We start from the raw sequence: 56,299 nt of genomic DNA, 5'->3' as shown, positions 1-56,299 counted from the left end.
TGGTCCAGCTTGAGCAAAATCTTCAGCCGGATAGCCTTCTGGGAAATACCTTATTTGCGATGCAATCCCCCCGAAATTACTTCAGCAGTATTCACACTATTCGTATGAATATCACCTTATCCCAACTAAAAAAAATGATTTCGCTCCCCGAGGTAAAGCGGATTTACCTCGACCGCAAGATTTATGCCCTATTGGATACGGTGGTTCCCGCTGTGGGCGCCCCTTTGGCATGGTCGATGGGAAACCAGGGAGAAGGGGCCACCATCGCTATCATTGACACTGGCATCCATCCCCACCCCGATCTGGTCCATCCGCAGTCCCGTATCCTCGCTTTCAAAGATTATGTCAAAGGGAAGACCAAACCCTATGATGACAACGGACATGGGACCCATTGCGCCGGAGATGCCGCCGGCAACGGCCACTCCTCCGGCGGAAAATATAAAGGCCCCGCTCCAGGGGCAAACCTGGTCGGGGTAAAAGTTCTCAATAAAATGGGGTCTGGAAATCTCTCGGATGTGATCGGCGGCATTGAATGGTGCATCACCCATCGGGCTCAATACAATATCCGAGTTCTCTCCCTCTCCCTGGGCAGCCGGACACAAACCTCCTACCGAGACGACCCTGTCGCCCAAGCCGCCGAGCAAGCTTGGAAACAAGGAATCACCGTGGTCGCAGCTGCGGGAAACGACGGCCCCGACCCTGGGACTATTTCAAGCCCAGGCATCCACCCCCATGTGATCACAGTAGGGGCCTCCAATGATAATGGAACCCCCACCCTCTCTGATGATGATGTCACCCCTTTTTCCAGCCGTGGTCCCACGATCGACCATATCGCCAAACCGGATGTGCTAGCCCCTGGTGCTGGGATCACTTCTCTGCGTGCTCCCCGTTCCTTTATCGACAAGACCGCTCCCGACAGCCGGGATGGCCGGTATTATATCTCCCTTTCCGGCACCTCGATGGCTACCCCGATCGTTGCTGGCTTGGTGGCTGTACTGTTGACCCGTAATCCAAAATGGACACCGGATCAAGTGAAAAAAGAATTGCTTCAATCAGCCAAAAGCTTGGGGTTACCATCTGACGTACAGGGGAAAGGGGTCGTTCAAATCCATCCTCGCTGGTTTAAGGGATAAAGCGCCCCATATGACGGGCAAGCAGCTGCACCGACTGAAAAGAACTCACTTTTCCATAGCTCCGATTTTCCTGAATAGGTATCGTGGACTCCACCATGAGCCGCCGGATCAGATCCGGCTTGAGATCCGACCGCAAATAAAGGAGAAGGGCCACCGTCCCGCTAACATGGGGCACGGCCATCGATGTTCCGCTCATCTCCCGGGTGGTTCCATTCAACCAGGCGGATCTGATTTGGTCTCCGGGAGCGGCCAGATCTACCCCGTCTCCCACATTGCTGAAGGGGGCCAACCGTCCATCGTTTGAAACGGCTGTAACTCCAATCGTTTCATCAAATCGGGCTGGATAGTCCACATTGCCGGAATTTCCCTGATTTCCCGCCGCCGCCACCATTGTAATACCTTGTCGATGAGCGGTTCGGATGGCTTCAAGAAGTGTGTCGCTCACTTTGGGCATTCCGAAACTCATATTGACTACGTCCATCCGGTTCTCGATGCACCAGTTAATAGCACTCAGCAAATCGGATAGGTTGGCACTCCCTTTACGATTAAAAGCCTTGACCCCGTAGATGTGAACCCGCGGAGCCACTCCCATCACATTTAAATCAGTAGCCCGACCGGCGATGGTAGCCGCCACATGAGTCCCATGGCCATTATAATCATAGGGAGTGAACATCGGAGAGAGGATGTTGACACCTCCGCTGTAGTTCTTCTGAACAGCCGGATGATCATTGGCGACTCCCGTATCGATCACCGCCACCTTAACTCCTCTTCCCTTAGTATAGGGCCAAACTCGGGTAGCCTCAACATCCTGAATCCCCCAGGGAAGACCCTCTGCTGCCCCCTCGGTGATTTCCCCTGCGATCGGATCGGTGATCGTCACCTGAGAATCATACTCCCAATGGACCACATCCGGATGTCCTTCCAAACTGTATAGACCTTCTTTTCTTACAAATTCACCCACAATAACTCCCAGATGGGGCAAAACCCGCACAGGCCGTCCTCCGCATCGATTGATCTCACGGATGCAATTCTTGGGATTGCTGTAATCCTTTAAATACAAAATTTTGCGAACGTAATTCATACTCCGATTCACCCATGGCAGAGGTCCTTGAAACCATTCCGGCCTAGTAGACATGATTGTCCCAACTCCTTCTCTCACTGACCGACCCCGGCCTGAATATATTGAGCAAGACTTCAACCCCAAGGAGCGAGTTCATGATGAAATCACCCAGGGATAATCACCAAGGAAACAAGAGAAAATCCGCCCGTCCCTCTCCGTTGTCCCCTTCTGTCCAATCCCGACAGATCCAAGAGATCCGCCACCTTTCCCAAGAGATCACCGCCGCCACTTCCAAGATTGAAAGATGGATGGAGACGATGATGCGACTGAGCCATGCCATGGAAGACAAGAAAGGCTTGCAGGAGTTGATTGAGACCCTCTCCAAAATAAAGTCAAAAGTCGATTCCAAATCTAACGACTCCACCGAGGAAAGAAAAGGTAACGATCCTGATAGAAGTGCAACGCCCCATTCCAACAGCGAAGGAAAAACGAGTTCAAAATCATCCAAAACCTCTGGCGGAGAGAAAGAAGGGGAGGCTGCTGACGGACATAAGCCCTTTTCTCAGGACGGCGACAGCCTTTACGATCTGATCAATGCACCGGGGATGACCAAAATCGTGGATAATGTGATGAAGGTCAGGCAGACACGACAACAGAACCGAAAAAGAAACCAGAACTGAGTGCTTTAAACCGGGCTGCTCTTCGGCGGCCCGGTTCTATCGTGGAGGCCTTTTCTTTTTTCCTTTTTCCCGCTCTTTTTTCACCGGCGCTGTCTTTAATCCTTGGCTAATCCTGCGTGCCTGTTCTTCTGAGATCCATTCCCGGCCGACCAGTCCATTTAATGCTTGGTCCGGGCGCCCTGCAGACCTAACCATATCCATCAGTTCTTTCATCTCCTGGTTTCCCAAAGGAACACCGGTCAATCGGCGGATATATTCAAAAAATCCATCCAACCCTTGCCGGTGATAATTTTTTTTCGCATCTTCCAAAATCCCATCCAGCATCTTGTCATTTACCACACGATATCCAACCAAACCGTTGATCAAGTCAGCGAAATCCTTCTTTGACGGACCCGTGTTTGTCAAAGATCCGCACCTCCTCGGATGGATGCAATCTGTGTGCCGGCGTCCCATATATCATAGTTGTATGTGGAGATACAGGCTTTGCACATGACAAACACCCAATATCCCAAAAAAGGGGCAGACGCCTAGACGCGGGGTTGTCCCAGCTAGGCTGTTGATGAACCAAAACGAGCGGTGGGGAGGGGCAAGGGAGTCCTGTGCTACCCAAGCGATCTTTATGCGCCACAGGCACTACAACCTGGAATGAAGGAAGCGCCACAGGCACTACAACCTGGAATGAAGGAAGCGCCACAGGCACTACAACCTGGAATGAAGGAAGCGCCGCAGGCACTACAATCTGGAATGAAGGAAGCGCCACAGGCACTACAATCTGGAATCAAGGAAGCGCCGCAGACACTACAATCTAATATGTGCCCCTTCAGGCAACCTGATCTTGTTTTTCGGCGGGGTGGGACAGGATGGTGAGGTGGCTCCGATCTCTTGCAAAGAGCGCAAAGGCTCTCCGCCTCCTCACCTTCCTTTCCCTTCTGTGATTTTCCACACAATGATCGCTGAGGGGGGGACTAGGTTGCGCCAAGGGCACTACAATCTGATATCAAGGAAGCGCCGCAGACACTACAATTTCGATGGACTGAAGCTCTAGAAGCGTTGTGAAAAAATCTTTCACAGGGAGGGTGGGGTTTCACATGGAGTGACTTGGGCTTGCAAGAACAACGTAACGACATATGAATCCCCATCCCAACCTCGCAAACGCAAGTAATCACAATGTTTTCTAGACACGGGATGATTGTCTCAATAAAAAAAGCTGTTGGCTTTTGGATGCCAACAGCTTTTTATTAACGGGATCGATCCGATTTGAGCAATTCCTTGAAATCGGGAGGGACACTGCAACCTGAGCCGATAAAATCCACGTCCCGTCCGACCTCCCCCGCCTGTTGCCAAAATTCCACCACACACTCCAAGGGGTGGGGCATCTTTTGGGCCGGAGCCAAAAACAGGGTGACTTCTCGGGATGGCTCTCCTTCTTCCGCAAAGGTGGCATAATAAACAGGGTAGCTGACCACCTGACCCTCCTTCACCTCGATGTCAAAACGCATCTCATGGCTGATGACCAACTGGGAGAAAGGCCGGGAGAAGGATTGTGGTTCTCCCTCCTCGGAACAGGCCGTCACCTCCACCTGATCCTCTTCCTCGTCCACATTGACAGATTCTGCTTTTCCGTAAATGTATACCGCTTCTTCGGACATATCGATGATCCCCGTCATAATCGGGGCTTCATTCGTCATCATCTTTTGTAGCAGACGCTCCAGTTCAGGTGCAGTCATCTCACGTATAGAAGCCTGAAAATTGATTACGTTTGCATGGGGAAAAATACGCATGGGTCTGCTCCTCTCTGCGATTCCCCCAGATTATAACGCAATCGGACACCCCATTCAAGGTTGCGGGCGTTTCTGCTCATATTCCCGATGGCGAAGCTCCACCCGCCGAATCTTGCCACTGGTCGTTTTGGGAAGTTCGGTGACAAACTCGATCTCCCGGGGGTATTTATAAGGAGCAGTCACCTTTTTCACATGTTCCTGCAACTGATTCGCCATTTCATCAGAAGCGCCCCGTCCTTCTTTCAACACGACGAAGGCTTTCACAATGGTACCTCGGACGGGGTCCGGGCTGGCCACTACGGCACATTCCTGGACTGCGGGGTGTTTGACCAGCGCATCCTCCACTTCAAAGGGACCAATGGTATAACCTGAACTGATAATAATGTCATCGGAACGGCCTTCAAACCAAAAGTATCCCTCTTCATCTTGTCGAGCCCGATCACCCGTCAGATACCATTCCCCGTGGAAAGCTCTCTCGGTTCGTTCAGGGTCTCGGTAATATCCCTTGAACAGGGTGGGGGCATCCTTGTGAACAGCAATATCCCCCACTTCTCCCACCGGCACCGGATCGCCTTTCTCATCCAGCAAGGTCACCCGGTTTCCCGGGGTGGGTTTCCCCATCGAACCCGGTTTGATCTCCATTCCCTCCAAAGTTGCCGTGAGGAGAGTATTTTCTGTCTGTCCATATCCATCCCGAACATCAATGTCAAAATAGCGTCGAAAGGTGTCAATCACCTCTCGGTTCAGAGGTTCTCCCGCACTGACGGCACTCCGGAGGCTACTTAAACGATACCGCTCTAAGTCATCCACCTTGGCCATCATCCGATACTCTGTCGGCGTGCAGCAAAAAACATTCACTTGATACTCCTCGATCAGAGAAAGATACTTAGAAGCATCGAAGCGCCCTTGATATACCAATCCGGTCGCTCCACTTCCCAGTGTGGACATAAAAGGACTCCATATCCACTTGGCCCACCCCGGACCCGCAGTCGCCCACACCATATCTCCCGGCTGGATCCCCATCCACTTTCGGGCAGCGACCTCCTGATGGGCAATCGCCCAGCTGTGATGGTGGATCACTCCCTTTGGCCCGCCTGTGGTGCCTGAAGTGTAGGAAATAAAAGCGATATCATCGCTTCGTGTATGCGGCAACTCCACATCCTTCACTCCTACACCCAGTTGACCGAAGGATTCCCATCCTTCCACGTCTCCCCCATGTACCCATCCATACCGAAGGCTCCTGCAATTCTCCCTTGCGGTCTCCACCCGTCCTCCCAGGGAAGAATCAAAAATGATCGCCTGGGCCTGCGCATGATGGATGCGATAGGATATATCCGAAGACTGGAGCATTTCCGATCCCGGCATCACAGCCAAACCCGCTTTCAAAGCCCCTAGATAAGCCACATAGGCTTCGGGAATCCGCGGGAGCAGAATCATGATCCGATCTCCTTTTTGCAGACCGGATGACAATAATCCTCGCGCGACCCGATCGGACTCTTCCTTCAATTTCGAATAAGATACTTCCCGCTTTTCTCCCCGATCGTTTTCCCAACGGATCGCTACCCGTCCCGTCTCTGCATGACGATCCACATCCCATGCCGTGTTGTAATATTCAGGAATTACCCATTGCAAGCTGACTCCCCCCCAGAAGTGGTTTGTCCCGGGGTCTGTCGATTTTTTGAGCGGGAAGACCCTGTAAGAGCCATGTGAACGTTGTACCCGCAGGAGCCGAGTCACCGTCACAGGTCACAACATTCCTGTTCAACGTCGATTTTCCGGCTCATCAACAACCCTGGGGTCATCTACTTTTTCGACATTCTTCCCTGTATTCCTTTGACTCGGCAATGGAAAAGGCAGCGGTAAACCCGCTGCCCGTATTTCATACCAGGTTATTCAGTTCAAAAATACTTTACTTCATTCCGCCACCCAGTTGCTGTTCGGCCAGAGACACCAAGCGTTTGGTAATTTCACCACCAACAGAACCGTTGGCACGGGAGGTGGTATCGGCACCCAGTTGAACGCCGAACTCAGAAGCGATTTCGTACTTCATTTGGTCAAGAGCCTGTGCAGCACCAGCAACCAGCAGTTGGTTGGAGTTACGCTCGCGGTTGTTTTGTTGTTGCATCCTCGGTTTCACCTCCTTGTGGATGGTACTCTTATATTGCTTAGAATCCGAAATTGCAATGCGTGTGAAATTCTGGAATGGGGGAACGTCGGGGTTTTCGGGGGTTCCAAGGATCAATCTGGGGAGTTTCCGCATAGAATATCGTAAAAACGGAAGCCATATAGAGGAAGCAGCGAGGTGTTGTCCGGTGACTCAAGATGTTTATCGGTTGCTCGGCGAACTTCAAACCATCGATTTTTTTCTGACAGAAATCAATATGTATCTGGACAGCCATCCTCAGGATGCCACTGCCCTTGAACGTCAACAACGATACCAGCAGATCCGACAGGAACTCGACAGGGAATACCAGGGAAGTATCCGCCTTTTACATGCCGCACAGCAGCAATTAGCCGCTAAAAAATAAAAATAGCGCCATTTCGGCGCTTTGCAATGGTTGGAAACAGGCCGTCCACCCCCGGACCGCCTGTTTTTTTATTCTCGATTCGCCCTGTCTTGTCTTTCATTTTTCTTTCTCATGAGTTTGTCTCATTTTGCGAACTAAGACGGAAGAGCGGAAAGTCCGGTACATTTGCGATGCATCCACCGCAGTCCATAGCCGGGTCCCTGCACGAACGAAATTTTGATTCTCAGCAAAACGTATGTAATCGTATGTCTCCAAACGCTTTAGAACTTGTTTCCACTGGTGTGTGGTCCCCAAATGTTCATTGAAGAGATGGTATACCTGATCCAAACTCACCCCCGACGTCTCCTGATTCTCCAAGTCGGGGTCCAGACGGGGATAAATAAGCAACCCCCACAGAATGACGAGAGAAGCCCTGGAAATTTCATCCCAGTCTTGATGAGCGGTGGGTCGGGAAAGCGAATTCGGTTCCGGACTGACAGACCGAGAGGTCAACAAAGAACTGAATTCCTTGGCAGATGATTGGGACATTTCCTTGTACACCTTCTTTCTTCAATCCCGACAATTATTTATCATCATCTCTGCTCTTATTCCCTTTATGCCCATAATAATGTATGTATATACTAAAAATGGTTAAAATAAGCTCCCTATGTTTACTACCCAAGTCCAATAAACCCCCTAACATAACACGAGCCCCGATGAGAGTAGCGAGCACTATCCAAACCAATCTACCGCCAAATTCAGGAAAGTATTTCTTCCTATTCCCTTCGTTTTTTATGAGATTTTGGTGGATATTGATATTTCATTTTTGTTATATTATTTAGTATAGAATATCATGGAGAGGAGAATCTCTTTGTTCGATACAAAAAAAGGAAAGTACACAGATGAGGAGAATGAACAGATTATTCGAAAGGTTAACGAAGGGATTGAAAAAGGAATTCGCGAGCGGGTCATTTTAAAAGAATTATCTGATGAACTGAATCGCGGTTTCGCTGGGGTGATGTCGCATGCACGAAAACTGCGCAAGCAATATCCGGAAAAATTCGCTTCAAAGCAGGAACTGTCTACAGAGCAACGCTTAAACAGTTGGACGGAAAAAGAGGAGGAAATTGTGATTGAAAGGGTGAATCACTTTCTGGATCAAGGGCAGCCACTTACAGCCGCGATCACCCAGCTGGAAAAAGAATTGAATCGTACCCAAGGGGCTGTCTATCAGCGTATCTACACTCTTCGTCATAAATCTCCCGAACGTTTCAACCGGATGCCCACACCACGTGTTAAACATAAAAAAGAATGGCAATACCAACGATCCCTTGTACAAAACTTAGGCGGCAATGAATCCATCGATCCAGAGAAGACCGCAGTCTCTTTAGAAAAGATTCCATCCTCCTCTCCATCCTCAGCCTCTCTTTCCGAGGAAAAGTTGGTAATCCAGGCTTTTGAGAATCGGTTTGGCAAATTGAACAATTTTACCCGCAACAAACTGCTCACCTTGATGAAACAATACGGGCATACCCGAGTTTCTATCGCCCTGTTCAGTATCCAGGAGGACAAAGAGTTTCCGACCGTTATCGCTGAATTTTTGGAACAGTATCTAAAACGAGACTCCATTTAAAAAAAGTACGGATTCCCCGATTAGGAATCCGTGCTTTTTTCTTCTTTATTTTCCCTCAAACGAACTGGAATACTGGCATTCAAAACCGTCGTGTTGTCCCGTTGTCTGGATTGCGGTCGGATCTCCACCTCGCCGACCACATCATAACCAAATTCGTCACACAGCTCGATCAGACGAGTCTGAAACATTTTCAGTTTACGCTCATCAATATCGGATCGTTGATAACTGAGGACCAAGGACAGACGGTCATCCGCCGTCGCCGCAGTCGGCCGTTCTTTCTCTTTATTGAAGATATTAAAGACCACTTCACTTCACCTCATCTCAGGGCTATGCTGATTAACTGGAAATCCGACACCGGAAACAAAACCCGAGCTTCGCTTCCCTGCATCTCGTAAACAGCCAATCAACACGCCTGACCTCGTCTTCCCTCAAGCAATGTGAAAAATGCGCTTGATCCGATTGATGAGACTGGACTCCTCCAACTCCAAGAAAGGCACATCCTCCCCGTTGAGCCTGCGGGCGATGTTGTTGAAAGACCGGCCCGCCATCGATTTATCATCCAGTACAACCGGCTCCCCCGTATTGGAAGAGCGGATGATTCGGCGATCCTCAGGTACGATTCCCAACAGGTTGATCGCCAGGTGGTTCTGTACACGCTCCACGCTCAACATATCTCCATCTCTCACCATTCCCGGTTGAACCCGGTTAACCACCAAATCGATTTGATCCAGATTAGCGGACTCCAGAAGACCGATCACCCGATCGGAATCCCGAACAGAGGGGATTTCTGGATTTACCACCAGAATCGCCCGATCTGCCGGAGCGATCGCATTACGGAATCCGCCTTCAATCCCTGCTGGGGAGTCAATCAAGATAAATTCAAAATCATTTCTAAGCTCGTCCACCAAATATTTGACCTGAGCCGGGGCGACCTCCTCTTTGTACCGTGTCTGGGCAGCGGGCAGGAGAGCCAGATTGTCATATTCCTTATGATTGACCAAAGATTGGCGGAGCTTGCTGGTCCCCTCAATCACATCCACAAGATCGTATACGATCCGGTTTTCCAAACCCAACATCAGATCCAGCTTCCGCAGACCGATATCGGTATCCATCACACAAACCCGTCTTCCCAACTGGGCCAATGCCAAGCCAACCGAAGCGACAGTCGTCGATTTGCCTACACCGCCTTTGCCGCTAGTCACGGTGATCGCCACGGATTTCTGCTCCATCACTCGTTGCCCCTTTCCCAGCCTGTCTATCTCTCCAACATATATAGATCTTTACACCTATCGGGCACAAGTCTCGCCTGTGGTAGCTCGCTCTGGGTGGCGGAAGTTCCCAGCATCCCGACCCTACTCCCTACTCAAAATATAGCTACTTCACAGGCTTAATCAGCATTTCTGAGACGTCACAATCCGTGCCAAAGTTCTGACGGCACAGACTCCACGCCTCCTGCAAACCAATTTTTGCAGATCCACATCCCTAATTTTCGCAAAAAGGTCAGGCATTTCCGTATTTTGAAATCGAAAGGTTGAATTCCAGTTTAAATCGCTTACTCTCAATTTGTAATAATTGACACTCTGCAACAATTTTCTATGTTATTGTATCAGATATCGGTCACCAAAAGAAGGGAGTCGGTGGAATTTCTGTTTTTACCCCTTTTTTTGATGAATTTTCTTCTTTTCCTCAAACTTGCTTAACTCCTCGCTGAGTAGCTTCCAGACAAAAGCCACCGCCGCTGCATCATCGATATAACCAATCACCGGGATCACATCGGGGATGACATCCGCAGGAAGGATAAAATAAAGGAGCGCGGCCCCCGCCAGTGTTTTTTTCGTGCGGCTGTTTTCCGGATCGCGAAAATAGTCGTACAGAGTTTTCAACTTGTCGATCACCTGTTGAATTCCGCCAACACGACGGACCTTGCTATTGAACTCATCGAGGATTCTTCGTTGTCCTTCCGGACTAGCCGCCTTTTTTTGCAGAGGACCGAGAGCTTTTTTCACTCGATGATTCAGTCGATCGGAGGACATAGCAGAACCCCCTTTATTCATAGATATTTCTTCTGCAGTGCGGGCAAATGACAGTCTGTTCATCCACTTGGTTCCCGCAGTGGGGACAGAAGAAAATCGCCTGTCCCTCTGCCCAATTCTCATCGGGGACCTGGGAGGGCTCGGGAGCTGATTCCGACAGATCCCGGGAGGGGGCAGAAGTCGATATAGATGTACCTTCCTGATTTTCTTGACTTTCTTTACTTTCCCTTTCGGAAGGTGTCCCCTGATCTGTCGTCAGTTCCTTCTCCGCCTCCTCGGCGGGTTCTCCCGATTCGGCCGCCTCCCGTTTTTTCAACTCCTCCACTGCCTGTTCCAACTCTTCAATCTTATCCCTGATTTCTTTGATCTGTCCCATCGTCGACCGGGTCAAATCTGTCAGCTCTAGTCGGCCTTTCAAGTCCCAATACCGGTATACTTCCCTTCCCAGCCGTGTGTACAACTCTTCTTCGGTCTCTTTTGCATTGCGGATGAGCAAAGTGATCCGACTGATATCCAAAACTTTTTTGGAACGTTGGCTTGTGGATTCAATCCCTTTTTCCAGCTTCTGTTTCAGATCTGTCAACAAACCCATTTCAAACGCTCCCTTATCCGGGTCAAAAATTCCCGGCTTTTGTTGTTATTGTACCGTGATCCGAATCAATCTTCCAGAACAGAACTCTATTTTGGACAAGAAAAAAAATACAGCCCTCGCAAGGGCTGCAAAGTTAGAATGGGCCAGGGCCTCCTGGCGGGCCAAATCCCGGACCGGGTCCCGGCCCGAATCCTGCTGGACCTGGACCAGGTCCAAATCCCGGACCGGGTCCCCACCCGGGGCCACCCAGTCCACCCGGCGGCGGTCCCGGAGGAGGTCCCAGGGGCGGTCCGGGAGGTGGCCCCGGCGGCCCTCCAAAGCCTCGGGCCCAAGGGCCTGGGCCTCCAGGACCTTTGGGACCTCCAAATCGCTTAGGTCCTTTAAAACCCCTTTTGCCAGGCCCCCTGGGTCCTCCGAAACCTCCTTTTCCCCGACGACCCAGGATTCTTTTCAAAAAAAATCCGACCATGTTTTCGCCTCCTGAGGTGCATATTCGAAATGCCTGCCAATGAGTCTGTTACATCCTATGCTGGCTGTCCCTCGTAAGGAAGGACACCCTGCCCCGGACAAAAGCGGATTTCGAGAAAAGAAAAAGACGTCCGGGTGGACGTCTTAAATTAACGGGCTGAAGGCATTTTTCCCGAGGTGTACTGATGAGTGCGTGAACTGTTGGCGGCCACTCGCCGCAAACCGCTTTTAAGCCATAAGGCACCGATCAACAGCATTGCTGCGGTCAGCAGGAACAGACCTCGGATGCCGATGAATCCGGTGAGATAGCCGCCGATGATCGGACCAAACATATTTCCCAAGAAGGTAGCACTGGTACTGTATCCGTAAGCCGTACTCTCTTTCCCCGCAGGCGCGTTTTTCTGGATTAAGTTATTGAGGGAAGGTAACAATCCGCCCATGCACAATCCAAGTAAGAAACGGAAAATCAATAGCTGCCAGATGGAAGTGACGAAGGCGTGGGGGATAAAGACGAGGGCGGCACCCAGCATAGCAAAAAACAGCACCCGCTCTGAACCATGTCGGTCCCCCAATTTACCCAATCGCGGTGCGGAAAGCAGATTGGCCATTCCGGTAACTGCAGTCACCAATCCAGCAAAGAATGCGATATATCCTCCCGGTGCCCCTAGTTGATCCACAAACAGGGACATCTGCGGCATCGATGCCAACATGGCAAATTGAAGCATAAAACCAACGGAGAACAAAATAAGAAGTGGCTTTTCGTGCAGAATTTGAGAACCGTCGGCGAAAAAACTCGCCTTTTTTTCAGAGGGCTCCGGCTTCACCTCTTCTTTAACCGCAAAGAAAACCACCAAAGTGGCCAAGGTGGTCGTAATCCCCGTAAGCAAGAAGATCATCCTGAAACCGACCACTTCCGCCAAAGCACCCCCGATGAAGGGGCCCATGATGTTTCCGGCCACCGCCCCGGACTGCAACATTCCCAGGGCATACCCCCTCCGCTCTTTGGGGGTGTTGGTCGCTGTCAGGGAGATGGCTGCGGGAATAAAACCGGATACTGTCCCGTTTAAAAGACGGAGCAACAAAAGTTGAAACGGGCTCATAGCCAATCCCATCAGCGCCGTCACGATCGACATGCCAAATCCTGAACGGAGCACCATGATCTTCCGGCCCATTTTGTCCGCCAGGCTTCCCCAGATCGGAGCCATCACAAAAGCAGACAAAAAGTTGATACCGAAGATCAGCCCCGCCCACCACTGCATCTCTTTGGGATCCGTCATCCCCATGTCCTTCAGGTACAGCGGCAGAAACGGCATGATCATGCTCATGCCACTCATCACCAAAAATTGGGCCACCATCAAGATGTACAAATTTCTTTTCCAGGTTTCCATTGTTAGTAGGCGCTCCCTCCCATTAGATCCAAATTTCATTTTCTATTTCGGAAAACGAAGTAATAAACCAAAAAAAGCTGCCTCGTTTTCACCAGGCAGCACACCTTGTTTTTTTATCCAATCGAAGTCGGTTAGTGAAATTCGGTGGTCCATTCCCGGCGTAGAGAGCGATCCACACGTGTAACAAAGTGCATGCGCTCAATTCGCCGAATCAACTGGTCAGCCTTTTTCCCATCGATGTATAGAAAAACGTATTTCAGCCGCTTGGATACGTAATGAATGTTTCCCACTCGTCCAAGTGTCCGAGCTGCCTTGAGATCCTTCACCCAAACAGCCAAACCGAGTCGTTCCGCGATCTCAAAAGACATCAGGGAACTCTCCTTTATTCCCGGGTTGGGTGGGCGATGTGCACCAAACCGTGAACATCGTCCAAAAGATCTACATTTATGTTATCACGATTCTCACCCTGAAGCAAATGCTTCAAATACCTGTTGTGTGGCGACCTTCGTCAGTTTAGATGCGATAGGCGGGCTCCTTCTTAGTGTACCTAAAAAAAGTGGATCGGATGGTTTCGTGGCTTGCCGGAACGTCTGCGGACAGTGTCGGTGACGACCTAACCGCAGTGGTCGCGCCGGTTGCGGTTGGCCTTTCGCAATTCCCGGGGATCATGAATCGGCACTTTGACCGTATCTGAGACTGCCTCGGCAATCCGCCGGCTCACTTCAGCCAACAGATGATCCAACCATTCCTCCAGGTCCAGATACTCTCCGATCAGAGGATGCTCTCTCATTGCCCGTCGAAATCGTTGTGCCTCTTTCTTGGCTGCATGATAATCCGGATGAAAATGTCCAAACCGCTGACAATCCTCAAAAATATCCTTCTTTTTTTGGAACTCCTGGATCAGACTTTGAGCTGTGGGATCCTCCGCGATCAACCTCTGCAATTCCAAATATCGTTTAACTTCTTTTGAATCATTGATCTGATCTGCCAATCTATAAGTTTCGAGTAACATCTCGGTCATATCAAGTGATTGCACTGTAAATCCCTCCAGTTATTATCATAACATACAGAAGGGAAAAACAAGAAAAAAGCTTCCCGTGCCAAATGGAAGCTTATGAGAGAGCCATATGCCCTCCTTCGCCTTATGAATCTGCCTGCCAGGGAGTGAGGATCTGCACTTCCTGTAAATCTTCCAAGGTGTAGTTGCGTGAACGCCCTTCCTCATCAGATCCTGTCACATGCCAGTATCCTTCTTTTTGAAACATCTGGAGAGGAGTCAGACGCAGAGGTGGATTTTCACCGGAGCGAATCAACAAATCCAGATTCATCTCCGTCGCTTGCCGCAATAAGTTGCGAAGGGTTCCCAGGTGATAGGAACGCAGCCCGGCCGTCCATACTTTCGGCAGTCGATTAAATCCCGGAACCGCCTCTTCCAGTGAAGGAAACCTGCTTTCCACCGTAACCCCTGCTCTCACTTCTTCCGCCGGCTCCAGCAAGGGCGAGGTCGAAGTCCACCAGTGGGTTGCTGCCGGTTCCAAGGGGGGATGTCCTTCCTCCACCAACTGTTTTCGAATGGAATCCACCTCGTCCTCTGGAAGCAAAAAGACTCCCTCGGCTATCCTCTCCAGATGTGGATTCAACTCTTTGATCCCTTGGGAAGACAAATCTTCTGCAGGAAATTGCAAAACCCAGCCCTTTTTCAGCACAGGTCGGTTTTCCTTCGCCCAGAGACGAATTGTTTCCACCACAGCCTCCGGAACGAGTCCACCGGAGATCTCCCGAAGCGTATCCAACATTCGCTCCGCCGACAACCCCCACTTTGCTCCCCTACGGACAGAATCCGGAGTTAGCATATAGGAGAACAGAGTCTCCCCTCCCATGTAATCGGCAAACTGGGCCAGCAGGAAACGGTGAGTCAAAGGGGAGAAAGGTGGGAGAAGCACCTCCAGATCCGGTTTCACATAGCCCTTCATCATGGGTAGCGCTTCACCCCCTCGGAACCATGGAGCCCACCTCCAACGTTCTCCCCCGCCTTCTGATTGCGCTTCGATCCATCCCATCGCTGCCAATGGATACAACCAGCGTTCCTCCACCTCTTTTACCCATCCGGGACGGGGGGGCTCGCCGATTTCTCCTAACCAACCCCGACAGATTTCCTGCGCGGAAATCCAATCGGTAAGCTGTCGTTCCATCCACCACCAAAGTCCATCCCATTTCGGACGATCCTTCAGGAGAAATTCCTCGGTGAGATGAAACAATTCGTCGATCCGTTCAGGCCACGACTTCTGCAACCACCGCCGAAAGGGAACCCGTTGAATCCGCCATTGCCTGCCTTTCTCTTGCAAAATATCCAAGGCCCGAAGAAAATCTGCGACCAATTTCAGGGCAGGCGAGCCCACCCCCTCCCCCCACCGGGAAGGAGCAAGCCATTTCTCTTCCAGTTCCAGTTCGGCATCCAACTTTCGCTCTTCTCGCCGGGGCACCCTACCTTCCCGGGTCAGAGTCAGCCCCTTACCCTCGAGGAGAACTGAAAAATGAAACAGGGGATCCCACAACCCCCGAAACCCTTGACTTGCCTCTGCATCCCTCTCCACAGATGGCGAGGGGAGTGAAACCCTTGCCTGGAGAAAGGAGCGCCGTACATCTCGGGGGCACCAAAGCACCCACCCCAACCCAGGTTGGCGCAGTCGGAACAGGAGACCTTTTCTTCGCAAAAGTACGGTGGCGATTCGGGAGCGAGACGGAGAAAGAGGCGCCTGTTCAGACAGTCTCTCCTCCGTAACCACCTGATCCCCCCAGTGAAAACTGAGAAACTCCATCAGGGTCCGCTCCCAAGGATGGGCCCTTTTCATAAACGATCCCGTCTTCAAGTTTTGCAGGATCGTATCGGTCAATCGCTCCGGCTCAGCAGCACACTTGTAAACATCAGCCACCTGTTGGCAAACTTCCTGGGACAATCCCTTCACACAAGCTGCCAATGACAGTTTCACTTGGTTTCTCCCCATGTTTTCTCATCAGCAATCCCATAGCGATAGCCCCGCTCCATCAGGAAAAGCTGACGATTGCGGGCATACTCCTGATCCAAGGTATCCTTGGAAACAATCGTGTAAAAATAGGCTTCATTCTCCTCTTTCTTAGGTCTGAGAATTCGTCCCAGTCTCTGGGCTTCCTCTTGGCGGGACCCGAAGGTTCCTGAAAGTTGTATGGCTACTGAGGCGTCTGGAAGATCTACTGCAAAATTGGCCACCTTGGAAACCACCAATATCCGCTCCTTTCCTTGTCGAAATCGTTCATACAGCTCTTCCCTTTCCGCTTCTGCTGTCTCTCCCGTGATCAGAGGGGCCTTCAATCGGTCAGCCACTTCCCTCAATTGAGAAAGGTACTGTCCGATCACCAAGACACTCTCTTCCCGATGTCGCTCCAACACTTCCTGTAAGATCGCTAATTTTTCCGGATTTTCCGCTGCGATCCGATACTTGTTTTTGGGAGGAGCCTGCTCATACTTCCGCCTGCGTCTGTCATCCATTCCGGTCTGAATTTCAGTGCATACCGCCTTGGCAATCCACCCTTCCTCCTCCATTTCCCGCCAGGACACTTCCAACTTTTTGGGTCCGATCAGGGAAAAAACATCTGCCGCCCGTCCATCTTCTCGAATCAAGGTCGCGGTCAATCCCAGACGACGCCGAGCCTGAATATCGGCAGTGGCACGAAAAACCGGTGCCGGGAGCAGATGGACTTCATCATAGATCACTAGACCCCAGTCCCGTTTCTCAAACAACTCCATGTGATGCAAAGCGGCTTTTTCCGGATCCCGTGTGGTGATAATCTGATATGTGGCAACAGTAACCGGACGGACTTCTTTGGCTTGTCCTGTATACTCCCCCACCTCATTTTCTGTCAGACAGGTCTTATCCAGTAATTCCCGGATCCATTGACGGACAGATGTGGCATTGGGAGTAAGGATCAAAGAGGCGCGCCCCACTTTTTCCATCACGGCCATCCCGATCACCGTCTTCCCTGCCCCACAAGGAAGAACCAGCACACCGCTACCCCCTGTTGTATCTGCCTTTTGATAAAAAGAGTCCACTGCTCGCTTTTGGTAGTCTCGAAGCTGAAAAGGTTTCCCTTCACTCACGGTCCGCTTTCGCAGGCGGATATCCAAGACCTCCCCTTCAGTGAAACCGGCCACATCTTCCACCGGATAGCCCCATTGGATCAATTCCTGTTTCAACAGCCCCCGCAGGTGGGAGGGAACCTGAAAACGTTGTCCAGATAAAGGCACTAGTTGATTGGTGGGATATCTCTCCTTTATTCTTTGATAAAGAGATACATCTTCCACAGACAGCACCAAGCCCTGATCTGATGTCTCCAATTTGAGCAAACCGTATCGGGCCAGGATCTCCTCCACTTCTTTTTTTAAAGAGGCAGGCAGACCGAATTTGCTTTCGTTCTCCAAGAAAGAGAGGATCCACTGGGTATCTATACCGGATGCTGCCGCATTCCACAGGGAGAGCGGGGTAATCCGGTAGGTGTGAAGGAAATCCGGCGATTTGATCAACTCGGCGAAGCTTGACAAGTCATCCCGTACTCGCTGAAAGGAAGGATGATCCGCTTCCAGCAATACAGTTTGGTCTCCTTGTATAATCAGAGGGCATTCCCTGCGAAAGATCATGGAGACACCTCCCGTGTTCATAGGTTCCACCCTTACTTTTTACAGATGACTGGGATTCCATGACACGATTGGACATTCTATGGTAAAATAAACTGAAAAGTCCCCTTCAAATTTGACCCCTTTTGTCTCTGTATCCCGTCCCATAAGTAAGTGAGTCCATCTGACGGGAGGCACCAGAATGCGAAACTGGAAGGTGACCCTTCTCATGTTTACGATGTTTGCCTTGATTGCAAGTGCTTGTGGCATCCCTTTTCTGTCCGACAATGCCCAAGGAGGAAAAGGAGAATCCTGGGAACCCCTTTCCTTTCGGAAGGAATCCCCAAGTAACCTGCCCGACGAGGTGAAACAGCGACAGGAGAAAGTGAGGCACGCCACTAGAGATTCTTTTTCCCACACTGAAGTCATCTCCGGCGACAGAACCTACTTGATCCTGGCTCTCGGCCAGCGCCCCACCGGCGGCTATTCCATTCAGATCGAACAAGTGGTGCAAAGAGGGAATGTGATTCAGGTTCACGGCCAGGAGGTCCCCCCGGCTGAAGATGCCTTCACCACCCAAGCCTTCTCTACTCCCAGCACCGTGATCTCCCTTTCCACACCCAAAGAAGAGGTAAAATTCGATTATCAGATCGAAGAGACGGAAAAGCCGCAGTCCCCCTCCTCGAAAAAAAACACCTCCGCTGTTCCCGTTGATGATCCAGAGACCCGAAAACTGGATGTCCGCTCAGAGCCCCAGCTATCTTTCCTGCCAGATCCGGTAAAACAAAAGGTGGAGGAATTCCGTTCCCGGATCCATGGCGGGGAAACCGTAATCCATCACGAGCATCAAACCTACTTGATCATCGCTCTCGGCCAGCGCCCTTCCGGCGGATACGGAGTCGCATTGGACAGTGTGTTGCAAAAGGAGCGAAAGATCCATGTCTATGCGCGGGAAACCACCCCCGCTCCAGATTCCTTCTCCCTGTCCGCTTTAACACACCCGGTACATGTCTTTTCACTGGATAAACTGGAGCATCCCATGGAATTTACTTTTCACGTACAAACTAAGCCTTCCCCTTCAGATGGGGGAGAAACCCGCCATTGAAAAGCCCTGCACCTATGGTGCAGGGCTTTTCATAATAAAAGTCGGATCAGGCCTTGAACCGTCGTTCACGTTCCCGGTCAGGCTCACGGTCCCGCTTCGGGGGTTCCCCGCGGTCAGGTTGTTCCGGAGATGTGGTGATCGGTTCCCGAGGAACGGTGATTTCCGGCTCCCGGCGTGGTGTTCCAATCTCAGGAATACGCATGAAGGCCCCTCCTTTATCCCATTCTGCCGTTTCCGGCAAAGATAGTATCCCACTTCTGTCAACGGCATACTCATCTCAGGTTTTGGGGCTTTCAACACATTACACGCCTCTTACATCCGAATCCATGGAGACTCTGGGGATTCAGGTGAATCCCAGAGCGGTTGACAGGACGGAGGCACTTCTTTTCCCTTTTTCCTTCCCGGTGAGGGGTATGGCTTTTGAAAATGGGGATGAGGAACCGGTGGCGAAAATCCTCTGAAGGGAGCATAGGATGTGGCAGAAACTCCCGGGGGTCCCCAAACTGGTGACCAGGGATATGGGAACGGGTGCGACGGAATCAGCATCCCATACCGGGGATCTACCCTGCCATGGAAAGGGATCGGCATCCCCGACCCAGGAAATGGGGGGACATTCACGCCCAACCCTCCTTATCTTTTGCATCGTGCTCCATCCGGAAACCTGGATCTCACAGGCGGAGCCAGAAGAGAAAGCGGCTCCGATCTCTTGCAAGAACCTCCTCGCCTAATTCCGCACTAAGTCCAGAGGAGCCAATACTATTCTATATGAGAGAAGCACTTGTCCTATACAATGGGACTGCGTAACGCCCGTTTCCAAACCGGTCTTGATCTGATATGATGATGGAGGTTTTCATTCTGTGGAGAAAGGAGGAGACAGACGATGCCCAATCAGGAAGAACGGCGGTTAAAGGTGGACCTGGATGCGATTAAAGTGGCGATCCAAAAACGGGAGAAGCGCTTCCTCCGTCCCTTGTTAGAGGAGTTGCAACCCTATGACTTGGGCCAGATTTTTTTCCGGTTGTCCCGTGTTTACCGTCCTCATTTCATCCGGATGCTGGATCCGGAAGAGATCGCTCTGCTGCTGGAAGAATTGGAGGCCGAGGAACAACAGGAAGTCCTGACCCACCTGGATCCAGAAAGAACCTCTCGTGTATTAAACCTGATGTCCTCCGATGAAGTAGCCGACTTGATGGGGGAATTGGAAGAGGCCAATGTCCATACTCTACTGAAAGCGATGGAACGGGATGAGGCCGATAAGGTCCGCGCTCTGCTCCATTATCCGGAAGACACTGCAGGCGGCCGGATGACGATGGAGTACGTCAGTGTCTACAATTACTACACGGTGGAAGAGGTTATACAATACTTACGAAGAGAGGCACCCACAGCAGAGACGGTTTACTATGTGTATGTCATCGATGCCGACGACCGGTTGGTGGGGGTCGTCTCTCTCCGGGAACTCCTGATCGCCCCTCCGGACACACCGGTGGTCGATGTGATGTTTGAGCGGATCATCTCCGTGACTGCCGATATGGATCAGGAAGTGGTGGCCCGACTGATCCAGCGCTACGACTTTCTGGCGATCCCGGTGGTGGATGCTGAGAAGCGGTTGCTCGGGATCATCACCATCGATGATATGGTGGACGTTCTGGTTGAGGAAGCCCATGAGGATATCTCGAAAATCTCCGCCGTCGGGCAGACGGAAATGGATGTTCTCACCCATCCCTTTGCATCTGCGCGACGCCGAATTCCATGGCTGACCTTGCTTTTGTTCATCGGGATGCTGACCTCCACTTTGCTCAGCGCTTTTGAAAACACCATCAACAAAGTGGCCGCCCTCGCCTTCTTCATGCCGATGATCGCCGGAATGACCGGTAACACCGGTACCCAATCCCTCGCCCTGGTCATCCGGGGCTTAAGCTCCGGTCAGCTGACCCGTGACAAATACAAGCAGATTCTAAAACAGGAAGGAACGGTTGGAATCATTATCGCCACCGTCTGCTCCCTTCTGATTGTGGCTACAGTGAGCCTGCTCTATAATCTGAATCTGGGTCTGGTGGTGGGAGCCTCCATGTGGTTCACCCTGATTCTGGGGACTCTTGGAGGAACTTTGATCCCCCTTCTCCTCAATTTGCTGAAAGTGGACCCGACTGTCGCTTCAGGTCCCCTGATCACCACCATTAACGATATCATTTCTTTATTGATCTATTTCGGATTTGCCACCGTATTTATCCATTATCTGTTGCCCTGACCCCATATTCTCCGGGGTCATTCTTTTATTTCACGGATGGTATGTAAAGTTCATCTACACAAACCACCAACTTTTTGATAACCTTGTCATAGTTAAACTAAAATCGTGAATCAACGCACAGACTGGTCATTAACAGATAAAAATCAGCTTCAAATCAGGAGGTCGCTCTCGCTTGGAATCATTTCTTGAGATCATCTGGAATCTGATTCTGGTGATCGTTCTTGTCTTCTTGAATGGATTCTTCGTCGCATCCGAGTTTGCGATCGTGAAAGTACGGGCCACACGCATCGCCCAACTTCAAGCAGAAGGCAACGTGCGGGCCAAGGTGGCCCAACAAGTGGTTTCCAATATGGATGCCTATCTGTCAGCCACACAGCTGGGGATCACCTTAGCCTCCCTGGGATTGGGGTGGGTTGGGGAGCCGGCGATTGCACACTTGATTGTAGCTCCCTCCTTGGAAGCGCTTCCTTTCCAAGTACCTCCCTGGCTGGTCTCCTCCTTGTCTTTTGCCTTGGCTTTTGCCATCATCACATTTCTTCACATCGTACTCGGTGAGATGGCTCCCAAATCCTTGGCAATCCGGCGGGCGGAAGGAACCACTCTCTGGACCGCAACCCCTCTCAATTGGTTCTATAGAGCCTTCTTTCCTTTTATCTGGGTCCTCAACAGTGCCGCCAACAAGATCCTTACCTGGATCGGTATCGAATTGGATCCAGACCAGCAACAGGCACATACCGAAGAGGAGATTCGCATGATGGTCGCCCAGAGCCATAAAGGCGGATACATCGATCAGACAGAGCTCTCCCTCTTTGACAACGTCTTTGAATTCACTGACCGGGTCGCCCGGGAAGTGATGGTTCCCCGCGTGGATATGGAATGCCTGTACAGCGAGGATTCTTTCAATGAGAATCTGGACAATATCCTCGCCGCCCGTCATACTCGCTTTCCTCTGTGTCGGGAAGACAAGGATGACATCATCGGTATCGTTCACAGTCGCCATGTGTATGAACGATTGGTCAGCGGCCAAACCCCGGACCTGAAAGAATTGAGCCGTCCCGCCATCCGGGTACCGGAAACGATGGAAATCAAGGATGTCCTGCGCATATTGCAGAAGAAAAAGTCGGAGATGGCGATCGTTGTCGACGAATACGGTGGAACCTCCGGACTGGTGACCACTGAGGATATCATCGAGGAAATCTTTGGCGAGATTCAGGATGAATTTGACGATGAACGCCCTTTTTTCCAGAAGATCGGCGATGAGACCTCCATCGATGCCCGCCTCCTGATCGAAGAAGTGAACGAATACTTTCAGACCGACATCGAAGATCCGAATAACGACACCATCGGCGGCTGGATCTTCTCTCAGCTCAACGAAGTGCCCGTCGTGGGGGACGAGGTTTCTCACCAAGGCTTTCGATTTCGGGTACAAGATATCGATCAGAACAGTGTGAGCCGGCTCTTGGTATCTAAAATAGAACCGGCACCGGATGAACAATCCACACCCACTGAGGTAACAGAAAAGGAATAAACCCGGAAGGAGTCGTCCTCTGTGACGGCTCTTTTTTTATAAGCTCAAAAACCGCCTGTCCCAGGCGGTTTTCACAGATTTCACATTTCCCAACGGGAAATTAGATTCATGACTCCTTCTTCACCTGAACCAGCCCCGCTCCATACCAACGGCGGGAGCCGAGGTGGATCGCCTTTCCCAACAGCTGACGACGAACCGTGGCGGCGGACAATCCCCTTTGCTTGAACAGGGCCGCCACCCCTGAGACATGAGGGGCCGCCATGGATGTCCCGCTTAACACCGCATATTGACCCTCGTTGTAGGTGCTGAGAATGTTCACTCCTGGTGCAGCCAGATCCAGGGACGACCCCGTGGCAGAAAAGGAAGCACGACGGTTCTTGCGATCAAGAGCGGCCACAGAGATGGTGGAAGAAAGACGGGCAGGCATCTCAACTTGGTCTCCTGTCCCTTGAGCATTCCCCCTATTTCCCGCCGCCGTGATCACCAGAATCCCCTTTCGCGTCGCAGCTTGGACTGCATGGGTCAGGGCGGCGGGAACTTGGGATCCGGAGAGACTGAGGCTCAGGTTGAGGATATGCATCCCATGGTCGATCCCCCAATCAATCCCCCGAATCAAATCTGTGACCGAACCGGAACCTTGATCATCCAACACTTTGATGGCATAGAGGTTACTGGACGGAGCCACCCCCACCACTCCGATGCCATTGCTACGGGCGGCAATCACCCCCGCTACATGGGTGCCGTGACCGTTGCCGTCGATAGGGGAACGGCCTGGATGAATAAAATTGACGCCGCCTTTGATGTTGGATACCAGATCCGGATGATTCAAATTAATTCCTGAATCGATCACGCCCACCCGAACCTTTTTGCCCGCACCGGGAAGGGGGCTGCCGCCTCCCCAAACCCGTTGGATATTCCAGGTCAGGGTCTGCCCAGCGGCGCGGGTTTGCTGCATATATTGTTTCCGGGTAAGAATCTGGCTCACTTTCGGTTGGGGAAGAGCAATCCGACATTCTTCCTCAGACAGAAGCACATCGGGTCCCCTCAGGAGGCGACTCGCTTGGGCCATGGGAATGCGGGCTGTGATCAATCCACTGTATCGGCTAAAATACCGAATGCTACCGCCAGATTGGCGAATTCGATCCACAACAGAAGGTTTTTTTGCGAGAAAAGTATAATGCACAAACTCGGATGGCATAAAATATCACCTCATATGCAAGATATGAGATGATATCCATCGCGGTTTGTGCGAGGATGGAAGTTCTATGCCCAAATATGCTTCGTTTGGAAGATTACTTGAATCGAAGTAAAAGAAACGGCATTCACATTCTAGAAACGTGGTGAAAAAATCGTCACCGGGAGGGTGAGGTTTCACATGGAGTGATTTTGGATCGGTAGAACAACGAAAAGGTTATGTGAAACCCCATCCCGGCCCTCTGAAAACGCCGCTTCCAGGTCATGTCTGGTAAATTCGGATCTGGTGCCCGGCCAGGATAATTCCTAAACGCTTGAATAGCGACAATCCAAAACATCCGCATGCCCCCTTCAGTAATGGAGGGGGCATGCGGATGTTTTTAAAACGAAAAACTACTCCTCTTCCAGCGAGGTTACGTAAACAACGGCATCCCAACGAATATAATACCTTCGGTCCTCTTTGGTAAGCAGGAAGTGATCCGAATAGACACCGGCCACCTCTCCCTCCAGCTTTCCAGAGAAGGTGGCAACCTGGACTCTTTGCCCCATCCATTGTTGCACTTGTTGGGACAAAAAATTCCCTCTCCTGTTTTTTCCGAACCAACCTCGCCTTGGCCTTCTCCACCCGCGACCCATTCCAGGACGGGGGTCCGGAGGAAGGGGCATAAATTCCGTTGAATCCGGCGGCAAGGGTTGGGATGGAACTGGCTGGTTAAACATGGGCCCCTGCATGGGTGTGTAATCGGGCATCATTGGGGATCCGTACCAGGATGGTGATCCGTAGCGGGGGTCCATGGGGTAATGGTAGGCACTCAAAAGCATTCACCCCCCATCGCTTCTTCACCTTATACCCTATGCAGGTGCCCGGAGTTCGGAACCTCGCTCGTCTTCTTTTCCACTCCGGGAATGGATGTGGTTAGTTTAACTCTTCCATCATGCCACGAAAATTATCCAGAGTGAGAGACTGGGGTCCATCTGAGAGAGCCCTTTCGGGGTCCGGGTGAACTTCCACCATCAATCCATCGGCGCCCGCGGCCAAAGCCGCCCGGGACATCGGGGCGACATAACGCCACTTCCCCGTCCCATGACTGGGATCGACGATGATCGGTAAATGGCTCAAATGGCGGATCACCGGGACGGCGGAAAGATCCAGCGTGTTTCGGGTAGCTGTCTCAAAGGTGCGGATCCCCCGCTCACACAGGATGACATGGGAATTGCCTTCATTGAGAATATATTCCGCAGACATGAGCCATTCCTCGATGGTGGCGGACAAACCCCGCTTCAACAAGACCGGTTTGCCTGCCTGCCCAATCTTTTTCAACAGGTGGAAATTTTGCATATTCCGGGCACCCAGTTGCAGGACATCCACGTACTCAGCCACCAGATCCAAATTTTCAGGATCCATCACTTCCGATATCACCGGAAGTCCGGTCTCTTCACCAGCCTCTGCTAACAGTTTCAATCCTTCTTCTCCCAACCCTTGAAAAGAGTACGGAGAAGAGCGAGGTTTGAACGCACCTCCCCGCAACAGACTGGCTCCCGCCTGTTTCACGGCTCGGGCAGTTTCCAAAATCTGCTCCCGACTCTCCACTGAACAGGGGCCGGCGATCACCACCGGGGCTCCTCCACCGATGGTCACGTTCCCTACCTGAACCTGACTCGGTTCTGGATGGAAGGAGCGACTCGCAAGCTTAAACGGCTCACTGACATGAACCACCTTTTCCACACCGGAAAAACGTTCCACTGCCAATTGGCTCAGGATTTTCTTATCTCCGATCAGGCCGAGAATGGTCTTATCCACCCCTTTGGAATAATGGATTTTCACCCCCTTTTCCTCCACAGCCTTGACGATCCGATCCACTTCCCCACGGCTGGCATCTGATTCCAACACAATAATCATGCCTGAAAACCTCCCCTCTTCAAATAAAAAAATAAATCCCCGCCCCCATAAGGGACGAGAATTTCTCGCGGTACCACCCTTTTTGGATCCTCAAAGAAGATCCCTCTTTAGAGCACATGGCGATCATGTGCGATCCGGATAACGGCGGATTCCGTTCCGGGTTCACCGAGAACATCTCCCGGCTCCCAACCGTCAGCTCCAAGGTGTAATTCGACGGACGGACTGATACCGGTTCGCAGCAACCACCGGCTCTCTGCAATCAAGTTCCGTCTGTCTACTTTTCCTCTTCAACGCGTTTAGGTATGAAAATGTTGTTGATACTCTAACATGGACACCATTGATTGTCAACGCGGGTTTTCATTTTGGTTTTGGGCAAACCAAGGGTCTTTGAGGTCTGCCAAGTAGACGTGACTAAATAGCGAAATGCCGGGAAAATTAAAGGAAAGCCATCTCAGAAAAGGTTTGTGGATCGTGAACTCTCTCCGAAAGGTTCGGCAATACGCGAATCAATCGAAGAACTGGTTGCTCTGCGAGTATGACGGATACAAAAGTTAAATCCAAGTCCGAAGGTGAATCTTGTTTTTGAAAACCAGAGTAGCCAGGCAGAATGACGGAAGGAAGAACCATGACTACAGTCAACACTTATGAAAACCGATTTTTAACGAGAGACGGAATTGAACTCAGGTATCGAGTATGGTCCCCCGCAGATCCCAAAACCATGGTGATCTTGATCCATGGTGCAGGTGAACATATCGATATTTACAAACACCTTGGCCACTTGTTTTGTGAACATAATTTCGCATTTGTCACTTTTGATTTGCGGGGATTCGGCTGTTCCGGTGGAAAATGCGGCCATGTCAGACGTTTCGAGGAATATATGCATGACCTGGATCAATTGATTCACTATTTCCGCCGCAAATTCGGAGAGATCCGTTGTGATCTGATTGGACACAGTCTGGGCGGTTTGATCGTCACCAGGTACATTCAGGAATACTCGGCCCCAGTAGACCGGATCGTTTTGTCCGCCCCCGCCATTTACTTACGTTTCTATATCCCTTCTATCGTAAGATGGTTCATCCGCTTCATCAGTTTTTCATTTCCTGGTTTCAGTATCAACCCGTACAATCTGATGAAAGTGGCCCGCCGAATCCCCCGATTGAGATCCATTGTAACGTATGATGTAAGAAATAAATTGAGTGACCCGTTTATTGCTTTGCGCTATTCCTTCCGCTGGTTGCAAGAACTTTTAAACCACAAACAAATCGCTTGTCAATCTGCCGAAAAGGTGAAGATCCCCACGTTGTGTATTTGCGGAGAAAAGGATCCATTGATTCCAGCGAAAGAACTGGGCAGCTTTATGGATCGAGTTTCTGTCGCAGAGAAGCAGTGCATTTTTCTCCCTGATGTGGATCATAATCTGTTGCACCCGGAAAAATGTTCTTCTGTGATCCAAACCTTGATGCAATGGTTCATACCCTGACAGTTTAATTCGAAGCGGGACGAACCATGGCGTAAAGAAAAACTTTGCACCGTTTTCAACCGCTCCCCAGAATTTTCACGACAACTGACTGAAATCCGGGTGCGGATACATAGTTTGCCCTCGCCTGAAACATCCTAGCGGATGTACCCATCTACCTAAGGAGGGATTCTCGTGACGGTCGGAACAAAAATACAACAAACCATTGCCAGTGCAGAGGGAGTCGCTGCCAATCTGCGCACGTTTTCCCTGGATACGGACAATCAGCAAGCAAAACAGATGTACAAACAGATGGCGCAAAACATGGACTCCATCGTACAGGAATTGAAAACCAGGGAACAGCAAGTCATGCAGGAAGAACCTCAATACAATCAGTAAAGAATGAAAAAGAGCCTACCTTGGAGATAGGCTCTTTTTCATTCTTTCATCCCCGGGGTTTGAAGATGAGGGCCATCAGAAAACCAAAGATAATCGCCGAGGAGATCCCGGCACTGGTCACTTCGAAAATCCCAGTGACCACCCCGACCAGCCCATGCCTCTCTGCTTCCGCCATCGCCCCGTGAACCAAAGCGTTTCCAAAACTGGTGATCGGTACAGTGGCCCCTGCTCCAGCAAAATCAATCAAGGATTCATACCATCCTAGCCCTCCCAGTATGGCACCCACCACGACCAAAATACTGGTGGTATGAGCGGGAGTCAGCTTCAACCCATCCATCATCAATTGCCCGATCACACAGATGACTCCCCCCACCACAAAAGCCCAGACATAGCTCATGAAGGATCGCCCCCTTCCTTCACCTCAATGGAAACAGCATGGGCTATACAGGGAATGCTCTCCTTCTGTTGGTAACTGAGTGGGGACAACAAGGCACCGGTTGCCACAATCAACACCTTGCGCAATTCCCCTTTTCTCATTCGATTCAATACATGCCCGTAAGTGACACACGCTGATGAGGCACATCCGCTGGCTCCAGCCTGTACAGGCTGATCTTTCCCGTATATCATCAGCCCACAGTCGCCAAACCGATCTTTGGGAAGTTGCAAACCATGTTTCTCCAGTAAATCGGCAGCGGTTCGGTGACCGATTTTCCCCAGATCCCCGGTCAATATCAAATCGTATTCCGGATTTTCCAGATCTTTAAAATGAGCTTCAATCGTATCCACTGCCGCTGGTGCCATCGCCGCCCCCATATTGAAAGGATCTGAAATCCCCATATCCACCACACGACCGATGGTGGCCGTGGTCACCTGAAGATTGCTCTTTTTTTCCGCCGTCAACAAAGCCGCACCCGCACCAGTTACCGTCCATTGGGCGGTTGGGGGCTTTTGAGAGCCGTATTCCGTCGGATAACGGAATTGTTTTTCGGCGGTGGAGTTATGGCTGGCGGTTCCCGCCAGCACCCGTTCTGCATAGCCCCCATCTACCAAAAGGGCGCCCAAGGCCAACCCCTCCATGGAAGTAGAGCAAGCTCCAAATATACCCAGATAAGGGACGGACAATGTCCTGGCGGAGAAGCTGCTGGTAATCACTTGGTCCAACAGATCGCCAGCCAAAAAAAACTGAACGTCTTCTTTGCGCATGCCGGCCTTATCGATGGTCCGTTCTGCTGCCTGTTCCAACAACTTTTTTTCGGCTTTTTCAAAACTGTCTTGTCCCAACCATATATCTTCATGCAACAAATCAAAATCCCGGGCCAGAGGTCCCTTGGCTTCAAAAGGACCTCCGATTGCCGCAGAAGCGGCGATATAGGGACTGTTTGCAAAAATCCAAGTGCGACCACGGATCACTCAAATCCCTCCCAACCCTTTTAAGAGGACTTTCAAGATCGCAATGAGAAAAGCGGCAAATACGCCAAACACGATCACGGAACCGGCTAACTTGAACATATTCCCCCCGACTCCGAGCACTAATCCTTCAGCGCGGTGTTCAATCGCCGCCGATGCGATAGAGTTAGCAAAACCTGTTACTGGAATCGCCGTGCCCGCTCCGGCCCATTGACCCAAATGGTCATAGATGCCCAAACCTGTAAACAAAGCCGCCAAAAAGATTAAAGTGGCCGTCGTCGGGTCTCCCGCTGTCTTTTCCGTGAAGTCAAAGAACTGGGTATAGAACCAGGAGATGAACTGGCCCAAGAGACAGATGGTCCCCCCTACCAGAAAGGCTCGGAAACAGTTGGCCAGAAGCGGGCGTTTCGTCTCCCGTTTTTTTACAAATTCCTGATATTCTTGTTGTGTGGGTGTTAATTTTTTCTTTTTCTTCTTGGACACCTTCCTCACCTCCGAACGATTATTTCAGGAGCGGCCGTACATCATATAGAATGGATGCGATTTCTCGAGCACACTGTTGATACATTTTTTTCGCTTGGGGATGGTCCGTATCCAAAGAATAGGATTCCAGATCCGCATGGGCTTTTTCCAGAGTGGTGAGCAAGAGTTGCCGGGTGGTCGGCTTTGGCACTTGGATCGCATCGTCAAAGAGGTCCACATACAGCTCTCCCATAGCATCCACTTGGGCGAGAAACACATTTTCCGGACGTACCCCTATTTTTTTCAACTCCGTCTCCAACCAATTGCGGTTCAATCCCAATGTGGCCAAGGGCTCGTCCAAAATGTTTCCGTCCAGAATCACCGCCTGCACACCCACCTCGGGAGCGGTTTCCACACCCAGATGCTGGGCTGTCACAGGTTGTTTGTTTGATTTCACCAGCGCGCTGATCTCCCCGTTGGCTTCCATGACGGCGAACTCCACGTCAGCCACGTTGAAAATCTGGCGCCGCCGGAGTTGTTGTAACAAATCTTCTGGGGTGAAACGGACGGTTTTTAACTGCTCTTCCATCACCTTTCCGTGCTTGATCACAACAGCTTCCTTGCCGTGAATGAGATCTCGCACCCACTTGCTTTTCAGAGAAAGGTAACTGTAGGCAAGGCCTGTGAGTCCCCAGCTTAACAAGGCAATCCATCCCAGCAAGGGCGGCCGGATCTGGTTTAAAGCGAGAAGGGCGGCCATCACTCCGAATCCCACCAGATAAACCCGGTCAAAAGCAGCCACGCCTGCCGCCATCTTTCTTCCTAACAGGCGCAACCAGATCGCCGCAAAGAGTAGAACACCAAGAGTACGCAAGATCACTTGCAACCAAACTGGCATTGTGGATCCCCCCTTTTGATCTTATGAACCTCTGTATTGGGGTTCCTCAAATTCCATCGATTGGATCCGCTGATCCAAACGTTGGAGTACAGGTTCCAACCTCTCGGCGATTTCCTGAAAAGAACGGGCATTTCCTTCCCCGGAAAGCAGAGCATACTGTTCAAAGGTTGCCTTGGCGCTTTTCAGATCGAGAAAGGTTTGCTTGACTTTGGAATAAGTGGTCATCGTTTAACCCCCGATTTTAATTCTGATCACAAGACTTTGAGGAGAGTAGTGAAATGAAAAAGGTTTATACAATCTTCTTCTTGTTCGCATGGATCCTGAGCGGATGTAATCAGCAGGCTCAGGAAACTCCAAAGCCGGAGAAACCGTTACCCCTAGCTCAACATCAAGCCACCGATCCGCAACGGATGGATGCCGCCAAAAAGATCGCCCGCCAGGATGGGAGGGTGAAAGAGGCTACAGCGGTCATCATCAAAAAGGATCTCTCCGTCGGCTTAAAAGTGGAGAATTTCAACCGATTCTTTCTGAAAGACATCCGAAAAACTGTTTTTCACCGGTTGCGAAAAACCTATCCCCAATATCAGATTCATGTCACCACAGATCACAAATTATTTGACTCTCTGCAAAAAATGGAGACTGAATTGCGGGAGCAACCTCCTTTAAATCCCACCTCGGCTCAGAAGAAACTTCGCAAAATCAATACGGATATGAAGGGTTGACCTTCCTTCGTTGACGGAGAACACTTTCATTTATCCTTTATTGGTCTATCCGCCGTTTTTTATTCACCACCGCTCCTCATCCCACAAAAAAGAGACCCGTGGGGGTCTCTTTTTTGTGGATTAAGTTACCACATCTTCCAGGTACACCTGATTCCCCGATGGTTTCTCAGGAGTGGGGCTGGTCCCATCCTGGAACAACCGAGCCAGTACATCATAACCTTGTTGATTGGGATGAACTTCATCGGCGAAGAACTCCTGGTGGTGCAAAAAAGCGGAGAAGGGATCGATCAGCTGCATGCCATTTTTTGAACAGAGTTGCTCATATTCTCTATTCATTTTTTTCACTGTGCGGCATGCCAGGGAGAAGTTCTGTTCATAAGCGGGCAAAGGCAAATAAAGGCCCAACACTTGTACCCTGGCGATGGAATTCAACTCCCGCACGGATTGAAAAATTTGCTTGATCTGTCTCCGGACTTTTTTCATCGTGGTCATTAAACCGGAAATGGAAGCTCCCGCTTCAAACCAATCGATGAAATCACAACCCCCGGTAGTGATCGTAATATGAGAAACCCGTGGAATCAGCTTGCGAATCGCCGGTGTCCCTACGAGTTCGTACAATTCATCCGATGTCAGACCTGAGATCCCCAAATTGATCAACCGACATCCCTGCGAACACTTCAATCCCTGAAAATGTTGGGCTACGAAATGGCTGTCCGGCCCGTCTGCACCCACCCCTTCGGTCAGGGAATCACCTAAAGCCAGATAGGTGATCGGTTCCATACAGTCTTTCCCCTTTCCTACAGGGTGAACTTGATCAAGTACTTCCCGATAATCAGGGCACCCCTTTCCACTCTTTGTAGGTTTCGATTGTGACATTGCTTTTATTCCGGGGAATGACGGAAAACCGGTGGGAACCTCCGGCAGAATGAGCGATCAGCGGATAATTAAATAACGGTTTGTCGGGCGGCCGATCCCCCCGTATTCGATATGGATAGTGACGATTCCGCCCTTTTCAAGATGATCCAGATAACGCCGTGCAGTCACCCTGGCAATCCCGGTGCCTTCCGCCACTTCTTCAGCAGAAACCGGGCGACTTTGCTCAAGTAAGAAGTTACGGATCCGCTCCAGAGTGACACGATTCAATCCTTTCGGTAATTCCCGCTGACGGGCGGATCCCATCTGGAATAACATTCCATCTAAATCGGATTGGGATATATTTGTTTTGTCCAGGAGTCGGCTTTGGAACTTGCGGTAATTTTCAAGTGACTTTTTTAACCGCTCAAATTTGAAGGGCTTCACGATATAATCAAACACGCCGTTTTGCAGGACATGTCGCACTGTCTCCACATCCTTCGCCGCCGTGATCGCAATCACATCGGTGATCAAGCCCTCCGCCCGGATCTTTTTTAAAGTTGCAAGCCCGTCCATATCCGGCATATAAATATCGATCATTACCAGGTCAGGATTCAATTTTTTTGCCAGTTTCAGTCCTTCCACACCATTGGGAGCGGAACTGATCACCTGATAATCCCGCACCCGTTCCACAAATTGCTTGTTCACTTCCCGAACCATGGGATCATCTTCGATCAACAGTACGGAAATCATTTTCTAATCGCCCTCTTCCTGCTTCTCAAAAGTGACCGTGATGCACGTTCCTGCTCCCGGTTCCGATTCCACCTGGATCTTCCCATGCCCTTGCTGGACGATCTGACCGACCAAATGGAGTCCGATCCCTCGGCCTTCGCTCCCCTTTGTCGAAAAGCCCTGGGTGAAAATCCGGTCCTGCAGTTCTTTTGGGATCCCGCTTCCATTATCCTCAACCACAATCTGAAGCGCTTCCTCCTTCTGACCGATACTGATATACACTTCTTTCTCACCGATGGAAACCTGTGGAAAGGATTCAAAGGCGTTCTCTACCAAGTTGCCCAGCAAAACAACAAAATTGTGGCTGTCTAGATATTCCGGGAAAGATTGCAGCCGACTGCGCCGATCGATAAACACATGAATCCCTAACTCTCTGCCCCGACTCACCTTGCTTAACAGCAGACCTGCGATACTGTCGTCTTTAATATTTTTGCTTAAAAAGCGGGTTAACTCTTCCTGTTCTTCGGTAATCTCAAACACATAATTCAGGGCTTTTTCACTGTTTCCCAACTGAATTAACCCAGCGATGGTATGCAATTTGTTCATATGTTCATGATTTTGCACCCGCAGAGCGCTTACAAATGCTTTGACACCGGTCAATTCTTCCGCCAGTTTTTTCACTTCCGTCCGATCTTGGAAAATGGCGACCACCCCCACCGTCCGATCATCCACTTTAATGGGGATCCGATTACTTAAAATGTCCAGATTCCGGACATGTAGCTCTTTATTGTATACCGGCTGATCCAATGTTAATATTTCTGGCATACGTGTATCCGGGACAACCTCGTAAATTTTCTTCCCGATCAGATCTCCGCTAACTCCCATCATTTGCTTTGCCTTGTTGTTAAAGATCAGGATCCGTTCATCATTATCGATGGCAATGACCCCTTCATGCATCGCATTAAATGTTTCCGTCTGTTTCACCAACGTATTGGCGATTTCATGAGGTTCCAAGTAGAACATTTGCCTTTTGATGTGACGTGCTAACAACCAGGAACCCCAACCGCCAAAAAACAGTGACAGACTGGCCGTCCAGAAAATCTCCGGGTAAACAGAGAAAAGAATCTCGGTGATCCCCGGCAAGCGATAACCTGCGATAACCACACCGATTTGTTGATGTTCCTGATTCATAATCGGCACAAAGGCACGGATCACCGTTCCAATCTCCCCTGTCGCCTGTGTTGTATAGGTGTGCTCAGCAAATGCAGGCCCTTCATCTGCTCCCTTGGATACGGTTCCAATGCGATCTTCCAAAGGATGTGCCAGTCGCACCCTGTCCATATTCATTACCACGATATAGTCGGCTTCGTTGATGACACGAACTTTTTCGGCAACAAAATTTACCCGTTTTTGTGCCTCTTTGTTCCCGACGACACCTTTTCTGATTTCGGGTAGCTCAGCAACAGTGCGGGCGGTGATCGCCGAGCGCTTCTTCAACTCATCTTCCTTGGTCTTGGTATAATTTCCAAGCAAAAAAATCCCACCGATGACGAGTGAAAACCCAACGATAAAAAAGATCAATGCGGTAATCTTCCAGTGAATCGGAAAAGGAAACATTCTCATAGATTCCTCTCCATGTCCGGCAGTGTGTTCTTCTTTTTTGTAGTGTATCATAGCAGTAGAATCCTCACAGAATAACGGAAAATGGTGGGAAGATGAGACTTTTTATCGGGACAAGCGTGCTGACGATTCTTTCGTTGACCCTCCTCTTTTTCAACCCTTTTTTTCAAACCAATGGGATCTATGATGATGAACAGCAAGGGCTGAATGAGCAGATCGTCATCAAATTCAGCCATGTCGTAGCTGAAAATACCCCCAAGGGCTTGGCGGCGCAAAAATTCGCCGAGCTGGCATCCCAAAAAACCAACGGCAAAGTGAAGGTGGATGTATTCCCCAATGCGGTTTTGTACAGCGATGAGGAAGAAATGGACGCCTTGATGCAAGGGGATGTCCAGATGATCGCCCCGACTTATTCAAATTTAACCGATTTTATGCCGGAATGGCAGGTGTTGGACCTCCCCTTCATTTTTCGTAACCATGACGATGTGGAGCGAGTTTTCACCGGACCCGTGGGAAATCATCTGTTAAAATTGCTGGAGGAGAAAAACATCAAGGGGATGGCTTTTTGGAGCAATGGTTTTAAGCAAATGATCAGTAACGAAAAATCGCTGGTTCACTTGGAAGATTTTCAGGGGCAAACTTTCCGGATTATGCCCAGTCCCGTGATCGAGGAACAATTTCAACTCTTCGGGGGGCATCCGATCCCTGTTCCTTTCCCCGAAGTCTATCAGGAACTTGAAACTCATCGCGTGGACGGTCTAGAAAACACCATCTCCAATATTTTCTCCAAGCGATTCTATCAAGTGCAACACTACCTGACCCTCAGTAATCATGGCTATCTCGGCTATGCGGTACTGATGAACAAACCCTTTTGGGACCAACTTCCGAGACCGATTCAACGGCAATTGAGTGAAGCGATGGAGGAGACCACAGTTTGGATACTGAAACAATCCAAACACATGAACGAACAACAATTCGAATGGTTGAAGAAACAATCGCAACTGGAAATCACAATTTTGCCAGAAAAAGAGAAGCAGAAGTGGATGGAACAGATGAAACCAGTCTATGACCGATATAGACAGCGGTTTGGCAATCAACTGCTTCAGGAGATCCATCCTCCTCAATAAAAAAATACGACGAACGCCTCCAAGTCAGGCGTTCTTTTTGTTATCTCCATAAAGATCAAAAAGAGCCAAAAGACCATTATAACCAAAATCTTTTGTTTCCCTTAAAATCGAATTATTATAGAAAGATATAAATGAGATATTTGAAAGCGTTGTCATACAGAGGAGGAATAATATGCGGATCAACTTTAAAAATCTGACCGTCCAAGTCATTATCGGGATTATCATCGGTATTCTCGTTGGATTTATCTTCCCGGAATTCGGGGCTCAATTAAAGGTACTGGCTGACGTTTTCATTAAAATGATCAAAATGCTGATCGCACCGATTATCTTTCTCACCATCGTGATCGGCATTGGCAATATGGGTGATTTGAAAAAGGTGGGTCGCATCGGCGGCAAGGCACTGATTTATTTTGAAATTGTCACCACCTTTGCTCTGGCTATCGGAATTATCGTCGTCAATCTGATCCAACCTGGGGTCGGCTTTAATACAGACGCTGCTAACAGCGGAGATGTAGCACAATATGCCAAACAGGCTGAAGAGTCTGGCGGGTTCGTCGATTTTCTGGTCGGCATCGTACCGGAAAATGTCGTGGGTGCAATGGCTGAAGGGGAACTCTTACCCATCCTATTCTTTGCCGTCTTGTTCGGAGTGGTAACCGCTTCCCTCGGAGAAAAATCACAACCGGTTATCGACCTGTTCCAGCGGATTACCGACATTTTCTTCGGCATCGTCAACATGGTCATGAAGGTCTCTCCCATCGCCGCTTTCGGAGCTATGTCCTATACGATCGGAACCTTTGGGGTCGGGTCCCTGGTCTCCCTCGGTAAATTGATGGCTGGCGTCTATATTACCATGTTTCTGTTCATCATACTGGTATTGGGCACAATCGCCAAATTTTATGGATTCAACATTTTCAAATTTATCGCCTACATCAAAGAGGAGATCCTGCTGGTACTCGGTACCTCCTCCTCAGAGTCTGCTCTCCCGAGAATGATGGAGCGAATGGAAAAATACGGTTGTTCCAAACCGGTGGTCGGCCTGGTCATCCCAACAGGGTATTCCTTCAATTTGGACGGAACCTCGATCTATCTGTCGATGGCAGCCATTTTCATCGCACAGGCTTATGGGGTGGACCTGACCATCTGGCAGGAATTAACCTTGCTCGCCATCTTGATGTTCACTTCTAAAGGGGCCGCCGGTGTGACCGGATCCGGATTTATCACTTTGGCCGCTACCTTGGCAGCTTTCCCCATGATTCCAGTGGAAGGGATTGCCCTTTTGATCGGAGTCGACCGTTTTATGTCTGAAGCCCGTGCGATCACCAACCTGATCGGAAACGGGGTTGCCACCGTTGTGATCTCCAAAATGGAAAACGAATTTCATCCGACAACGGAATCAGAGAACAGCTCGGCTCACAAAGAAGGAATTCAAAGACAAAAAGAAATCCCTGTAACAGAATAATCCAAGCAATCGGAGGGCTCCCAACTGATGGGGAGATCCTCCTTTTTTTATTACGCCCTCGCTAAGCTCAAAAAATAAAGCGGACCTAGTGTCCGCCTTATCGAGTCCGCCCGATCACGGCAGCTAATCCACCCAGCAAAATGTGAGCGAGCCCGAAACCGTAAATCCCCCATCCTCGGGTCTGCCGATCCCGGAGTTCATTGATCAACCGCTCCCGTCTGTACAGAAGGCACATCCCCAATAGCGTGACCACCAATCCCAAAGCCAAAGTGGTCAACCCTTTTTTCATGATTCCTTTCCCCCCTTTTTCTTAATGTGTCTCTTTCGGAGGAGTTTGCTCACTGGTAGTTTTACCCGTCCAAAAGTAGAGCAAAAGATCGTCACACTCGCTGCGAATCCAGCCATTCAGGTAACGCATGGTGTATCGATATCCCCGGTAAACCACGGTCACTTCCCGGCAATTCTGCCTCTGGCGAATCTCGAGGATTCGTCCTCCAGCTCGATGAATCTCCTGCTCCGCTGCCTTCCGGTCCCGGCGGATTTGTTCCAAAGTCGGAAGCAATAGACGCATCCATGCCCGACTGGTTTTCAGCGGGGATTGTTTTAACCACCGGTGGTCCCATTGCAAGGCCCGCTCCAACACATCCAGCAATACCATCTTTTTTATCAGATCGGAAAAACGGTTCATTTCCTGTTCATCCACCATGTTCGTCAACCTCAGATCCGGAACGTTCGTTCCCTTTCTCTAGAATATAAGAACGAACGTTCCGTTATCCATGGTACTTTTGGGAAATAGGGTTCACCTTCCGCCATCCCCTAAGTCCACATGGATCTCTTCTTCATCTTCCTGCTTACCGGCATACAAAATCCCTCTAATATCCCGGTATCCTTGCTCTTGCAGCTTCTGTCGCAACCAAGGCTCATCTTTTCCGATCAGTTTCAAATTTTTTTGTTGAATATGGCCGTCCACCACCAGGGCGAGAGCCATGCCGCGATAGGTTTTAGTCACTCCGAGATCTTTGGGGGTGACCGGATACATATCTTCCTGAGGCAGGACACTGATACTCCCGGTGGGCTCCAGGATCGCATACTGGACATAGCGGATATCGGGATAGCCTTCGGTACGGATCGTCGCCATCAACTCCGAGACGGACATCTCACTGCGAGCCATATTTTCCCGAATCATCCTTCCATGTTTGACCAGAATCGTCGGCTCCCCTAAGATCAAATGATTGGCCCGTTTAGAGAGGGTCATTTTGGCAAACAGGATATGGATCGTGGTCACTAAGACGATCGCCAACAATGTTTTTCCCACTTCATTTACCAGGATCGGATTGGTAGCCAGGGCGGCAATAATCACAATCGCCATCAGATCATGGGGGGTGACCTGGGCCAGTGTCGATTTCCCCATGAAACGCAAGGATATGATCGCTGTAGTGAACAGGAGTGCCACTTTTAAAATGTATAACAGCAAAAAGTCTCACCTTCCAACCAAAAAGCCTGCCTCTCTGAGATCAAGGCAGGCTTCGGGATGGGCAGCTACATCTGGGGAGAACTGGGCTCAGAAATGTTGCTCAGAGCCTGACCCGCTTCATTGACGTGAGGCTGACGGACGGCCATATCCCCAAGGGAAACCATGCCCACCAGTTGGTTGTTCTCCACCACGGGCAGACGGCGTATCTGGTTTTGGGCCATCAGGCTAGATGCTTCATCCACAGACATTTCCGGAGAACCGGTCACCACTTGATCGGTCATCACGTCCCCTACGGTCATTTGCTCGTTCTTCTGCTCTGCCAGGGCCCGTAACACTAAATCCCGATCGGTTACCATGCCGCAAATCCGACCGTTCTCCACCACCGGTATGGAACCGACGTTGTGCTCTTTCATCAGGGAAGCAGCTTGGTACACATTGTCCTGCGGGGAGACCGATGCCACGTTTTTCGACATCATCTCGCGTAACTGGGTCATGTTCTAGTTCCCTCCTTATGTGGTTATCATTTCCGTTTTCCACAATTCCATTCCCCATGATCACCTATTTTCATTAAAAAGGGTTGACACTCTGATTGTCCCGGTGTACTATTCATCTAGAACACCACTGTATTATGTACCTAATACACATAGACACATACTCTAAAGGAGGAATCAAGGTGACGGTTCGCCCGTGGTCCAGCCTGTTGAAAAAAGACTTCCGACTGGCTCTTCCCTGGTTTTTAGGGGGATTGGGACTGATCATCGCTTTTGATCTCTGGTTCGCCTGGTCATCCCATCCCGAAGTGCGATTGGCATTCAGCTCCTTGCTGGTATTTGCACATGTCATCTATTTTCCTGTTTACCTGTTTATCAGCCTGTGGGTGGAAGGAAAGCAAATGCACCGCTGGCTCCATTCCCCCCGCCCCGCCTGGCAATTGATCCTGTCCAAACTGGTGGCGGGCATCCCTTTCATCCTCCTCTCTCTGGGAGTCAGCGGGTTATATCCCACCTATCTCATGCTGGGTCCGATAGATACCTTCGGAACCAGTTCGGATTTGGATCCGACTGTTTTCTGGTGGGATGTGGTTCTGATTTTGGCACTGCTTCTTTGGGCCTCCTTCCACCTGAGTCTCCTTTTGTTGGCGGTCTGGTCCGTTTACCGGTGGCTTCGCACCTACCTGGGCAACTGGACATGGTTGCTCACCGCTGCGGGATTCTTCTCTTTTCTGTTCCTTTTCAGTCAATGGATAAATAGTCATTATTACAACCTTTTATTCCAATGGGGCCCGACACTGAATTTCAAAGGCCTGACAGAGGAACCAACATCCATTCCTTTGATCCACACCGGTGAAATCCTGTTTGACTTATTACTCGCGGCAGCCTTTATTACCCTGTCCCAGTGGATTTTGGAGAAGCGGATGGAGGTGTGATGGATGAACGCCTGGCTAGCCGTATGCAAAAAGGATTTTCGGATGGTCGCCCCCTGGTTGCTGACGGGATTGCTGATCATTCTGTCGATCGATCTCATCGCCCTCCTGACTGTGGAAAATACGGAAGCAAAAATGGCACTGATCGTGGCCCCGATGTTTGTTCACATCCTGTACTTTCCCGTCTTTCTGAGCAGCAGTCTGGAACGGGAAAGCAAACAGATGCACCTGTGGCTCCATTCCCCCCGTCCCGCCTGGCAATTGCTGTTGTCCAAGATTGTGAATGCCTGCATCGCCACTGCTCTCTCGCTGGGGTTCAGCCTGGTGGTTCCCGTCGGGCTCATCTGGACGTATCCCACCCGGATGCAAGAAATCACAATGGCGGACATGGACTCCCTGGTGGATGCAGCGGTTTCCATCTTTATCGCCTCGCTGAGCCTGGGCTTTCTGTTCCTGTTACTCTGGACGATTCAGCAGAGTTTGAAGGGATGGATCGGGAAATGGAGTGGAGTCATCTACGTGGCGATCCTGTTCAACAACCCCCTCATGGGATTGAAGACCCACGTCAGCTCCGATGGGGCCTATGTGGAATTCAAGGTGAGCGAGCTGGGTCCCTGGGCAGACGGAGTCCTGTCATTCACCCTGATGTTTCTCTTCTTCCTGCTGTCCGCCTGGTTGCTGGACAAAAAAACGGAGGTGTGATGGATGAAAGATGACTTTAAAACATCCAGTCCGATTTACCTCCAATTGGCTGACCGGATCCAACGACGTATCCTGCGCCGGGAGTTGACCCCCGGTGAAAAACTCCCCTCTGTGCGGGAGATGGCCCTGGAGTCCAACGTGAACCCCAACACGGTGCAACGAACCTACAGCGAATTGGAGAGGATGGGAATCGTGGAAACGCGGAGAGGTCAAGGAACCTTTATCACCGAAGACGACTCCCGCCTGGAACAAGTGCGGGAAGATCTGCGCCGCCAACAGATTGAAGTCTTTGTGCAGGGGATGGGGGAGTTGGGGTTTTCCCCCCAGGAGATCCTCACCGGCCTGGAAAAATACCTGAGTGAGAGGGAGAGTGGATCATGATCCGGTTTGAAAATGTAAGCAAACGATACCTTACCAAAACCGCTCTGATGGATGTGAATCTGGAACTGCCGGAGAAGCAAATTGTCGGAGTGGTTGGGGAAAACGGCAGTGGAAAATCGACGATGCTGAAGCTGATCGCCGGCCTCGTCCGCCCCAGCAAGGGACAGGTGTGGGTCGACGAGGAACCCGCCCGACGCCGGATCGCTCACAAGGTGGCCTACCTGTCGGAGCTGGAAACTTACTATCCCTTCTTCACCGTCCAAGAAACCGTCGACTATTATGCCTCTCAATTTGACGACTTTGACCAGGAACGGGCGCGAGAGATGATGGATTTCATGCGATTGGACCCCGCTGCGAAGGTGAAAAACCTGTCCAAGGGAAATCGGGGTCGGGTGAAACTGGTGGTCACCCTCTCCCGCAACGCCCCCTATATCTTGATGGACGAACCTCTCTCCGGGCTGGACCCCATCGTCCGGGATTCGATCATCAAGGGACTGATCTCCTTTATCGACCTGACCAAACAGACCGTGATCATCACCACCCATGAGGTGAATGAGGTGGAACCCCTGCTGGATCAGGTGGTGGCGGTACGGGATGGGGAAATCATCAAGTTTGCCGATGTGGAAGAACTGCGTTCCAATGAAGGAATCAGCCTGGCGGAATGGATGACCCGGGTGTATGCCGGGCACGCCTGCAAATAAAGAGGAGGATGGGACATGGAGAACAAGCAGCCGATATTGGAGATTCGGCATCTGACCAAAGTGATCGGTAAAAAAAAGATTGTGGACGACCTCACCCTCCAGGTCAACCCTGGGGAAGTTTTCGGCTTCTTAGGCCCCAATGGCGCCGGAAAAACGACCACCATCCGCATGATTGTCGGACTGATCGACATCACCAAGGGAAAGGTCCTCATCAACGGCATCAACCTGAAGGAGAACTTTGAAAAGACCCTCTCCCACGTGGGGGGGATCGTGGAAAATCCGGAGATGTACAAATTCCTGACCGGTTACCAAAACCTCATCCATTATTGGCGGATGACCCGGGGCATACCCAAGACCCGGATCGACGAAGTGGTGCGGCAAGTGGGCCTGGAGAATCGTATCCATCATAAGGTGAAGACCTATTCCCTGGGGATGCGCCAACGGTTGGGACTGGCCCAGGCCCTCCTGCATTCCCCTTCCCTGCTGATCCTGGACGAACCCACCAATGGGCTGGATCCCGCCGGAATCCGGGAATTCCGGGAACATTTGCGCCGATTGGCCCGAGAGGAACAGATCGCGGTGTTAGTTTCCAGCCATATCCTGTCCGAGATGGAGCAGATGTGTGACCGGATCGCCGTCATCCAACACGGCAAGCTGATCGACGTGAAACAAGTCCAGGAGTTTGTCAATGGAGCTCGAGATCAACAGAGGGTCCTGTTCACCGTCGACCCCATCCCCCAAGCTAAGAAGTGCCTTGAACCGGTTTTGAACGGCCAGTCCCTGGAAGTCACCCCGGAGGGAATCCAGCTGACGACCACCTGGGATGAGATCCCTGTTCTCAACGCCCGACTGGTGAAGGCGGGAATCCAGGTTTTCTCCATCCGGCCCGCCACCCGGACCTTGGAGGATGAATTCCTCGAATTGACAGGAGGTACGCAAATTGTTTAACTTAGTCCGCCTGGTGCAAAACGAAAACATGAAGATTTTCCGCCGGATCGGCACCTGGGTCATGATCGGCCTGCTGTTGTTGGCGACAGGAGTCCTGGGGATCATGATCAAACAGAATCTTTTTGGGGACGATGACCTGGGCCCCAACTGGAAGCAAAAGCTGGAGAAACAAGTGAAACAGGATCAAAAATTATTGAAGAGTGAAGACATCCCTCCCAGTGCCAAGGAACATTATGAAAAGAACATCCAAATCAACCAACACCGGATCGATCATGAGATCGTCCCCGAAGGACAGACCCTGTGGGGCTATATGTACAAAACAGCGGATGTCACAAGTCTGATCACTCTGTTCACCATTATCGTCGGGGCAACCAGTGTGGCTGGGGAGTTTTCCTGGGGGACAATCAAGCTACTTTTGATCCGATCTGCCAGCCGCTCCAAGATCCTGCTGTCCAAATACCTGTCCACTCTGCTGTTCGCCCTGGCCTTGTTAGCCATCCTCTTCCTGTTCAGTCTGGTGTTTGGTGCCATTCTATTCGGTTTCGGCGGATGGGATACTCCTCATCTGACCTATGACAATGGCCAGGTGATCGAGCATAATCAGATCCTTCATGTCCTCAGTCTGTATGGTCTGGAATGTGTCAACCTGCTGATGATGGTCACCTTCGCCTTTATGATCTCTACGGTCTTCCGCAGCAGCTCCCTCGCGATCGGACTGGCGATCTTCCTGATGTTTGCAGGTACCAATGCCGTCGGAATTCTCTCCTTTCAGGGTTATGAGTGGGTGAAGTACATCTTGTTCGCCAACACGGATTTAAGCCAGTACTTAGAAGGGGAGCCCTTGATCAAAGGTATGACCCTCCCCTTCTCGGTTACCGTTCTCGCCGTCTACTTTTTCATCTTCAACGCCATCTCCTGGATCGTATTTAAAAAGCGGGATGTGGCCGCATGAAGGAAAACCTCGGTTAAAGCATGGACCTCCTTCCCGAAAAGATACGTAAACTGTCACTCCTCCCATATTGCAGAACCCGACAAGACATACTATGATGAGGAAGGAACAAGATCTTTTTTCGGAGACTGGTACAGGGAGGATCAACGAATGGTATTGGAAGAGGCGGGACTGAAGGGCATCACCAAAACCTTCGGTGAAGTGGAAAAAACGATGAACGAGGCGGGATTTGTCCGCGGCGGCGCCTGGGATTATACCAAAACCAGTTTTGATTTAAGGCTTTTCACTGCAGAGGAGGAGTACTATCTGCGGATCCGGGCTCATGTGATGGAAGGGCGACTGGAAAAACCCCAAACTGTGATCCAACTGGAAAACCCGGTCTTTTATCGTCACATTTTCCCCCACGGACTGGAAGAGGACGACATCCCCGAGGAATTGCAAGGACAAATAGACCAGGCGCTGACCTATATAAAAGAACACTTGGCCTGAAGTGAAAAAGGAGTCGGCGATCGCCGACTCCTCTTCCATATTCCCTTAACGGACGCCCCGCTCTTCCGTGACGGGGGCCTCCTCCCGAAAGTCTACCCCTTCCACCTTGACATTGATCTGCACCACAGACAGTCCGGTCATGTTTTCGACGGCTTCCTTCACATTTTCCTGCAAATCGCGAGCCACTTCATGGATTTTCACCCCGTACTCCACGATCACCCGCAGATCGATCGCCGTCTCCACCTGCCCCACTTCCACAGAGACTCCCCGGGTGACGTTTTTGCCACTGGCCCGCTTGGCCCAACCCTCCGTAATACCCCCGGACATACCGGTCACTCCTTTGGTCTTGGTGGCGGCCAACCCGGCGATAATAGCAACCACATCATCGGCGATGCGAATCGAACCTTCCGAAGCTTTTTCGTTCATATCGCTACCCCCCTATTGGTGTCCAATCCTCACAAAGCCTTCACCATGCCTCCATCCACCATCAGTGATGTCCCAGTAACGTATGTGTTGGCTTGAGATAGAAGAAAGACTGCGGTGCGAGCGAACTCCGCTGGCTCCCCATAGCGACCGAGGGGAATTTCCCGGAGAGATTCCTTTTGGATAACTGCCTCCGGTCTCCTCTCTCTTTCTGCTTTCTGCCGATCCAGTTCCTTCAGTCGATCTGTGGCGATTCGACCCGGACACAAAGTGTTGACCAAGATGCCCCGGGGCCCTAGTTCCTCCGATAAAGTTTTCATCAGCCCCGCCACTCCCGCCCGCATCGTATTGGAGAGGATGAGGCCGGGGATCGGCTGTTTGACAGAGGAAGAGGCGATGGTGAGAATCCTGCCCCCGCTCTTCATATGGGGGAGAGTGGCCCGAACCAAGCGAACCACGCTCAATAGGTTAGTTTCAAAAGCTTTTTGCCAAGCATCATCATTTAGTGTATCCAAGATCCCCCCTGGTGGCCCTCCGGCATTGCAAACCAGTAGATCCACTCCGTGGAAATGCTCGGCGGCCCGATCGACCCACTCCCGCACTTCCTCTCCCTGGGAAACATCACACCGCCAGCCGACCACTTCCGAACCGGTTGCAGCAGCGATTTCTGCAGCGGACCCTTCAGCGTTTTCCCGATTCCGGCTCGCCAAAGCCACTCGTGCTCCCTCCCGAGCTAACTCCAGGGCCACCGCCCGCCCCAGCCCCCGGCTTCCGGCAGTGACAAGAGCCACTTGCCCCCTGATTCCCAGATCCATGGTTGCTGGCTCCCTTCTCTACCTGTTACCCTTTTCTTAGAATACAGTCCAATATCCTTCTGGACAATTCTGTGTTATTATACCACGGAATTTCAGGTCCCCCCAACCGCTTTCATCCCACGCGGTAACCGGCGATGCGAATGACGGTACGTACTTGAGGGTGATCCTGATTCACCCGGTATCCATAGTAGATGTTTCCATCTACATGCACTTCATGAGGGACTAAATAATCCCCGTGCAGAAGCTTGGAAAAAAGCTCGGCAGCCTCTTCCTCCGACAGATTCAGTTTCCGGACTAGGTCTTTTTTGATCCAGGAACTCCCGTAACTTTTCCCCTTATTGTTCACATCTTTGTACCACTCATAGATTTGAATCAACGCTCCATGAAGATGCCGATCCATATGGGATAGATTCTGGAATTGGTTAATATTCAAAAATTCAAACAGATTATAGAATTCGTCACAGAAGGCTTCCATATGAGCGTCTCGGGAGAGACTTTCATCCTGAAGACAGAAAAGTTCCACCCGCTTTCCTCTCGACCACAACCGATCCATCAAGGGAATCATATCCTGATCCGCACTCACGATCACAAAGGTCTCCACTTCCGACACGGTATGAAGCACATCCATTGCATCCAGGCATAACTGGATATCCGCAGCATTCTTCCGTTCCTCTTCCCCTCGTCCGTTCCCGTGCACCTGATGAGTATGGACATGTTTTTTTAAAAGCTGGTTCATAGAGATATCGGGACCTAACTGTTCAAAATCGCCGTACACCTCCATCATCCGGATTTTATGACGACCGTAATGATCCTGAAGACGCAAAAATAAGTTATGTTGCGGATCCGGATGGTCCGGATTCATATGATATTTTTTCAATCCATAATAAACGTTTTCTAAATCAATCCAGATGGCGATCGATTTATCTTTTATCATGTATAATCCTCCCGGAACTCAGTTGTTTAAATGTAATCAACTATTATTCTACATCAAAAGGAGAGACCTTTGGCAACTGTCCTCCCACCTTGCAAGATGATTTTACAGGAAAAACTCGGGTCTTTTCCTTTTCCTCTAAACAAAAGCCCCAAACCGGTCACCGAAAAACCATGGCAACGAGCTTGGGGATTTTCCCTACATTGTTCATTCGAGTGTCCTTTCAGGCAACTTGGATTTTGTTTTTCACTACCCTTTTGGGCTGACTCGCTTCACAACCCCCTGCACTTCAAGACACACCTTCATCACGCGGCATCGCGCCCGTATAAACCGACTGGGGACGGATAATTCGATTGTGGGCCACCTGTTCCAGGATATGGGCACACCAGCCGGCGGTCCGGCTCAGGGTGAAGGTGGGGGTGTACAGTTCCTTGGAAAGACCGACGGCGCGGAGGACAGCGGCAGCATAAAACTCCACATTGGTGTAAAGACGACGCCCCGGCTTGTACTCCTCCAGCAAGCGCAGGGCGATCTCTTCCACTTCTACAGCCAGATGAAACCAGGGTTCCTCGCCTGACAGCTCCTCTGACACTTTTCGGAGAGCCTCGACCCGGGGATCTCGGGTCTTGTACATCCGATGGCCAAATCCCATCAGACGTTCTCCCGCTTCCAACCGCCTCCGGATCCAGGACTCCGCTTTTTCCACGGACTCTACCGCCTCCAGCATGCCTTCTACTTCCGAGGGGGCCCCGCCGTGAAGGGGCCCCTTCAAAGCCCCGATGGCCGCCGTCAAGCAGGATAGCAGATCGGAACCTGTGGAAGCGACCACTCTGCTGGCAAAGGTAGAAGCATTCATCCCATGCTCCACGGCCAAAATCAGATAGGCTTCCAAGGCCCGGATCTGAGCAAGAGAAGCCTCCTTTCCCTGAAGCAGATACAGGTAATGAGCCGTGTGGGACAGGTCCCTCCGAATTTTCGGTATTGGGCTCCCGCAGAGCAAATGATAGCGGTAAGCGATCAGCGTCGGAATTTTAGCCAGCACCGATACCGCCTGCGCTGGGGTCGGAGGAGTTTCCTCGGCAATCCCCAAGGAGGAGACCATCGTTCTCAGTACACTCATCAAGTCCATCTCCCGAGGTAACCGCTCCAACCTCTCTAACACCGGAATCGATAACTCTCGCTGAGAGGCGAGGAGTTCCCGAAAACTTCTCTCTTCCGCTTTCCCAGGAAGATGTCCGTACCATAGGAGATACACCACCGCTTCAAAAGTCTCGGAGACCGCCAATTTCTTCGCCCAATACCCCCGGTAAATCAGCTGTCCCTTCTCTCCGTCCACCAAGGACAATTCTGTCTGTGTGACTGCGACTCCTTCCAATCCGGGTATCACTTTCATCTTGCTCTCCCCTTTCTCTTATCTGTAAATTTATCGTACTTGACCTCTATCGAAAAATCTAATTTATTATTATAATGGGGTTGATAATAATATTTTATCTACAGGAGAGGATCCCTTTGAATCTATCCCAAATCCTCACCTTTCTTGAAGTGGCCAAACAGAACAGTTTCCGTAAAGCCGCCCAGAAACTAACCTTGACCCAGCCCGCCGTTAGCGCCCAGATCCGCTCCCTAGAAGAAGAGCTGGGTGCTCCGTTGTTCCTGCGACAACGAGTTCGCCTCACCTCCGGCGGCAAAGCTTTTCTGCCCTACGCCCGTCAGGTAGCCGCCCTGTTGGAAGAAGGCAAACAGGCCGTTCAGGATACGGAAGAGCTGCTGCAGGGGAAATTAACCATCGGCGCCACCTCGGGAGCGGCCATTACCATCCTCCCCCGCCTCCTCATTTACTTTCGGGACAACCGCCCCCAAGTTCGGGTGACTGTCCACACTTTACCTGGCGATCAGGTGGTGCAGGGGGTGTTGGAAGGACGATTTGATGCCGGAATCAATTATCTGGATCAATCCCTGGATCACCTGAAAAACCAAGTCCTCTTTTATGACACTCTCACCCTGATCGCACCCCTGGATCACCCGGTCGCCCAGGAGCCTTACTTTCAGCTGGAAAAATTGAAAAAAACCCCTCTAATCTCCCTCATCCCGGAAGCGACGGAACGAAAATTGATGGATCAGATCTTATGGGAAAAGGGAATTCGGATCGAATCCTCCATCGAACTCACCAGTCTGGAAGAAGTGAAGCGGATGGTCCGGGAGGGTTTGGGGCTCGCCCTGATCCCCCGCCTCTGTCTCGACCCAGTGACAGATAGCCAACTCCGGCAACTTCGAGTTCCGGGCCTGAATCACCAGCTCCCTGTCGTTCTCCTGTACCCGAAGGAACGATACCACTCCTCCGCCCTCTGCCGATTGTTGAATGACATCCGAGGCATCTACACTCCAGAAGAGGAATAGTCAGGACCCACCCAGCCCCCACCAGGGGCTGACCTTGATTTTGGAAGCCGTTGCGTCCCATTTTTGGCCTTGCGCAATCTTTTCGGTATAATGTGAATAGATTTTTAACAGGCGTGTTGATTAGACATCAAATGAGTTGTGAAAGTGGATATAACACTCGCCAGTTCACCTGCTACCAAGCGAGAATAGGGCTTGGAGGGACAGGGATGATGGAAAGACTACATCTCTCGAAGAGCGCATAGGAGCTTCGCCCCCCCCACCATCCCGATCCTGAGCAAAATATGGTTAATCCCAGGGCTGTTGATTAACCAGTAAATGGGTAAAAAAGACCCTTTCGCTCTTCCCATTGCCCCATCGTAAAATATGGCTTGAGGGGACGGGGATGGCGGGACGGCTACGATCTCTTGCAAAGAACGCATAGCGAGACCCGGGAGCGGAAAGCGACCCTGGCGAGACTTGTGCCCTATGGGTGCAAAGTCTCTTCACCGTCCAAACCATCCCGACCTGATTTCCTACCTAAAATAGGGCTAATCAACACGCCTGATCACAATTAACTTTTGATTGGAGTAAAATCACATCCACGCAAAAAAAACAGCACTTTTCACCACCTTCTCTCTATCACCAAGGAGTGGATCCGGGAAAAAGGATGCACTCAGACCACTTTGAAGGGAATCATGGATCGCTCCGGGCTTTCCAAGAGAGCCGTCTACCACTATGTTCAGAGGCAAAGACGAATTGTTCGGTCACATTCTCAATTCTCTCGATCCGGAGAAAACCGTCGCCCCCTTGATCGCCTTTTCTTACGGCACCCGAATCTGGGATACCATCGCCCCTATTTCCTCCGGATCTTCCAACAGGATCTGTATCCATTGATATTAGAGGCCTTACAACAGGCTGAGGTTGAGGGAGTTTAAATATGTTGTCTTCTTTATTTCTGGTTCTTCATGTGATCGCCGGATTTGTCGCCCTGATTCTCTTCTGGGTTCCCATGTTTACCCGCAAGGGAGGGAAGGCACACCGCAAAGTGGGATGGATCTATGTAGTGGCGATGACCATCGTCGCCATATCTGCCTTTTATCTGGGTATGTGGCGGATCTTTTTCGATCCTGACACCCACCCGGATTCCATATCCTTCTACTGGTTTCTGCTTTTCATCTCGATCCTTAGTTTCGCCACCTCCTGGTATGGGGAATCCGAGTACTCCGTTTCAAAGGGAGAAAAAAGACTCATCGCCATCCTGTCGATGTAGGGATTCCTTTGTTGTTGACCCTGTCGGGAGTGGGAATCTCCCTATATGGGAACACCCTGGACTCCCCCTTACTGACATGGTTCCCCTTGATCGGGATTCTCCTGGGAATCTCCCAACTTTATTACTGGCTTCGACCTCCCGCAGAACGGATCCATTGGAAGATCCAACATCTGACTGGCCTGATCTCCTGCGGAATCGGAACCATCACCGCTTTTGTCGTCTTTGGCGCCCCCCGTCCTTCAAATCGAGGAAGTCCCACTGATCATCTGGTTTCTGCCCACCATTCTGCTCACCCCGGTAATCATCGGCTTTAACGTATACTACAGACATAAGGTGAACAGCCAAAAAAGAAAAAGTCTGACCTCGTAAGCAACATGAATATCCTCCTCGCTCCCGGAAATACTGGGAGCAGAAAGGCAGGGGATCTTCATGGACTACACTTGTGATCACTGTGAGCACCCAACTTCAAGTATTCACCCTATCACCCTGTACAAGAGCGAAGGGGAACAGGATGAGCTTCTGTGTGACGAATGTTATGCAGAGTGGCTGGAAACGACCAAAGGTTGAAAAACGGATCGCCGCTCAAACCAAAGAGAGGACCCGTTCCAGGGCCTCTCTTTGGTTTGGTAAGGATTGTTCATGAACAAAAACAAAAAAAGACCCCGTTTCTGGAGTCTTGGTTGATATATCAGTGGACGCCGATCAGCCCTGCTGTTGATTCGGGGAGGGAAGTACCGTCGAATAGAGGTGGGCCAATTTCTGTTCCAATTCACTGATGATACTCCTGCCCTGCTCCCGCGTGATCAAACCCGCCCGCACCGCAAAGTCGATTTCGCGGGAAAGTCCGAACATTTGAGTGTCCAGCACTTCTTCATACAAAGGACACTTGGGCGCGGTCAGATTATCCAACTGAACCGCAATCAGATGTTCAATTTTTTTCGCATCTTCCCTAAGCAATTGTTCGGCGCGCTGGGTCAGATCGGTTTGAGTCGGTGTCATCACGGTATACCCCCCCATTCAACCGTTCGGTTCCCAAACGGTTCCACATGCGCTCAAAATTAGTGTATCATGACACCGACTGATTTGCAATTTCCTCAAAAAATACTGAGATTCAACTCCTTGGATAATCCCTTCAACAGACGTACTCCACCAATACTGTTCCCTTTTTTATCCAAAGCTGGTCCATAAACTCCGATCCCCATCCGCTCCGGAACAGAGGCTAAAATCCCACCGGAGACACCGCTTTTGGCCGGAATCCCGGCAAGAATGGCAAATTCACCCGAGGCATTATACATCCCACAGGTGACCATAAAAGTTTTTACCAACCGAGCCAGATCCCGGGGAATCACCTGCTCTCCTGCGTCGTTTTGACCGAGACGAGCCAAACATAAGCCCATCTGGGCTAGATCATCACAGTGGATCGCGATGGAACACTGCTGGAAATAGAGTTCCAAGGTGGCCTCCACATCTTCGATCATACCAAATTCCTTGAGGAAATACGCCATCGACCGATTGCGAAATCCAGTGGCCCTCTCCGAATAATAGACGGCGTAATCCAACTCAATCTTCGGGTTTTCTGCCATCTGGCGGACTAAAGTGAGAATCCGGCCCAATCGTTCTTCCACCGTCGATCCCTTGATCAATGAACTGACCACCAATGCACCGGCATTGATCATCGGATTGAGGGGTTTTCCCGGTGGCTGCCCCAGCTTATAAATGGAGTTGAAGGGGTCTCCCGTCGGTTCCATCCCCACCCGTTCAAACACCACTTCTTCTCCCTGGTCCATCAATGCCAGGATCAAGGTGATCACTTTGGAGATGCTCTGCATGGTGAACCGCTCGGGACAATCCCCGGCGGAATAGACCTCTCCGTCACAAGTTCGCACCGAGATTCCCAAAGAAGTGGGATCCTGCTCCGACAATTGCGGAATATAATCGGCTAACTTTCCTTCTCCGATCGAAGGTTTATATCGACCCACCAGCTCTTCCAAAAAAGCCTTCATATTTTTCCCACCTTTCCTCCACACTCTTTATTTTGTACTATTGCTGACTCCTGTATAATGAAGGGGTTGCTGATCATCCAAACAGGAGCGTTTACTATGAATGAAATCATCCAGATTCAAGGAAAAGTAAAGTATCCAATCCACATCGACCCTTCCCTGTGGATTTTTGACGACCGTCGATTTGAGATGTCTGAGCGATTCCCAGAGGTGGACGGTCTCGGCATGGAGTTCGGGGATTTCCTGAAAAACGCCGAACCGACGGAAGATGCCACCAAGTTGGTGATTTACCAGCGGGGAGGCGGGCGGGTCATTCTGCCTCTGGAACATGGGTATACCTGTATACTTCAGTTCGCCCGGGCCGGCAAACCCATCCACCCCGACGGCCCGGCCCTCCTCTTTCTAGCCGACGGCAGCAACCGGAACCGTCCCGTCGATTCGATTGAGAAGATGGAAGTGGTATAGTTTCCCCAGAATGAAAGAACCCGGCTCACCGATAATGCTCGGAGAGCCGGGTTCACTTTCTCTGTAACCAGGAATCCGGCAGGCAACCCAGGTGGTTACCAGGGCCACATTTTCCCTCACGGTAACGGGATGATGGCGAAGGTAGCGGTGGCATGAGCGATCCGCTTTCCTCCCTCGTTCTCCACCTTGCAGTCAGCAAATGCCAGACTCTTTCCGAGGCGAATCAAACGGGCCTCGGAGATCAGCTCTTGTCCGACCCCCGCCTCCAGATAGTTCACCTTTATCTCTACGGTTACGGCGGCCTTCCCTTCCGGAAGGCTTTTGTTAATTAAAGAACCCATGGTGGAATCGACTAGGGTGGCGGTGATTCCGCCGTGAACAATTCCACCCCGATTCATCATATAGGGAGTGATCGGGATACGAAACCGGTAGGTCCCTTCTTCAGTAAATTCTCCGGACAGACCGAGAAATCCGGCAGGATAGTCACTTCCTCGCTCTCGTTTTTGTCTGACGGCTTGAACCGCCAGTCGCAAGAGCTCCTGCTCCTCCTGCGTTCCCGATTCTGTGATCTCTTTTACAGCTTGGAACAATTCCGACATGAGGGCCTCCTGTATATACTTCCCTCGGTGAAAATCATGAAATCTGGCTAGAGGGACGTGGTTTGAATGTAACGGGTCAGCAACCGGTAAGTGTTCTCCAATGCCTCCCGATGGGTACGCTCAAATGCATGGGAAGCATCCACTCCCGGACCGATCAATCCGTGGATCAGATCGTGTCCCGCGCGCATAGCCGCACTGGCGTCCGAGCCATAGTGGGGGTAGATATCCACCTGATGATAAACTCCTTCCTCCTCTGCCAGTTCCGTCAGTTTTTTCCGCAGACCATAATGATAGGGCCCGCTAGAATCCTTGGCGCAGATGGAGACGCAGAACTCATCGGTGGCCTGCCCTTCTCCGATCGCTCCCATATCGACGGCTAAGTATTCCCGCACCCGGTTCGGGATATTGGAGTTGCCTCCGAAGCCCACCTCTTCATTGGTGCTGAAATAAAAGTGAGTGGTGTGAGGTAGTTGCAATCCTTGTTCCACCACCTGGAGGATCAACTCCAGCAGAATGGCGGCGCTGGCTTTGTCATCCATGTGCCGGCCTTTGATGAAGCCGCTGTCTGTCACTTCCACTCGCGGATCGAAGGAGACAAAATCCCCGACTTCAATGCCCAGCTCCCGGACCTCCTCCGCATGATGTACCTTGGCATCCAGGCGAACCTCCATATTTTCCTGTTTCCGCTCCTGCTTCCTGGCATCCTCATAGACGTGAACAGAGGTGTGAGTCGCCAGGAGCGTTCCGGTCACCTTTCCTTTGCAGCGAGTCTGCACTGTACAATAATTTCCTTCTACCGTGTTCCAATTGAACCCGCCGATATTAGTGAGTTGGAGCCGCCCGTTCGATTTGATCTCCTTCACCATCGCACCCAGGGTGTCCACATGAGCAGTCAGATAGCGGTGAATCTGATGATCCTCTCCCTTGAGTGTGACCAACAGCCCTCCCTTAGCCGGTTGGCTCCATGAGATCCGCCCTTCATAAGGAGAGAGTTTCCCTCTCAGATAACGGATCGCCTCCTCAGCATCTCCTGTGGGACTGGGGATGCGGACCAGATGGACCAGATGGTCGACGATGGCATCAACATGGGATGGTTTCATGAATTAAGCTCCTTTCGGTGTCAGGTATCCCCTCAAGTATACCAATAGAAAGCCATCGCAACAAAAGAAGGAAGCCCTGACGGCTTCCTTCGTTCAAATGTCCGCTTGATGAAAATAATCAGGAGTGTTCCTCCAAGGAAGATGCCAATTGTCGCAAACAGTCTTCACAGACATTTCTGTTGCGGTATTGCAGGACGTTTTCCACTTGTCCACAAAAGATGCAGGAGGGGCTGTACTTCTTCAGAATCACTGTGGATCCGTCGACATAGATTTCTAGAGGGTCTCTAACATCGATATCCATCGTCCGCCTCAACTCCACCGGTAACACAATCCGACCCAATTCGTCCACCTTTCGTACAATCCCAGTCGCCTTCACCAAATTCACCTCCGTGTGGTATGTATGGGGGTTCTCCCTCTAGATTCCATGCTTTAACCTTAAATCCCTTCTTTTACCGGAGGATGGTCCACTTTCTTTTGTCAGGATCAGTGGGAGGATCTCGAACGGCGTCGAATCAGTGACCTTCACCGCAAACAGCCCCAGACGGTCAGTTATTTACGAGACCTTCCGGTGCGGATCAGGCGGGTCAGCCCCATCACCGTCACTGAAGTCAAAGTGACCAGGATCGCGATCCAGACGGCGAATCCGATCACTTCCAGCCAGTACATGCCTGGGGACACAGGAACCCACTGTATCTCATCCCCCTGCTCGACGGCCACTCGATCTGGAACCGCGTTCAGCCCAAACACCCACCCTGCCAGCAGTCCGGTTCCGGCCAGCGTCAACAGACGTTTTCCCCACTTCCGCAAAAGAAGACCTCCTCTCTCCGGACAAGTTGTTCCCTTGAAGCCTATGCAGGGAGAAGAGTAAAAAGAATCCGTCTCCCCTGATCCTGTGCCGGTCTGCCTGTAATGATCCCTGTTGTCGTCAGGAAGTCAGCGGTTGGGGCATATCACATCATCCTCTGAAGGAAGTCCCCACAATCTAGGGCTGTTGATGAACCAATGAAGTGGATGATGGGAACGAAACGACCCTTTCGCTCTTCCCCTTGAGGGGACAGGGATGGTGGGGCGGCTCCGATCTCTTGCAAAGAGCGCATAGCGAGACCCGGGAACGGAGTGACCTTGGCGAGACTTGTGCCCTATGGGTGCAAAGGCGAACCAAATCCCCACTATCCTAGTCCATCTGTGATTTTCCACACAATGTTTGCTGAAGGGAGACTAGTTTATCCTGGATCTCTCTCTCAAGCTAGGAAAATTTGTTCCAGTGATACTTTTTCGGTAGACACGCCATAGATGAGTAGCTGATTTTCAACAGCGACCTGAACGATCTGGGGAATGGACTCCATACTGGGAATCTGAAGTTCAATTTCACGATCTTTGTAATGAAAAGAGTGGATCCATTCCCTTTCCAGGAGAATCTCTCGGACTCGCTGGATGGATTCAGAGTCCCCTTGGATCTGGATGGATAAACGGATATCTTTTGAGAAGGACTCTTGCAGTTCGTGGATGGACCCGATTTTTGTCAGCTGTCCCTCTTCCAAGATCGCTATTCGAGTACAAAGCTTCTCTACTTCATCTAAGTTATGTGAGGTCATAAAAATGGTGGTACCCTGATCGGCCTGAGAACGAATCAATCCACGGATGGCTAGGGTTGATTCCATATCCAGCGCCGCAGTAGGCTCATCCAAAAACAGCAATTCCGGATCTCCCAACAGCGCCTGCGCGATACCTAATTTTTTCTTCATCCCCAGAGAAAATTGGCCCACCTTTTTATGGGCAGAATCCGCAAGTCCTACTCGCTCAAGCATAGCGTATAAATATTTTTTGTCGGCAGAGATCCCCTTAATCTTCGAAAAATAGACCAAGTGTTGCAGAAGAGTCAAATCATTAAAATAATTAGAGTTATCCGGAAGCACCCCGATTCTCTTTTTTATATGATTGATTTGATGGTAGGGGGTACCCAGAATTGAAATCTCTCCAGATGAAGGTCGGGAGATCCCGGTTAGAATATTGACCGTTGTGCTCTTCCCTGCTCCGTTTTTCCCTAAAAATCCAAAGACCTCGCCTTTTTCCACATGAAAACTGATGCCTTTCACGACATCATCTTGGTATTATCCCCATACGGTAGACAGTGAAAAAAGTCCATCTGGTAAGATGGACAAAAGCACTGAACTGCCGGAGGGGATTTTCTTATGGCGAAAAAAGGGCAAACATTCAA

66 protein-coding genes and 1 other annotated feature (1 of these 67 cut by a window edge) are annotated in these 56,299 nt (G+C 50.8%); of the genes, 23 read left to right on the top strand and 43 right to left on the bottom strand.

Going from position 1 to position 56,299, the window contains the following annotated elements:
* Nucleotides 1-1,133, top strand: the 3' portion of a protein-coding gene (locus tag JOD24_RS00330) for a S8 family peptidase (RefSeq protein WP_380162039.1). It extends 163 nt beyond the left edge of the window; 1,133 of the gene's 1,296 nt are visible here — the last part of the coding sequence; its start codon lies off the left edge, out of view; the stop codon is at nt 1,131-1,133.
* On the opposite strand, the gene JOD24_RS00325 is transcribed toward JOD24_RS00330, so the two are convergent.
* A complete protein-coding gene (locus JOD24_RS00325; protein ID WP_380162037.1) occupies nt 1,123-2,268 on the bottom strand; it encodes a S8 family peptidase in 1,146 nt (381 codons plus the stop codon). The genes JOD24_RS00330 and JOD24_RS00325 overlap by 11 nt on opposite strands.
* Before the next feature lie 83 nt (nt 2,269-2,351).
* Between JOD24_RS00325 and JOD24_RS00320 the strand changes: the two genes are divergently transcribed.
* Nucleotides 2,352-2,873 (top strand): hypothetical protein, encoded by a 522-nt coding sequence (locus JOD24_RS00320; protein ID WP_380162035.1) that lies wholly within the window; start codon nt 2,352-2,354, stop codon nt 2,871-2,873.
* 36 nt (nt 2,874-2,909) lie between these two features.
* Here the strand turns inward: JOD24_RS00320 and JOD24_RS00315 are convergent, their stop codons facing one another.
* The 4 genes from JOD24_RS00315 to JOD24_RS00300 form a co-directional block, all read right to left on the bottom strand.
* Nucleotides 2,910-3,278: a hypothetical protein gene (locus JOD24_RS00315; RefSeq protein WP_380162033.1), complete on the bottom strand. Its 369-nt coding sequence runs from the start codon at nt 3,276-3,278 to the stop codon at nt 2,910-2,912.
* Between the two features lie 833 nt (nt 3,279-4,111).
* The gene (locus JOD24_RS00310; protein WP_429246089.1) at nt 4,112-4,654 is read right to left on the bottom strand and encodes a hypothetical protein; all 543 of its coding nucleotides are present in this window, start codon (nt 4,652-4,654) and stop codon (nt 4,112-4,114) included.
* A 54-nt stretch (nt 4,655-4,708) separates the two neighbouring features.
* Entirely contained in the window at nt 4,709-6,286 is a 1,578-nt protein-coding gene (locus tag JOD24_RS00305) for an acetate--CoA ligase (RefSeq protein WP_429246088.1), read from the bottom strand.
* Between the two features lie 277 nt (nt 6,287-6,563).
* The gene (locus tag JOD24_RS00300) at nt 6,564-6,779 is read right to left on the bottom strand and encodes an alpha/beta-type small acid-soluble spore protein (protein ID WP_380162027.1); all 216 of its coding nucleotides are present in this window, start codon (nt 6,777-6,779) and stop codon (nt 6,564-6,566) included.
* Between the two features lie 187 nt (nt 6,780-6,966).
* Here JOD24_RS00300 and JOD24_RS00295 point away from each other — a divergent pair, with 187 nt between their 5' ends.
* Nucleotides 6,967-7,182, top strand: coding sequence for a spore coat protein CotJB (locus tag JOD24_RS00295; protein WP_380162025.1), 216 nt, complete (start codon nt 6,967-6,969; stop codon nt 7,180-7,182).
* Nucleotides 7,183-7,278: 96 nt separating this feature from the next.
* Here the strand turns inward: JOD24_RS00295 and JOD24_RS00290 are convergent, their stop codons facing one another.
* Complete coding sequence (locus tag JOD24_RS00290) at nt 7,279-7,710, bottom strand: hypothetical protein (protein WP_380162023.1); 432 nt, start codon at nt 7,708-7,710, stop codon at nt 7,279-7,281.
* A gap of 322 nt (nt 7,711-8,032) precedes the next feature.
* On the opposite strand from JOD24_RS00290, the gene JOD24_RS00285 reads away from it, so the two are divergent.
* Entirely contained in the window at nt 8,033-8,794 is a 762-nt protein-coding gene (locus tag JOD24_RS00285) for a hypothetical protein (protein WP_380162021.1), read from the top strand.
* 20 nt (nt 8,795-8,814) lie between these two features.
* On the opposite strand, the gene JOD24_RS00280 is transcribed toward JOD24_RS00285, so the two are convergent.
* The 10 genes from JOD24_RS00280 to JOD24_RS00235 form a co-directional block, all read right to left on the bottom strand.
* Nucleotides 8,815-9,099, bottom strand: a complete 285-nt coding sequence (locus JOD24_RS00280; protein WP_380162019.1) for a cell division topological specificity factor MinE — start codon at nt 9,097-9,099, stop codon at nt 8,815-8,817.
* A 123-nt stretch (nt 9,100-9,222) separates the two neighbouring features.
* Complete coding sequence (gene minD, locus JOD24_RS00275) at nt 9,223-10,023, bottom strand: septum site-determining protein MinD (RefSeq protein ID WP_380162017.1); 801 nt, start codon at nt 10,021-10,023, stop codon at nt 9,223-9,225.
* A gap of 423 nt (nt 10,024-10,446) precedes the next feature.
* A complete protein-coding gene (locus JOD24_RS00270) occupies nt 10,447-10,827 on the bottom strand; it encodes a YkvA family protein (RefSeq protein WP_380162015.1) in 381 nt (126 codons plus the stop codon).
* Between the two features lie 13 nt (nt 10,828-10,840).
* The gene (locus JOD24_RS00265) at nt 10,841-11,419 is read right to left on the bottom strand and encodes a hypothetical protein (protein WP_380162013.1); all 579 of its coding nucleotides are present in this window, start codon (nt 11,417-11,419) and stop codon (nt 10,841-10,843) included.
* Between the two features lie 45 nt (nt 11,420-11,464).
* On the bottom strand, nt 11,465-11,785 hold the full coding sequence (locus JOD24_RS00260; RefSeq protein ID WP_380162011.1) for a hypothetical protein: 321 nt from the start codon (nt 11,783-11,785) through the stop codon (nt 11,465-11,467).
* 251 nt (nt 11,786-12,036) lie between these two features.
* A complete protein-coding gene (locus tag JOD24_RS00255) occupies nt 12,037-13,275 on the bottom strand; it encodes an MFS transporter (protein WP_429246087.1) in 1,239 nt (412 codons plus the stop codon).
* Between the two features lie 131 nt (nt 13,276-13,406).
* A complete protein-coding gene (locus JOD24_RS00250) occupies nt 13,407-13,643 on the bottom strand; it encodes a YlbG family protein (RefSeq protein ID WP_380162007.1) in 237 nt (78 codons plus the stop codon).
* 245 nt (nt 13,644-13,888) lie between these two features.
* Entirely contained in the window at nt 13,889-14,311 is a 423-nt protein-coding gene (locus tag JOD24_RS00245) for a YlbF/YmcA family competence regulator (protein ID WP_380162005.1), read from the bottom strand.
* A gap of 106 nt (nt 14,312-14,417) precedes the next feature.
* Nucleotides 14,418-16,265, bottom strand: coding sequence for a helicase-associated domain-containing protein (locus JOD24_RS00240; RefSeq protein ID WP_429246086.1), 1,848 nt, complete (start codon nt 16,263-16,265; stop codon nt 14,418-14,420).
* Nucleotides 16,262-17,947: a DNA repair helicase XPB gene (locus tag JOD24_RS00235; RefSeq protein ID WP_429246085.1), complete on the bottom strand. Its 1,686-nt coding sequence runs from the start codon at nt 17,945-17,947 to the stop codon at nt 16,262-16,264. The genes JOD24_RS00240 and JOD24_RS00235 overlap by 4 nt, the downstream gene beginning before the upstream one ends.
* A 178-nt stretch (nt 17,948-18,125) precedes the next feature.
* Here JOD24_RS00235 and JOD24_RS00230 point away from each other — a divergent pair, with 178 nt between their 5' ends.
* The gene (locus JOD24_RS00230) at nt 18,126-19,028 is read left to right on the top strand and encodes a protease complex subunit PrcB family protein (RefSeq protein ID WP_429246084.1); all 903 of its coding nucleotides are present in this window, start codon (nt 18,126-18,128) and stop codon (nt 19,026-19,028) included.
* Nucleotides 19,029-19,074: 46 nt separating this feature from the next.
* Here the strand turns inward: JOD24_RS00230 and JOD24_RS00225 are convergent, their stop codons facing one another.
* Nucleotides 19,075-19,230, bottom strand: a complete 156-nt coding sequence (locus tag JOD24_RS00225; protein ID WP_429246083.1) for a hypothetical protein — start codon at nt 19,228-19,230, stop codon at nt 19,075-19,077.
* Between the two features lie 678 nt (nt 19,231-19,908).
* Between JOD24_RS00225 and mgtE the strand changes: the two genes are divergently transcribed.
* Both mgtE and JOD24_RS00215 read left to right on the top strand, forming a co-directional pair.
* Nucleotides 19,909-21,276, top strand: a complete 1,368-nt coding sequence (gene mgtE, locus JOD24_RS00220) for a magnesium transporter (RefSeq protein WP_429246082.1) — start codon at nt 19,909-19,911, stop codon at nt 21,274-21,276.
* 172 nt (nt 21,277-21,448) lie between these two features.
* Nucleotides 21,449-22,804: a hemolysin family protein gene (locus JOD24_RS00215; RefSeq protein ID WP_380161993.1), complete on the top strand. Its 1,356-nt coding sequence runs from the start codon at nt 21,449-21,451 to the stop codon at nt 22,802-22,804.
* A gap of 106 nt (nt 22,805-22,910) precedes the next feature.
* Here JOD24_RS00215 and JOD24_RS00210 read toward each other — a convergent pair whose 3' ends face one another.
* The 3 genes from JOD24_RS00210 to aroF form a co-directional block, all read right to left on the bottom strand.
* Nucleotides 22,911-24,002: a S8 family peptidase gene (locus JOD24_RS00210; protein ID WP_429246081.1), complete on the bottom strand. Its 1,092-nt coding sequence runs from the start codon at nt 24,000-24,002 to the stop codon at nt 22,911-22,913.
* A gap of 389 nt (nt 24,003-24,391) precedes the next feature.
* Nucleotides 24,392-24,571 carry a DUF2642 domain-containing protein gene (locus JOD24_RS00205; RefSeq protein WP_380161989.1) on the bottom strand — a complete coding sequence of 60 codons (180 nt, stop codon included), beginning with the start codon at nt 24,569-24,571 and terminating at the stop codon, nt 24,392-24,394.
* Between the two features lie 343 nt (nt 24,572-24,914).
* Complete coding sequence (gene aroF, locus JOD24_RS00200; RefSeq protein WP_380161987.1) at nt 24,915-25,898, bottom strand: 3-deoxy-7-phosphoheptulonate synthase; 984 nt, start codon at nt 25,896-25,898, stop codon at nt 24,915-24,917.
* A gap of 47 nt (nt 25,899-25,945) precedes the next feature.
* Nucleotides 25,946-26,198 (bottom strand) — a binding site (T-box leader).
* A 325-nt stretch (nt 26,199-26,523) separates the two neighbouring features.
* On the opposite strand from aroF, the gene JOD24_RS00195 reads away from it, so the two are divergent.
* Both JOD24_RS00195 and JOD24_RS00190 read left to right on the top strand, forming a co-directional pair.
* A complete protein-coding gene (locus tag JOD24_RS00195; protein WP_380161985.1) occupies nt 26,524-27,378 on the top strand; it encodes an alpha/beta hydrolase in 855 nt (284 codons plus the stop codon).
* Nucleotides 27,379-27,549: 171 nt separating this feature from the next.
* Complete coding sequence (locus tag JOD24_RS00190) at nt 27,550-27,753, top strand: DUF1657 domain-containing protein (RefSeq protein ID WP_380161981.1); 204 nt, start codon at nt 27,550-27,552, stop codon at nt 27,751-27,753.
* 46 nt (nt 27,754-27,799) lie between these two features.
* Here JOD24_RS00190 and spoVAE read toward each other — a convergent pair whose 3' ends face one another.
* Genes spoVAE through JOD24_RS00165 form a run of 5 tightly spaced genes read right to left on the bottom strand, consistent with a single transcriptional unit; the run spans nt 27,800 to nt 30,745 of the window.
* On the bottom strand, nt 27,800-28,150 hold the full coding sequence (gene spoVAE, locus JOD24_RS00185) for a stage V sporulation protein AE (protein ID WP_429246080.1): 351 nt from the start codon (nt 28,148-28,150) through the stop codon (nt 27,800-27,802).
* Nucleotides 28,147-29,163: a stage V sporulation protein AD gene (gene spoVAD / locus JOD24_RS00180; protein WP_380161977.1), complete on the bottom strand. Its 1,017-nt coding sequence runs from the start codon at nt 29,161-29,163 to the stop codon at nt 28,147-28,149. The genes spoVAE and spoVAD overlap by 4 nt, the downstream gene beginning before the upstream one ends.
* Nucleotides 29,164-29,643 carry a stage V sporulation protein AC gene (gene spoVAC / locus JOD24_RS00175; protein ID WP_380161975.1) on the bottom strand — a complete coding sequence of 160 codons (480 nt, stop codon included), beginning with the start codon at nt 29,641-29,643 and terminating at the stop codon, nt 29,164-29,166.
* A gap of 19 nt (nt 29,644-29,662) precedes the next feature.
* A complete protein-coding gene (locus tag JOD24_RS00170) occupies nt 29,663-30,520 on the bottom strand; it encodes a DUF421 domain-containing protein (protein WP_380161973.1) in 858 nt (285 codons plus the stop codon).
* Between the two features lie 21 nt (nt 30,521-30,541).
* On the bottom strand, nt 30,542-30,745 hold the full coding sequence (locus JOD24_RS00165) for a DUF1657 domain-containing protein (protein ID WP_380161971.1): 204 nt from the start codon (nt 30,743-30,745) through the stop codon (nt 30,542-30,544).
* A gap of 53 nt (nt 30,746-30,798) precedes the next feature.
* Between JOD24_RS00165 and JOD24_RS00160 the strand changes: the two genes are divergently transcribed.
* Entirely contained in the window at nt 30,799-31,242 is a 444-nt protein-coding gene (locus JOD24_RS00160; protein WP_380161969.1) for a YhcN/YlaJ family sporulation lipoprotein, read from the top strand.
* 120 nt (nt 31,243-31,362) lie between these two features.
* Here JOD24_RS00160 and JOD24_RS00155 read toward each other — a convergent pair whose 3' ends face one another.
* From JOD24_RS00155 to JOD24_RS00145, 3 genes are all read right to left on the bottom strand, one after another.
* Nucleotides 31,363-32,022 carry an SGNH/GDSL hydrolase family protein gene (locus tag JOD24_RS00155; protein ID WP_380161967.1) on the bottom strand — a complete coding sequence of 220 codons (660 nt, stop codon included), beginning with the start codon at nt 32,020-32,022 and terminating at the stop codon, nt 31,363-31,365.
* 153 nt (nt 32,023-32,175) lie between these two features.
* On the bottom strand, nt 32,176-32,847 hold the full coding sequence (locus JOD24_RS00150; protein WP_380161965.1) for a response regulator: 672 nt from the start codon (nt 32,845-32,847) through the stop codon (nt 32,176-32,178).
* Between the two features lie 3 nt (nt 32,848-32,850).
* Entirely contained in the window at nt 32,851-34,443 is a 1,593-nt protein-coding gene (locus JOD24_RS00145; RefSeq protein WP_380162618.1) for an ATP-binding protein, read from the bottom strand.
* Between the two features lie 98 nt (nt 34,444-34,541).
* Between JOD24_RS00145 and JOD24_RS00140 the strand changes: the two genes are divergently transcribed.
* Nucleotides 34,542-35,573, top strand: a complete 1,032-nt coding sequence (locus JOD24_RS00140; protein ID WP_380161963.1) for a TRAP transporter substrate-binding protein — start codon at nt 34,542-34,544, stop codon at nt 35,571-35,573.
* 172 nt (nt 35,574-35,745) lie between these two features.
* On the top strand, nt 35,746-37,035 hold the full coding sequence (locus JOD24_RS00135) for a dicarboxylate/amino acid:cation symporter (protein ID WP_380167183.1): 1,290 nt from the start codon (nt 35,746-35,748) through the stop codon (nt 37,033-37,035).
* Between the two features lie 97 nt (nt 37,036-37,132).
* Here the strand turns inward: JOD24_RS00135 and JOD24_RS00130 are convergent, their stop codons facing one another.
* The 4 genes from JOD24_RS00130 to JOD24_RS00115 form a co-directional block, all read right to left on the bottom strand.
* Nucleotides 37,133-37,324 (bottom strand): YceB family lipoprotein, encoded by a 192-nt coding sequence (locus tag JOD24_RS00130; protein WP_429246079.1) that lies wholly within the window; start codon nt 37,322-37,324, stop codon nt 37,133-37,135.
* 21 nt (nt 37,325-37,345) lie between these two features.
* Nucleotides 37,346-37,741 (bottom strand): YhjD family protein, encoded by a 396-nt coding sequence (locus JOD24_RS00125; RefSeq protein WP_429246078.1) that lies wholly within the window; start codon nt 37,739-37,741, stop codon nt 37,346-37,348.
* Between the two features lie 93 nt (nt 37,742-37,834).
* Nucleotides 37,835-38,509: a DUF421 domain-containing protein gene (locus JOD24_RS00120; RefSeq protein ID WP_429246077.1), complete on the bottom strand. Its 675-nt coding sequence runs from the start codon at nt 38,507-38,509 to the stop codon at nt 37,835-37,837.
* Nucleotides 38,510-38,574: 65 nt separating this feature from the next.
* A complete protein-coding gene (locus tag JOD24_RS00115) occupies nt 38,575-39,003 on the bottom strand; it encodes a CBS domain-containing protein (protein ID WP_380167175.1) in 429 nt (142 codons plus the stop codon).
* A 179-nt stretch (nt 39,004-39,182) separates the two neighbouring features.
* Here JOD24_RS00115 and JOD24_RS00110 point away from each other — a divergent pair, with 179 nt between their 5' ends.
* The 7 genes from JOD24_RS00110 to JOD24_RS00080 all read left to right on the top strand — a co-directional run bounded on the left by JOD24_RS00110 (nt 39,183) and on the right by JOD24_RS00080 (nt 44,102).
* The gene (locus JOD24_RS00110; RefSeq protein ID WP_429246076.1) at nt 39,183-39,935 is read left to right on the top strand and encodes a hypothetical protein; all 753 of its coding nucleotides are present in this window, start codon (nt 39,183-39,185) and stop codon (nt 39,933-39,935) included.
* A 3-nt stretch (nt 39,936-39,938) separates the two neighbouring features.
* Nucleotides 39,939-40,634 (top strand): hypothetical protein, encoded by a 696-nt coding sequence (locus JOD24_RS00105; protein WP_429246075.1) that lies wholly within the window; start codon nt 39,939-39,941, stop codon nt 40,632-40,634.
* Between the two features lie 3 nt (nt 40,635-40,637).
* Entirely contained in the window at nt 40,638-41,015 is a 378-nt protein-coding gene (locus JOD24_RS00100; RefSeq protein WP_429246074.1) for a GntR family transcriptional regulator, read from the top strand.
* Nucleotides 41,012-41,716: an ABC transporter ATP-binding protein gene (locus tag JOD24_RS00095; protein WP_380167167.1), complete on the top strand. Its 705-nt coding sequence runs from the start codon at nt 41,012-41,014 to the stop codon at nt 41,714-41,716. The genes JOD24_RS00100 and JOD24_RS00095 overlap by 4 nt, the downstream gene beginning before the upstream one ends.
* 15 nt (nt 41,717-41,731) lie before the next feature.
* Nucleotides 41,732-42,664, top strand: a complete 933-nt coding sequence (locus tag JOD24_RS00090; protein ID WP_429246073.1) for an ABC transporter ATP-binding protein — start codon at nt 41,732-41,734, stop codon at nt 42,662-42,664.
* Nucleotides 42,657-43,616: an ABC transporter permease gene (locus JOD24_RS00085; RefSeq protein ID WP_429246072.1), complete on the top strand. Its 960-nt coding sequence runs from the start codon at nt 42,657-42,659 to the stop codon at nt 43,614-43,616. The genes JOD24_RS00090 and JOD24_RS00085 overlap by 8 nt, the downstream gene beginning before the upstream one ends.
* A gap of 147 nt (nt 43,617-43,763) precedes the next feature.
* Nucleotides 43,764-44,102: a YugN family protein gene (locus JOD24_RS00080; protein WP_429246071.1), complete on the top strand. Its 339-nt coding sequence runs from the start codon at nt 43,764-43,766 to the stop codon at nt 44,100-44,102.
* A gap of 45 nt (nt 44,103-44,147) precedes the next feature.
* Here JOD24_RS00080 and JOD24_RS00075 read toward each other — a convergent pair whose 3' ends face one another.
* The 4 genes from JOD24_RS00075 to JOD24_RS00060 all read right to left on the bottom strand — a co-directional run bounded on the left by JOD24_RS00075 (nt 44,148) and on the right by JOD24_RS00060 (nt 47,664).
* Nucleotides 44,148-44,528, bottom strand: a complete 381-nt coding sequence (locus tag JOD24_RS00075; protein WP_380167159.1) for an Asp23/Gls24 family envelope stress response protein — start codon at nt 44,526-44,528, stop codon at nt 44,148-44,150.
* Nucleotides 44,529-44,557: 29 nt separating this feature from the next.
* Complete coding sequence (locus JOD24_RS00070) at nt 44,558-45,340, bottom strand: SDR family oxidoreductase (RefSeq protein ID WP_429246070.1); 783 nt, start codon at nt 45,338-45,340, stop codon at nt 44,558-44,560.
* A 112-nt stretch (nt 45,341-45,452) separates the two neighbouring features.
* Nucleotides 45,453-46,274, bottom strand: coding sequence for an NYN domain-containing protein (locus JOD24_RS00065; protein ID WP_380167155.1), 822 nt, complete (start codon nt 46,272-46,274; stop codon nt 45,453-45,455).
* Between the two features lie 286 nt (nt 46,275-46,560).
* The gene (locus JOD24_RS00060) at nt 46,561-47,664 is read right to left on the bottom strand and encodes a citrate/2-methylcitrate synthase (RefSeq protein ID WP_429246069.1); all 1,104 of its coding nucleotides are present in this window, start codon (nt 47,662-47,664) and stop codon (nt 46,561-46,563) included.
* A gap of 116 nt (nt 47,665-47,780) precedes the next feature.
* Here JOD24_RS00060 and JOD24_RS00055 point away from each other — a divergent pair, with 116 nt between their 5' ends.
* The 3 genes from JOD24_RS00055 (at nt 47,781) to JOD24_RS00045 (ending at nt 50,231) form a co-directional block, all read left to right on the top strand.
* Nucleotides 47,781-48,668 carry a LysR family transcriptional regulator gene (locus JOD24_RS00055; protein WP_429246068.1) on the top strand — a complete coding sequence of 296 codons (888 nt, stop codon included), beginning with the start codon at nt 47,781-47,783 and terminating at the stop codon, nt 48,666-48,668.
* Nucleotides 48,669-49,587: 919 nt separating this feature from the next.
* Nucleotides 49,588-49,917 carry a DUF2306 domain-containing protein gene (locus JOD24_RS00050; RefSeq protein WP_429246067.1) on the top strand — a complete coding sequence of 110 codons (330 nt, stop codon included), beginning with the start codon at nt 49,588-49,590 and terminating at the stop codon, nt 49,915-49,917.
* 11 nt (nt 49,918-49,928) lie between these two features.
* Complete coding sequence (locus tag JOD24_RS00045; RefSeq protein ID WP_429246066.1) at nt 49,929-50,231, top strand: hypothetical protein; 303 nt, start codon at nt 49,929-49,931, stop codon at nt 50,229-50,231.
* Nucleotides 50,232-50,619: 388 nt separating this feature from the next.
* Here the strand turns inward: JOD24_RS00045 and JOD24_RS00040 are convergent, their stop codons facing one another.
* The gene (locus tag JOD24_RS00040) at nt 50,620-50,916 is read right to left on the bottom strand and encodes an Fpa/YlaN family protein (RefSeq protein ID WP_380167148.1); all 297 of its coding nucleotides are present in this window, start codon (nt 50,914-50,916) and stop codon (nt 50,620-50,622) included.
* A gap of 95 nt (nt 50,917-51,011) precedes the next feature.
* A complete protein-coding gene (glsA, locus tag JOD24_RS00035; RefSeq protein WP_429246065.1) occupies nt 51,012-51,920 on the bottom strand; it encodes a glutaminase A in 909 nt (302 codons plus the stop codon).
* A 96-nt stretch (nt 51,921-52,016) separates the two neighbouring features.
* On the opposite strand from glsA, the gene JOD24_RS00030 reads away from it, so the two are divergent.
* Nucleotides 52,017-52,382 carry a hypothetical protein gene (locus JOD24_RS00030; RefSeq protein ID WP_380167144.1) on the top strand — a complete coding sequence of 122 codons (366 nt, stop codon included), beginning with the start codon at nt 52,017-52,019 and terminating at the stop codon, nt 52,380-52,382.
* A gap of 116 nt (nt 52,383-52,498) precedes the next feature.
* Here JOD24_RS00030 and JOD24_RS00025 read toward each other — a convergent pair whose 3' ends face one another.
* The 5 genes from JOD24_RS00025 to JOD24_RS00005 form a co-directional block, all read right to left on the bottom strand.
* Nucleotides 52,499-52,981: a PaaI family thioesterase gene (locus JOD24_RS00025; RefSeq protein ID WP_380167142.1), complete on the bottom strand. Its 483-nt coding sequence runs from the start codon at nt 52,979-52,981 to the stop codon at nt 52,499-52,501.
* 47 nt (nt 52,982-53,028) lie between these two features.
* Complete coding sequence (locus JOD24_RS00020; RefSeq protein ID WP_429246064.1) at nt 53,029-54,081, bottom strand: M42 family metallopeptidase; 1,053 nt, start codon at nt 54,079-54,081, stop codon at nt 53,029-53,031.
* A gap of 118 nt (nt 54,082-54,199) precedes the next feature.
* Entirely contained in the window at nt 54,200-54,460 is a 261-nt protein-coding gene (locus tag JOD24_RS00015; RefSeq protein ID WP_380167138.1) for an AbrB/MazE/SpoVT family DNA-binding domain-containing protein, read from the bottom strand.
* 170 nt (nt 54,461-54,630) lie between these two features.
* Nucleotides 54,631-54,888: a hypothetical protein gene (locus JOD24_RS00010; protein WP_429246063.1), complete on the bottom strand. Its 258-nt coding sequence runs from the start codon at nt 54,886-54,888 to the stop codon at nt 54,631-54,633.
* Nucleotides 54,889-55,322: 434 nt separating this feature from the next.
* Nucleotides 55,323-56,177: an ABC transporter ATP-binding protein gene (locus JOD24_RS00005; RefSeq protein WP_429246062.1), complete on the bottom strand. Its 855-nt coding sequence runs from the start codon at nt 56,175-56,177 to the stop codon at nt 55,323-55,325.
* Nucleotides 56,178-56,299 lie beyond the last annotated feature (122 nt).

It is taken from the genome of Kroppenstedtia sanguinis (assembly GCF_050433445.1).
GTDB lineage: Bacteria > Bacillota > Bacilli > Thermoactinomycetales > DSM-45169 > Kroppenstedtia > Kroppenstedtia sanguinis.
The sequence above is the reverse complement of the archived record's forward strand: the minus strand, read 5'-3'. Positions and strand labels throughout refer to the sequence as shown.

Excerpts from the sequence above, each read along its gene's own strand:
- JOD24_RS00325 (WP_380162037.1), bottom strand. The coding sequence starts at position 2,268 with ATGTCTACTAGGCCGGAATGGTTTCAAGGACCTCTGCCATGGGTGAAT.
- JOD24_RS00320 (WP_380162035.1), top strand. The coding sequence starts at position 2,352 with ATGAAATCACCCAGGGATAATCACCAAGGAAACAAGAGAAAATCCGCC.
- JOD24_RS00310 (WP_429246089.1), bottom strand. The coding sequence starts at position 4,654 with ATGCGTATTTTTCCCCATGCAAACGTAATCAATTTTCAGGCTTCTATA.
- JOD24_RS00300 (WP_380162027.1), bottom strand. The coding sequence starts at position 6,779 with ATGCAACAACAAAACAACCGCGAGCGTAACTCCAACCAACTGCTGGTT.
- JOD24_RS00290 (WP_380162023.1), bottom strand. The coding sequence starts at position 7,710 with ATGTCCCAATCATCTGCCAAGGAATTCAGTTCTTTGTTGACCTCTCGG.
- minD (WP_380162017.1), bottom strand. The coding sequence starts at position 10,023 with ATGGAGCAGAAATCCGTGGCGATCACCGTGACTAGCGGCAAAGGCGGT.
- JOD24_RS00270 (WP_380162015.1), bottom strand. The coding sequence starts at position 10,827 with ATGTCCTCCGATCGACTGAATCATCGAGTGAAAAAAGCTCTCGGTCCT.
- JOD24_RS00265 (WP_380162013.1), bottom strand. The coding sequence starts at position 11,419 with ATGGGTTTGTTGACAGATCTGAAACAGAAGCTGGAAAAAGGGATTGAA.
- JOD24_RS00255 (WP_429246087.1), bottom strand. The coding sequence starts at position 13,275 with ATGGAAACCTGGAAAAGAAATTTGTACATCTTGATGGTGGCCCAATTT.
- JOD24_RS00250 (WP_380162007.1), bottom strand. The coding sequence starts at position 13,643 with ATGTCTTTTGAGATCGCGGAACGACTCGGTTTGGCTGTTTGGGTGAAG.
- JOD24_RS00235 (WP_429246085.1), bottom strand. The coding sequence starts at position 17,947 with ATGATCTTTCGCAGGGAATGCCCTCTGATTATACAAGGAGACCAAACT.
- JOD24_RS00230 (WP_429246084.1), top strand. The coding sequence starts at position 18,126 with ATGCGAAACTGGAAGGTGACCCTTCTCATGTTTACGATGTTTGCCTTG.
- JOD24_RS00225 (WP_429246083.1), bottom strand. The coding sequence starts at position 19,230 with ATGCGTATTCCTGAGATTGGAACACCACGCCGGGAGCCGGAAATCACC.
- mgtE (WP_429246082.1), top strand. The coding sequence starts at position 19,909 with ATGCCCAATCAGGAAGAACGGCGGTTAAAGGTGGACCTGGATGCGATT.
- JOD24_RS00210 (WP_429246081.1), bottom strand. The coding sequence starts at position 24,002 with ATGCCATCCGAGTTTGTGCATTATACTTTTCTCGCAAAAAAACCTTCT.
- aroF (WP_380161987.1), bottom strand. The coding sequence starts at position 25,898 with ATGATTATTGTGTTGGAATCAGATGCCAGCCGTGGGGAAGTGGATCGG.
- JOD24_RS00195 (WP_380161985.1), top strand. The coding sequence starts at position 26,524 with ATGACTACAGTCAACACTTATGAAAACCGATTTTTAACGAGAGACGGA.
- spoVAE (WP_429246080.1), bottom strand. The coding sequence starts at position 28,150 with ATGAGCTATGTCTGGGCTTTTGTGGTGGGGGGAGTCATCTGTGTGATC.
- JOD24_RS00170 (WP_380161973.1), bottom strand. The coding sequence starts at position 30,520 with ATGCCAGTTTGGTTGCAAGTGATCTTGCGTACTCTTGGTGTTCTACTC.
- JOD24_RS00165 (WP_380161971.1), bottom strand. The coding sequence starts at position 30,745 with ATGACCACTTATTCCAAAGTCAAGCAAACCTTTCTCGATCTGAAAAGC.
- JOD24_RS00160 (WP_380161969.1), top strand. The coding sequence starts at position 30,799 with ATGAAAAAGGTTTATACAATCTTCTTCTTGTTCGCATGGATCCTGAGC.
- JOD24_RS00155 (WP_380161967.1), bottom strand. The coding sequence starts at position 32,022 with ATGGAACCGATCACCTATCTGGCTTTAGGTGATTCCCTGACCGAAGGG.
- JOD24_RS00150 (WP_380161965.1), bottom strand. The coding sequence starts at position 32,847 with ATGATTTCCGTACTGTTGATCGAAGATGATCCCATGGTTCGGGAAGTG.
- JOD24_RS00145 (WP_380162618.1), bottom strand. The coding sequence starts at position 34,443 with ATGTTTCCTTTTCCGATTCACTGGAAGATTACCGCATTGATCTTTTTT.
- JOD24_RS00140 (WP_380161963.1), top strand. The coding sequence starts at position 34,542 with ATGAGACTTTTTATCGGGACAAGCGTGCTGACGATTCTTTCGTTGACC.
- JOD24_RS00135 (WP_380167183.1), top strand. The coding sequence starts at position 35,746 with ATGCGGATCAACTTTAAAAATCTGACCGTCCAAGTCATTATCGGGATT.
- JOD24_RS00130 (WP_429246079.1), bottom strand. The coding sequence starts at position 37,324 with ATGAAAAAAGGGTTGACCACTTTGGCTTTGGGATTGGTGGTCACGCTA.
- JOD24_RS00125 (WP_429246078.1), bottom strand. The coding sequence starts at position 37,741 with ATGGTGGATGAACAGGAAATGAACCGTTTTTCCGATCTGATAAAAAAG.
- JOD24_RS00115 (WP_380167175.1), bottom strand. The coding sequence starts at position 39,003 with ATGACCCAGTTACGCGAGATGATGTCGAAAAACGTGGCATCGGTCTCC.
- JOD24_RS00105 (WP_429246075.1), top strand. The coding sequence starts at position 39,939 with ATGAACGCCTGGCTAGCCGTATGCAAAAAGGATTTTCGGATGGTCGCC.
- JOD24_RS00100 (WP_429246074.1), top strand. The coding sequence starts at position 40,638 with ATGAAAGATGACTTTAAAACATCCAGTCCGATTTACCTCCAATTGGCT.
- JOD24_RS00095 (WP_380167167.1), top strand. The coding sequence starts at position 41,012 with ATGATCCGGTTTGAAAATGTAAGCAAACGATACCTTACCAAAACCGCT.
- JOD24_RS00090 (WP_429246073.1), top strand. The coding sequence starts at position 41,732 with ATGGAGAACAAGCAGCCGATATTGGAGATTCGGCATCTGACCAAAGTG.
- JOD24_RS00080 (WP_429246071.1), top strand. The coding sequence starts at position 43,764 with ATGGTATTGGAAGAGGCGGGACTGAAGGGCATCACCAAAACCTTCGGT.
- JOD24_RS00075 (WP_380167159.1), bottom strand. The coding sequence starts at position 44,528 with ATGAACGAAAAAGCTTCGGAAGGTTCGATTCGCATCGCCGATGATGTG.
- JOD24_RS00070 (WP_429246070.1), bottom strand. The coding sequence starts at position 45,340 with ATGGATCTGGGAATCAGGGGGCAAGTGGCTCTTGTCACTGCCGGAAGC.
- JOD24_RS00065 (WP_380167155.1), bottom strand. The coding sequence starts at position 46,274 with ATGATAAAAGATAAATCGATCGCCATCTGGATTGATTTAGAAAACGTT.
- JOD24_RS00060 (WP_429246069.1), bottom strand. The coding sequence starts at position 47,664 with ATGAAAGTGATACCCGGATTGGAAGGAGTCGCAGTCACACAGACAGAA.
- JOD24_RS00040 (WP_380167148.1), bottom strand. The coding sequence starts at position 50,916 with ATGACACCGACTCAAACCGATCTGACCCAGCGCGCCGAACAATTGCTT.
- glsA (WP_429246065.1), bottom strand. The coding sequence starts at position 51,920 with ATGAAGGCTTTTTTGGAAGAGCTGGTGGGTCGATATAAACCTTCGATC.
- JOD24_RS00030 (WP_380167144.1), top strand. The coding sequence starts at position 52,017 with ATGAATGAAATCATCCAGATTCAAGGAAAAGTAAAGTATCCAATCCAC.
- JOD24_RS00025 (WP_380167142.1), bottom strand. The coding sequence starts at position 52,981 with ATGTCGGAATTGTTCCAAGCTGTAAAAGAGATCACAGAATCGGGAACG.
- JOD24_RS00020 (WP_429246064.1), bottom strand. The coding sequence starts at position 54,081 with ATGAAACCATCCCATGTTGATGCCATCGTCGACCATCTGGTCCATCTG.